Below are 57311 nucleotides of genomic sequence, written 5' to 3'. Positions count from 1 at the left end.
CACCCCGGAGCGGCGGCAGCTACGGGAGCTGACCCGGGCCTTCGTGACCCGGGAGGTGCTGCCGCACCTGGCCGACTGGGAACGGGCCGGTGAGGTCCCGCGCGCGCTGCACGCCACCGCCGCGAAGCTCGGCCTGCTCGGCGTCGGCTTCCCCGAGTCGGTCGGCGGCAGCGGCGGCGACCTGCTCGACTCGATCGTGGTCACCGAGGAGATCATCCGCTCCGGCGGCTCGTCCGGGCTCGTCGCGGCGCTGTTCACGCATGGCATCGCGCTGCCGCACATCGTCGCGGCGGCCGGCGGGCGGACCGGCGGCACGCTCGGTGGCCGGCTCGCCGCCCGCCCGTCCGCCGCCGACGACCCGCTGGTCACCAGGTACGTCCGGCCGACGCTGGCGGGTGAGCTGATCGGCGCGCTGGCGATCACCGAACCGGACGCCGGCTCCGACGTCGCCGCGATCCGCACCACCGCCCGCCGCGACGGCGACCACTACCTGGTGAACGGATCGAAGACGTACGTGACCAGCGGGGTACGCGCCGACTTCGTCACCACCGCGGTCTGCGGCGACTTCCCCGGCAGCGGGTCGCTGCACCTTCTGGTGATCGACAAGGGCACCCCCGGGTTCACCGTCGGCCGGAAACTGGACAAGCTCGGCTGGCACTGCTCGGACACCGCCGAGTTGTCCTTCGTGGACGTCCGGGTGCCGGTGACCAACCGGATCGGCGAGGAGGACACCGGCTTCCTGGCGATCATGCAGGGCTTCGCCGCCGAGCGGCTCTCCCTGGCCACCCAGGCGTACGCGACGGCGCAGCGCTGCGTGGAGTTGTCGACCCGCTGGTGTCGGGACCGGTCCACGTTCGGTCGTCCGCTGGCCAGCCGGCAACTGGTCCGGCACCGGCTGGCCGAGATGCACACCCGCGCCGAGGCGGCCCGCGCGTACGTGCACCAGGTGGCCGCCCGGGTGGCGGCCGGCGAGCCGGTGGTGACCGAGGTGGCGATGGCGAAGAACGTCGCGGTGGCCGCCTGCGACCAGGTGGTCGACGCCGCGCTGCAACTGCACGGCGGCTTCGGCTACCTGCGCGACGCCGAGGTGGAGCGGCACTACCGGGACGCCCGCATCCTCGGCATCGGCGGCGGCACCACCGAGATCATGAACGAGATCATCGCGAAAGGCCTGGGCCTGTGAGCGCGAGGAGTGAGCCGGGTCTACGAGCCCCGCAGCCGCGAACGAACGGGGGAGATCTGTGACGAGACTGGAGAGTGCGGTCGATCCGGCCGCGCCGGCCTTCGTGGCCAACCGGGACGCGCTGCGGGACCGGCTCGCCGAGCTGGACGCCGCGCTCGACCAGGCGCGGGCCGGCGGCGGCGAGAAGTACGTGGCCCGGCACCACCGGCGCGGGAAACTGCTGCCCCGGGAGCGGATCGAGTTGCTGCTGGACCGGGACAGCCCGTTCCTGGAGTTGTCGCCGGTCGCCGGGTACGGCAGCGACTTCCCGGTCGGGGCGAGCGTGGTCACCGGCATCGGCGTGGTCGAGGGCGTCGAGTGTCTGATCGTCGCCAACGATCCGACGGTACGCGGCGGCGCGGTGAACCCGTGGTCGCTGGCGAAGACCCGACGGGCCGGCGAGATCGCCCTGGCGAACCGGCTGCCGATGGTCAACCTGGTGGAGAGCGCCGGGGCGGACCTGCCCACCCAGGCGGAGATCTTCATTCCGGGCGGTCGGGTGTTCCGCGACCTGACCCGGCTCTCCGCCGCCGGGATCCCCACGGTCAGCGTGGTCTTCGGCAACGCCACCGCCGGTGGCGCGTACGTGCCGGGGATGTCCGACCACGTGATCATGATCCGGGACCGGTCGCAGGTCTACCTGGCCGGGCCGCCGCTGGTGAAGATGGCCACCGGCGAGGTCACCGACGACGAGTCGCTCGGCGGCGCGGCGATGCACGCCGGCACGTCCGGCCTCGCCGACCAGCTCGCCGAGGACGAGCGGGACGGCATCCGGCTGGCCAGGCGGTGCGTACGCCGGTTCAACTGGCGCAAGAAGGGGCCACCGCCGCGCAATCCAACGCCGACCCCACCGAGGTACGACCCGGAGGAGCTGCTGGGCATCGTCAGCGCCGACCTGAAGGTGCCGTTCGACCCGCGTGAGGTGCTGGCCCGGGTCCTCGACGGCAGCGAGTTCGACGAGTTCAAGCCGGCGTACGGCACCGCGCTGGTCACCGGCTGGGGCGAGCTGCACGGCTACCCGGTGGGGGTGCTGGCGAACGCCCGGGGGGTGCTGTTCAGCGCGGAGGCGCAGAAGGCGGCCCAGTTCATCCAGCTCGCCAACGCCGCCGACACCCCGCTGGTCTTCCTCCAGAACACCACCGGCTACATGGTCGGCACCGAGTACGAGCAGCGCGGCATCATCAAGCACGGCGCGCTGATGATCAACGCGGTGGCGAACTCGACGGTGCCGCACCTGACGGTCAACCTGGGCGCCTCGTACGGGGCCGGCAACTACGGCATGTGCGGCCGGGCGTACGAGCCGAGGTTCCTGTTCACCTGGCCGAACGCGAAGTCGGCGGTGATGGGTCCGGCGCAGTTGGCCGGGGTGCTGTCGATCGTCGCCCGGCAGGCCGCCGCCGCCCGGGGCCGGGACTACGACGAGGACTCCGACGCGGCGATGCGGATGATGGTCGAGCAGCAGATCGAGTCGCAGTCGGGGGCGCTGTTCCTGTCCGGCCGGCTCTACGACGACGGGGTGATCGACCCCCGGGACACCCGTACCGTCCTCGGGCTCTGCCTGTCGGCGATCCACAACGCACCGGTGAAGGGCGCCGACGGCTTCGGCGTCTTCCGGATGTAGTGCCCGTGAGCGCGAGGAACGCAGCGCAGCGGAGTCCCGCAGTCGCGAACGAAAGGCAGGCACCGTGAGCGCGAGGAACGCAGCGCAGCGGAGTCCCGCAGTCGCGAACGAAAGGCAGGCACCGTGAGCGCGAGGAACGCAGCGCAGCGGAGTCCCGCAGTCGCGAACAGCAGCGAGAGGGCATGATCATGGTTGTTCGGAAGCTGCTGGTGGCCAACCGGGGGGAGATCGCCCGCCGGGTCTTCGCCACCTGCCGGGCGCTGGGCGTGGCGACGGTCGCCGTGCACTCCGACGCCGATGCGGACGCGCCGTACGTGGCCGAGGCCGACGAGGCGGTCCGGCTGCCGGGGAACACGCCGGTCGAGACGTACCTGCGGATCGAGCTGATCCTGGACGCGGCCCGGCGCACCGGCGCGGACGCCGTCCACCCGGGTTACGGGTTCCTCGCCGAGCACGCCGGGTTCGCGGCGGCCGTGGTCGACGCGGGCCTGACCTGGGTCGGTCCGCCGGCCGGGGCGATCGCGGCGATGGGCGACAAACTGGCGGCGAAGGAGCTGCTGGCCGACGCGGGCGTGCCGATGCTGCCCTCCTGGACCGACGGCGACGAGGTCACCGACTTCCCGGTGCTGGTCAAGGCGTCCGCGGGGGGCGGCGGCCGGGGGATGCGCATCGTCCGCGACCCGGCCGACCTGCCGACGGCCGTCGACTCGGCACGCCGCGAGGCCGCCGCCGCGTTCGGTGACGGCACGGTCTTCGTCGAGCGGTACGTCGAACGCGGCCGGCACGTCGAGGTGCAGATCTTCGGCGACACCCACGGTACGGTCGTGGCCCTCGGTGAGCGGGACTGCTCGATCCAGCGGCGGCACCAGAAGATCGTCGAGGAGGCCCCGGCGGTGCTGCCCGACGGGGTGCGGGAGCGGCTGCACGCGGCGGCGGTCGCCGCCGGGCGGGCTGTCGACTACGTCGGGGCGGGGACGGTGGAGTTCCTGCTCGCCCCGACGGGTGAGTTCTTCTTCCTGGAGATGAACACCCGGCTCCAGGTGGAGCACCCGGTCACCGAGGCGGTCACCGGGCTGGACCTGGTCCGGCTGCAACTGCTGGTCGCCGAGGGTGGCGTGTTGCCGGTGCCGGCGACCCCGCCGGCCGACGGCCACGCGATCGAGGTACGGCTGTGCGCGGAGGACCCGACGCAGGGGTTCCGGCCGGCGACCGGCACGCTGCACCGGTTCACGGTGCCCGGGGTGGCCGGTGAGTTCACCCCGACCCGGGGCCTGCGGCTCGACTCGGGGGTGGGCACCGGGTCGACGGTGGGCGTGCACTACGACTCGATGCTCGCCAAGCTGGTCGCCTGGGCGCCGACCCGGGGCGAGGCGGCCCGAATGCTCGCCGGGGCGCTGGCCCGCGCCGAGCTGCACGGGGTGGCCACCAACCGGGACCTGCTGGTCCGGGTGCTGCGCAGCGCGGAGTTCGGCGCGGCGCAGGTGGACACCGGGTTCCTGGACGCGCATCCCGAGGTCTTCGCGCCGCTGTTGCCGGCCGACGGGCTGCCGGTCGCCGCGCTGGCCGCCGCCCTGGCCGGGGCCGCCGCGCGTCGGGCCGCCGCCCCGGTGCTCGCCGGTCTCCCCTCGGGCTGGCGCAACGTGCCGGCCGTCCCGCAGGTCGTCCGGTACGCCACGACGGCCGGGGACGAGATCGAGGTGCGCTACCGGCTGGACCGGTCCGGCGGTCTCGCCGACTGGTCCACCGACCCGACCGCCGCCGGACCCGGCCCGACGACGGCCGACGCACCGGACGTCCCGCCGGTGGTGGAGCTGGTGACGGCGGCACCGGACCGGGTGCTGCTCGACGTGGCCGGGGTACGGCGGGCGTTGCGCGTACACCGGGCGGGGTCGGTGGTCTTCGTGGACGGCCCGGACGGGGCGGCGGAGCTGACCGAGCTGCCCCGCTTCCCGCTGCCCTGCGCGGCGTTGGCGGTCGGGTCGCTGCTCGCGCCGCTGCCCGGCACGGTGACCCGGGTGCACGTGGCGGCCGGTCAGCGGGTCGCCGCCGGTGACCTGCTGCTGACCCTGGAGGCGATGAAGCTGGAACATCCCGTGCTCGCCCCGACCGACGGCGTGGTCGCCGACCTGCCGGTGCCCGCCGGTGGGCAGGTCGAGACGGGTGCGGTGCTGGCCGTGGTCAACCCTGAGGAGGCACCCCGATGAACTTCGACCTCACCCCCGAGCAGGATCAGCTCCGCGACGCCGTCCGCGCGCTGGGCCGCCGGTACGGCCACTCCTACTTCGTCGAGAAGGCGAAATCCGGCGGGCACACCACCGAGTTGTGGGAGGAGGCCGGCCGGCTCGGCTACCTGGGTGTCAACGTCCCCACCGAGTACGGCGGCGGCGGTGGCGGCCTCACCGAGCTGGCCATCGTCTGCGAGGAGCTGGCCGCCGCCGGTTGCCCGCTGCTGCTGCTGGTGGTGTCGCCGGCCATCGCCGCCACGGTGATCCACCGGCACGGCACCGATGAGCAGCGCAAGCGTTTCCTGCCCGGGTTCGCCGACGGCTCGTTGAAGGTGGTCTTCGCGATCACCGAGCCGGACGCCGGGTCGAACTTCCACCGGCTCGGCACGGTGGCCCGCCGCGACGGCGACGACTGGCTGCTCTCCGGCCGCAAGTGCTACATCTCCGGCGTGGACGAGGCGCAGTACGTGCTGGTGGTGGCGCGTACCGAGGACGCGGCGACCGGGAAGCTCAAGCCCGCGCTGTTCCTGGTGCCGACCGACGCGGCGGGGTTGACCTGGTCCAAGCTGGACATGGAGATCGTCTCCCCGGAGAACCAGTTCCTGCTCTACCTGGACGACGTCCGGCTGCCCGCCGACGCGCTGGTCGGCGGGTCGTTGGACGCCGGCCTGCCGGCGCTGTTCGCCGGGCTGAACCCGGAGCGGATCACGGTGGCCGCGATGGGCGTCGGCACCGGCCGGTACGCCATCGAGCGGGCCACCGAATACACCGCCACCCGTAAGGTCTGGGGTGGGCGGAGCATCGGCGCGCACCAGGGGGTGGCGCATCCGTTGGCGCATGCGGCGGTGCAGGTGGAACTCGCCCGACTGATGATCCACAAGGCGGCCACCCTGTACGACGCGGGCCGCGACCTGGAGGCCGGCGTCTGCGGCAACATGGCCAAGTACGCGGCCGGGGAGGCCGCCGCGCTGGCCGTGGACACCGCCGTGCAGGCCCTCGGTGGGGCCGGCATGACCACCGAGTACGGCGTGGCGACGCTGCTCGGTGCGGTGCGGGCCGGCCGGATCGCACCGGTCAGTCGGGAGATGATCCTCAACTTCGTCGCCCAGCACGTGCTGGGTCAGGAGAAGTCCTACTGATCCTGCGGGTCGACGGCGTCAGCGCGGGGTGCGGCAGGCGGCGTCGGTGCGGTGCACCGGTCGCACCCGCCGGCCCAACCCCTCCAGCAGCGAGTCCTCCACGTGGTAGTCGCGGATCCGCAGCCGGTGCCGGGGCAGCTCCTCCTCGCTGGGGCAGAGCACCTGGGCGCGGACGTCGTCCACCGGCACGTACCGGACGCCGCCGCGTTCCTGGAGCAGCACCATGTTGACGTCGTCCACGGTGACCACGTGCCCCCGGACGTCCTCGGTGACGCCGGGGCTCGACTCCACGGTGGTCACGGTGAGCGGCAGCACCGGCGTGGTGATCACCGGTAGCGCCGCCCAGACCAGCATGGCCAGTACCGCCGCCTCGGTGACGGAGGCGAGCGGCCGGATCACCGCCCCGGGCAGCGGCCCGGTCACCGCGAGCGCGAGCAGCGGCGGGGCGACGAACAGCACCAGGGCGAGCAGTTCCCGTTGCTGCCAGGCGTCGAGCAGGGTGGGGGCGAGCAGCCAGCCGTAGCCGGCGAGGAGCGTCACCACGATCAGCGTCCGGGGCACGGGGTGCTCGTGCAGTCGCGCCGGGGTGAGCTGGAACGCCGCGACGAACGCCGGCAGCAGCAGCGGCAGGTAGAGCAGCTGCCAGGTGACCAGGGCCAGCAGGAAACTGGACAGCACGAACCACGCCGGGGTGAGGTCCGCCCAGCGGACGAAGAGCGGGCGGCGGACGGTGGGCGGCATCCGTTCGACGCTGACCCGCAGCACCGCGCCGAGGGCGAAGACCGCGACCAGGCTGGTGGAGAGCAGCCGGGCGGCGGTGGTCAGGAAGCCGGCCAGCAGGTTGACCGGCCCGACGTTCGCCACCAGCAACAACGTGGTCTGGAGTTCGCCGCCCGCCTCGACGCCGAGGCGCAGCACGGAGAAGATCGCGGGGACGCCCACCACCGCCGTCCAGAACGACTGGCTGGCCCGTGTCCGCCGCTCCACCGCCGGGTCCCAGCCGTCGCGTACCGGGACGGTGGTGGCGCCCAGATCCTGCGGTACGGCCGGGGCGGTCACCGCGTCGGCGCCTTGTCGTCGAAGTCGACCAGCGCCGGCACGTTGAGCGGTTGGGGCTGTGCCTTCTCCGCTTTCAGATACGGTGCGAGGGACCTGGTGTAGGCGGTGATCCACGGACTGCTGATCCCGTTGCGACCCTGGAGGTAGCTCTTCTGGAGGGCGAAGGCGACCAGGTCGCGCAGGGCGGGGTCGCCGATCGGCACCCCGATGCCGAGCAGTTCGCTGGTGCCGAAGGGCATGTCGACGATCTCGAACTCGGTCGGATAGAGGGAGAGGAAGCCGGCGAGGATCGTCTCGTCGGAGCTGACCGCGTCGTAACGACCTTCCCGGATGCCCTTGACGCAGTCGCCGACCTCCTTGACCACGAGCACCTTGACGTCGTGTTTGGCCAGTTCGGCCTCGGTGGTGGAGCCACCGCTGGTGCAGACCTTGTAGGCCGGTTCGCGGAGGTCCTCGATGGTGCGGATCTTGTCCCTGAGCCGGGTCGGCACCATCACCTCCTGGGTGGTGACGAAGTACGGCCCGGCGAAGCTGACCAGCTTCTCCCGTTCCTCGGTGATGGAGAAGCTGGAGACCACCAGGTCGACCACGCCACCCTGGAGGGCGGGGATGCGGTCCTCGGTGGTCACCGAGACCCACTCGATGCGCTGGTCGCCCTCGTAGCCGAGGTAGGAGGCGACGTAGCGGGCGATCTCCACGTCGAAGCCGGAGTGCTTGCCGTTGCGCAGCTCGCCCATCAGCGGCTCGGTGGTGGCCACCCCGATCTTGATCTTCGCCTGACCGTCGATGTGCGACTCGCGCAGCTTGTCGCGGACCGAGGGCAGCGAGGGTTCGCGGCGGTTCTCGCAACCGGCGGCGGCGGCCAGGGTGAGGGTCAGGGCCACCGCCAGGGTGGTGGTGACCGAACGGACCCGGTGGCGGGCGGACGTGTCGTTCATCGGCGCACCTCGCTGACGGACAGCCTGGGGGACACCGAGGGTAGCCGTTCCGGTCCATCTCGGTCGCGCCGCACCGGTGGCGGGTCGTCCGCCGCGACGCCCACCCGACCGGAAGGCGGGAGCAGGGCGGAGGGCGGGGACCGTCTTCCGGCGTTTCGTCACTCTAGGCAGAACGGTCAACCACACCGAGCCGTATGGTTTGACAGCGCGCCCGTTCAGGCCATGCTTGTCAGGTGAGCCGATTCCTGAAGCCGGACGCGCGGACCGTGGCGGTGGTCGCGGGGCTGGCGACCGGCGCGGTGCTGGTGGCGTTGGTGTTCCGGCATCCCGCCGGCATCCTGACGGTGGGGCTGGCCCTGCTCGGGGTCCTCTTCGCGACGGTGACCGGCACCGCGCTGGCCGCGTTGCGCGAACGCGACCACGAGGAGACACCGGCCGTGCCGCCCTCGCCGGGGCACCTGGAACCGGGCTCGTTCCTCGACGCGGACACCCTCGACGCGTTGGACAGCGCGGCGGTGCTGAGCCGGCTGCACCGGATGCGCGAGGTCAGCGACCAGTGAGGGTGGGGGCGACCAGGGCGTCGACCCCCCGGCCGGCGAGACAGCGGTAGGTCCGGTCGAGATCCGTCTCGCCGGGCGGCAGCACCTCCAGCCGCCAGCCGTTGGCGTAGTCGATCCCGCTGGTCAGCCGGAACGTGCGGGCGTTGCACACCGACCGGACCGTCGGGTCGGCGCTGATCGTGGCGTGTCCGGCCCGGGCCAGCGCGGCCGGCAACTGACCCTCCACGTACGTCTCCCAGGTGTGCCGCCCCTCGCAGGAGACCTGCGGCGCCTCCGCCCGGTCGCCGCGTAGCCGTACCGGGCCGAAGCACTCCAGCACGGGGGCGCACCGGGCACCGGGCGGCAGGGTTGCGGCCGTGCCGTCGGCCGCGCAGCCGGGCAGGGTGCCCCAGCGGGCGGCCGGGCTGGACGAGCCCACGGTCGACGGGGCGGCGGTCGGCCCGGCCACCGGTGGCGCACCGCCGGCGACCCACGCCCCGGCGCTCGCCGAGGCGGCCAGGGCGAGCACCCCGGCCCCGCCGAAGAACCAGCGTCGTCGCCGCCGCTCGCCGTGCGCAACGGTCGGATGGTCGTCCTGGGCCGGCGGCCGGGGGGCCGGCTGGCCGGTGATCCGCCCGGGTTGACCGGTGGTCCACCCGAGGGTGTACGGCCCGGTGCCGCCGGACCCGCCGGTGGAGGGCCCGCCGGAGACCGGCGCACCGCTGACCGGGGCGGGGGCCGGGTCGACGGGCAGCGCGGTGAGCAGGTCGCGCAGTTCGAGCGCGGAGGGGCGGGCGTCGGGGTCGTTGGACATCCCGGCGCGGAGCACGTCGACCAGTTCGGTCGGCACCCCGGGCAGGTCGGGGATCGGGTGGTGGAACAACTCCAGCACGGTGACCAGGCTCGGGTTGCGCTCGGACTGCCAGCGCGGGGGCCGGCCGGTCATCACCGCGTAGAGGGTGGCGCAGAGGGCGTACACGTCGACGGCCGGTGACGGCGGGCTGTGGTTGAACATCTCCGGCGGCGCGTAGGCCGGGGTGAGCACCTCCAGGGTGACCGAGGCGTCCCGCGCCTCGGCCAGCACGGCCAGCCCGAAGTCGGCCAGCACCGCCGAGTTGAAGTGCGAGTGCAGGATGTTGGCCGGCTTGACGTCGCGGTGCAGCACCCCGGCCGCGTGCGAGTGGGCCAACGCGTCGGCGATCTTGATGCCGAGGTCACGGGTCTCGGACGCGTCGAGCGGCGAGGTCCGCATCCGTTCGGCGTACGACCCGTCACACAGCTCCATGATCAGGTAGGGGTGCTGGTCGACGGTCACCCCGACGTCGAAGAGGTCCACCACGTGCGGATGGGAGGACATCCGGCCGGCGGCCCGCGCCTCGCGCAGGAACCGGGCCTGGTCGCGTTCGTTGTCCAGGGTGCGGTTCTCCACCTTGACGGCGACCTCCCGACCGACGGAGATCTGGGTGGCCCGGTAGACGGTGGCGTAACCGCCCCGGGCAAAGACCTGCAAGTCGGTCAGACCGGGCACATTGGGCAGCCGGGAGGCGCCGGGCGGGGTCTCGGTCACGGCTCGAAAATACCCGTTCCGCCGGGGCGCTCAGCGGTCCGTACCGGCGGCAGCGGCCGGGCCGGCGGCGACCGACCCGCTCGACGCACCCCCGGAGACCCCACTGACCTGGGACGCTGTCGAGATGGGAGCGTTTCCGCCCGCACCAGTGGATCGACGGGCGTCCCAGCGCAGGCCGAGCGCCGTCGCCACCGCACCCACCCCCTCCCACAGCGCCACCCCGATGAACCGGTCCGGAGCCACGTCGGCCAGCACGGTCAGCGTGAAGACGGTGAAGGTGACCAGCCGGAAGACCACCGTGAACCGGTAGAACGCCCGCCACTCGGTCGCCACCGCCAGCAGGTAGTAGACGCCCATGTTGAACGACGCCATCGAGGACGCGGTGAGGAACGTGCCCGTGTAGTCGCCGGCCGCCCGGGTCTGCGGCACCTCGAAGCCGAGCATCCGCAACTGCGCCTCCGGCCACACCAGCCCGAACGCGCCGAGCAGCACCGCCAGCACACCGAAGACCGCGATCGTCCAACCGGCGCCCGAACGCGGCAACCTCATCTGTTCCCCCACCTGACGGCGCGACCGGCACCGAGGGGCGGTCGCGTGAAGTGACACGCTAACCGTCCCCGCCGATGCGCGCACATCCCCGTAACCGACAGACCTACCGTTTCGACGCCGGACCCGCCGCCGACGACGCGACGCGGGGCCGGTCAGACCCCGCCGGCCAGCCGGGCCGCCAGGGCGTCGGCGCTGGCCCGCTCGCTGCGCTGCTCGGTCGCGTACGCCAGCCGGACCGCCTCCTGCGCGCTGGCCGCCGCCTCCACCGGGTGCCCGCATACCGCCAACGCCTCGGCCAGCACCCCCGCGCCGATCACCTGACTGCGGACGTCCTCCGCCGGGGCGGCGACCGCCCGCCGGGCCCAGTCCAACGCCTGCTCCGACTGACCGTGGGCGAGCAGCGCGGAAGCGTACCGGGCCAGGGTCTGCCGGCGGGAGAAGAGCAGCGTCGGTGTCTTCGCGGCGGTCGTCGCCACCGGGGCGAGCAACCCGACCGCGGTGGCGGGGTCCCCGGCGGCGAGCCGGGCGGTGGCGAGCAGCACCCGGGGCGCGGCCTGCGCCGGGGCCTGCGGGTTGTGCGGTTCGACGGCGGTCAGCACCGCACGGGCGTCCCGCTCGGCGGTCTCGCAGTCGCCCATGTCCAACGCCACGAACCCGCGCAGCGTGCCGGCCATCCCGGTCAGCAGCGGATGCGACGTCCGACCGGCGTACGCCAGGGCGTCGGTGAACAGGTCGGCGGCGTGCTCCGGCTCGCCCAGCCCCCGCGCCACCACCCCCCGGACGACCAGCGCGAACCCGCGCCCCCAGTCGTCGGAGACCGCCGCGAAGTCCCGGTACGCCCGGCGGGCCGACCGGTCCGCCTCGGCCACCTCGCCCAACTCGGCCGCAGCGAACGCCTCGACCGCGCGTAACGTGCCCACCGCCCACGCCTCGCCGACGCGTTCCCCGAACGGCAGGAAGATCCCGGCCAGCCGGCAGGCCTCCCCCAGCCGGCCGGCCAGCAGCCGGGCGAAGGCGGTGGTGCCGCGCAGCCAGGCCCGCCCGTACGGGTCCTTCAGCTCGGCGAAGAGCCGGGCGGCCCGACCGAGCACCGCGTCGGTGCCGGCGAAGTCCCCCCGGGTGGTGGTGACCCAGGCCAGGTTCTGCAACGCCCAGGCCTGCCCCCGCAGGTCCTTCGCGGCGAGGCTGATCTGGTAGGACGCGGCGAGCCGGCTGCTCGCCTGACCGAGTCGACCGGCGACGAAGTCGGCCATCCCGAGCCGGCGCATGGCCGAGGCCCGCAGGTTGGTCACCTCCCCGGCGGTGGCCACCTGCAACGCCTCCTCCCAGCAGGCCACCGCGCGCCCCTGGTCGCCCTGCGTCTGGTGGGCCTGGCCGGCGAGCAGCAGGGCGCTGGCCCGGGTGCCGGCGTCGTCACCGGCGTTGGCGGCGATCTTCTCGGCGAAGGCCAACGCGTCGCCGACCCGACCGACCTGGAGCAGCGCCCGGGCGTGCGCGACCCGGTCGGCCGGGGGCACCCCCTCGCGGGCCAGGTCGGTGGCGCGTTCGGCGTGCTCGACGGCCAGTGCCGGCTCACCGGCCTGCAACGCCCGGCGGGCGGCCCGGCCCAGGGCGGCCACCCCCAACCCGGCGACCGTCCGGGCCGGCGAGTCGGGGCGGAGCTTGACCGCGTCGGCGAGGGCGGCGGCCCGCTCGACCTGCTCGGCCACGAAGTCGTCCCGGGCGGCGTCGGTGAACCCCCCGGGTGCGGCGACCGACGCCGCCGGGTCACCGGTGGCCCAGCGGGCCAGTGCGGCGTGCCGTTCGGCCAGCTCCGCCTTGCTCACCCCGGCGTAGGCGGCCTCGCGCATCAGGGGGGTGGCGAACGCGAAACCGGTCCGGGTGCGGTGCAGCATCCGGCGTTGCAGCAACTCCTCGACGGCCCGTTCCAGCTCGACGGCGGCCACCGCGGCGGGCCGGCCGTCCCGCCCGGCCCGCTGCTCGCGCAGCGCCTCCAACGCGCCGGTGGGCACCGCGTCACCGACCACGGCGGCGTCGCGCAGCGCTGACCGGGCCTCCGGCGGGAGGGCGTCGATGCGGGCGGCGAGCACGGCGGCGAGGTCCCGGGAGAGCAGCCGGCTGCCCAGCGAGCCGGGCACCAACCGCCAGCCGCCGTCCGGGCCAGCGGTCAGTGCTCCCCGCTCCCGCAGCAGGGTGACCAGTTCGGCCAGGTAGAAGGCGTTGCCCTGGGCGGTCGCGAGCAACCGGTCGGCGTCGGCCTGGGGCAGCCTGCCGCCGTTGAGATAGCTGGTGAGCAGGCGGGAGGCGTCCGCGCCGCGCAGCGGCGGCAACGGTTGCACCTCGGCGTCGGCGATCCAGGTCAACGTCCCGGCGGTCCGGACCAGCTCCGGTCGGCCCAGCAGCATCACCAGGACCGGGCCGGTGAGCCGGGACAGGGTGGCGCCGAGGGCGGCGATCGTCTCGCCGGTGGCGTCGTGCAGGTCGTCGACCACGATCACCAGCGGCGCCTCGGCGGCCAGCGCGCTGAGCAGCCCGGCCACCGCGACCGGCACCGCCTCGGCGTCGGCGGCCGGCGGGGTCGCCCCCCAGCCGCCCTGGTCACCCGCGTTGCCGGGCAGTTCGGCGTAGCCCAGCAGCGCCAGCAGCTGGTCAGCGGCGATCGGCGGTACCTCGGTACGCAGCCGGCCGAGCCGTTGACCGAGCCGGCGCAGCCGCTCCTCGACGGCCGGCCGGGTGAGCGCGGTGGAGGTGTCGCTGGGCAGGCCGACGGCGGCCCGGACCAGGTCGGCCAGCGGGGCCAGCCGACGCCGCTCACCGAAGGCGGCGCAGCGGACCGAGAGCACCCGGGCCCCGCTGTGCGCGGCGTACCGGCCGGCGCCGACGTCGTAGCCGGCGGCGAGGCGTTCCACCTCGGCGGCGAACCGGGACTTGCCGATCCCCGCCTCGGCGGTCATCAGCAGCACCCGGGGTTCGCCCCGGTCGATCACCTCGGCGAGCCGGCCGGCGACCCGGCCGATCTCGGTCTCCCGCCCGACGAAGGGGGCCTCGTCGCCGAGCCCCGACCGGGTGCCCGGGGCGTCCAGCAGACCCAGCAGCTCGTACGCCTCGACCGGCTCGCGCTTGCCCTTGAGCCGCAGCGGGCGCAGCACCCGCCAGGAGGCGACGTGCCGGGTGGCCGAGGAGGTCCGGGCACCGGCGTAGATCGCGCCGACGGCGGCGGCGTCGGCGAGCCGGGCGGCGGTGTTCACCGTGTCCCCGATGACCGTGTACTCGATGGCGGCCTGGATGCCGGCGATCACGTCGCCGGTGTTCAGCCCGACCCGCAGGCCGAGCGGTGCGCCGCCGCCGCGTTCGTCGTCGAGGACCCGGCGCACGGCCCGCTGCATCGACAGGGCGGCCCGGACGGCCCGCTCGGCGTCGTCCTCGTGGGCCACCGGGGCACCGAAGACCGCCATGATCCCGTCGCCGGTGAGTTTGTCGACGTGCCCACCGAACGTCTTCACCGCACCGGCGAGCGCGGCGAGCACCCGGTCGGTGACGGCACCGACACGTTCCGGGTCGAGGTCCTCCGACCACGAGGTGAACTCGGACAGGTCACCGAAGAGCACGGTGACCACCCGGCGCTCGGCGGTCGGCAGGGTGGCGGCGGCCGGCAGTGCCGCCCCGCAGTTGTGGCAGAACCGCGCGCCCGGGACGGCGAGCGTGCCGCACACCGGGCAGGTCACGGCTGCTCCACTCCGAGGTGTTCGAGTTGGGCGCGGACCGACCACTCGGCGGCCCACCACAGCGACCGGTCCACGTCGGCGTAGACCGTCGCCACCACCTCGGCCGCGGTGCGCGCGCCCGCGTCGACGGCGGCCCGCACCTGGTCGAGACGGGCCCGGCGGTGGGCCAGGTAGAAGTCGGCCGCCGCACCGCAGTCGGCCAGCGCCGGGCCATGCCCCGGCAGCGCCGGGATCCCCTGGTACGCCGAGAGCCGCTCCAGGCTGGTCAGGTAGTCGCCGAGGTGCCCGTCGGGGTGGGCGACGACGGTGGTGCCCCGGCCGAGGATGGTGTCCCCGGTCAGCACCACCTGCTCGGTGCCGTACGACACCCGGAAGCAGACCGAGTCGGCGGTGTGCCCGGGGGTGTCGACCAGGTCGATGTCCAGCCCGGTCCCGCCGAGCTGCGTACCCGCCCCGGTCAGTGGCGGGCCGCCGATGGTGTGCGCGGGGTCGACGGCGAGCACGGGTGCCCCGCCGAGCAGTTCACTCAGCCGGGGGGCGCCCTCGGTGTGGTCGGGGTGCCCGTGGGTGATCAGTACGAACCCGATCGGTCCCGACGCCGCCACGGCGGCCAGGTGTGCCTCGTCGGCCGGGCCGGGGTCGACGACGACCGCGTGCGGCGCACCCGGGGCGCGTAGCACCCAGGTGTTGGTGCCTTCCAGGGTCATCGGCCCAGGGTTGGGGGCGCGCAGCAACGTCACCCAGTCCGGCAGCCGGTCGGCCAGCGCGGCCGGTGGTGCCGTCACATGCCCGGTCATGGCTGCGATCGTACGACCCCGCGCGCCACTCCCCACGATCTTGCGGAACCGGCGTACCCGGTTCGTGGCCGTTCGCGGCTTTCCGCCGGCCGACCGGCCCGGATCGTGGTGTACGCCGGGCCGGCGGGCGGCGGTGGGGGCGGTGCGGTCAGCCGACCTCGACGATCAGTTCGACCTCGACCGGGGAGTCCAGCGGCAGCTCCGCCACCCCGACGGCGGAGCGGGCGTGCCGGCCGGCCTCCCCGAAGACCGCGCCGAGCAGGTCGGAGGCCCCGTTGATCACGGCCGGCTGGCCGTGGAAGCCCGGTGCCGAGGCCACGAAGCCGGTCAGCTTCACGATCTTGACGATGTTCTCCAGGCCGACCAGCGAATCGACGGCGGCGAGGGCGTTCAGCGCGCACCGCTCGGCGAGATCCTTGGCCTGCTCGGGCGAGACACCCGCGCCGACCTGGCCGGTGGCGAGCAGCTTGCCCTCGACCACCGGCAGCTGACCGGAGACGTAGACGTGCTGGCCGGACTGCACCGCCGGGACGTAGCTGGCCACCGGCGGCACCACGTCGGGCAGGGCCAGGCCCAGCTCGGCGAGCTTGGCGTGGGGTCCGTTGCTCATCGTCGGGCCCTCAGCCCTTGGGGCGCTTGAGGTACGCGACCAACTGGTCCGGGTTCGGGCCGGGGATCACGGCGACGAGTTCCCAGCCGTCCTCACCCCAGTTGTCGAGGATCTGCTTGGTCGCGTGGACCAGCAGCGGGACCGTGGCGTATTCCCACTTCTGCATCGGTGGAAGGCTCCCTTGCCTGACGTGGATGTTCCGCCGACAGCCTACGGTCCGGGTGAGGGTCGGGGCGCGGGACGCTGCTCCGGGGCGGCGGGCAGCTCGCCGCACTGCCCGGTGTGGTCGTACGGCTGGGGGCAACGGGACCGGTCGGGCAGCAGCAGGTCGCAGAAGACCCGGTGCCGGTTGTTCTGGTCGTCGACGGTGGAGACGGTGGTCTCGCCGGCGTCCAGTTCGACCAGGAAGCCGAGCGAGGTGGCCACGGTGCCGGCCAGGGCGGTGGCCGCCGTCAGGTCGGCCACCCGGATCGGCAGGTGGATGACGTAGCCGGGCTCCTCGTCGTCCCGGCCCCGGTCACCGGGGCGGCCGAGGATCCGCAGCACCTCGGACGGTTCGGCGCAGCGCCGGTAGGACCGCTCGTTCATCGGCAGTGAACCACCCGACCCGTCCGCGTCTCCGGGCGAACCGCCCCGCCTCCCCCGGTCTCCTGGTGAGAAGTGGGCCCGGGAGATGTTCTCCGCGTCGCGCATGTACCTGCCTCCGGCCTCGTACCGTGAATGACCGCCGTCCGGACCGGGCGCCGACCCGAACCGCTCCCCCACACCCGGACGAACGTAGGACCCGGCCGGGGCGGGGGACAACGGGACGCGCACGATCGATCACCCAAAGTCACATATGCGACAGACGCTTGGTCCGGAAAGCGATCGCGACCCACCGCAGGTCGTGAGCAGTCCGCCACGCGCCGCCCATCGACCGTTACCCTTGCGCCTCGGACGGGCGATCAGGGGTCGCCCGCCGCGCCCGTACCCGCGTCGTCGCCAGGGGCGGCGACGGCGCCCCATCCCCCGGGGGACCACATGACCCATCCACCGTTCGGTGGCGCGAGCGGATCGCCGGGCGTGCCGACGCCACGGCAGGACCAACCCGACCCGGGCGGTACCACCGCCCCCGGCACCTCCACGCCCGGCACCTCCCCGTCCGGCGCCGCCACGCCGACACCGGCGGGCTACCCGGCGTACCGGACACCGGCCCCCACGCGACGGCGGGGCGTGCTGGTCGCCTCGCTCGCGCTGCTCGCGGCCGTCGTGCTCTGCGGTGGTGGCGGAACGCTCGCCTTCCTGACCCTGCGCGACGCCGAGGGCGGCGAGGGCGCCCGGGAGCCGACGGTGGCGGTTGACGGTTTCCTCACCGCCGTCTACCAGGACCGGGACGCCGGCAGGGCGGCCAACTTCGTCTGCGCGGAGTCGCGCGACCAACAGAAGATCAGCGCGAAGGTCGCCGAGGTGCAGAAGTACGCCACCCTCTACACCAACCCCCGGTTCCGCTGGTCCAGCCCGACCGTCGACAGCCAGAACGGTGACCGGGCCACCGTCTCCACCAAGCTCACCCTGACCACCGCCGACGAGAAGATCGCCGAGCAGCCGTTGCGGTTCACCGTGGTACGGAAGACGGGTTGGTGGGTCTGCGAGGTCGGCTGACCACGTGGGGTGGATAGGCTCGACCGGTGCGAGCAGCTGAGCGGCCGGCCGACCCGGCCGGCACCGGATGGCCGTCCCGCCTGCACGTGGTGACCGGCAAGGGCGGCACGGGCAAGACGAGCGTGGCGGCCGCGCTGGCGCTCGCCCTGGCCGCCGGGGGCCGGCGCACCCTGCTGGTCGAGGTGGAGGGCCGGCAGGGCATCGCCCAGCTCTTCGGCGTCGATCCCCTCCCGTACACCGAGCGGCACCTCGCCGACGCCCCGGGCGGCGGCGAGGTGCGCGCCCTGGCGGTGGACGCCGAGGAGGCGTTGCTGGAGTACCTCGACATGTTCTACAAGCTCGGCGCGGCCGGCCGGGCGCTGCGCAAGCTCGGCGCGATCGACTTCGCCACCACCATCGCCCCCGGCCTGCGTGACGTGCTGCTCACCGGAAAGGTCAAGGAGGCCACCACCCGCACCGCCGGGCAACGCCGGGTGTACGACGCGGTGGTGCTGGACGCCCCGCCGACCGGCCGGATCGGCCGCTTCCTCAACGTCACCGCCGAGACCGCCCGGCTGGCGAAGGTCGGCCCGATCAAGACCCAGAGCGAGGGGGTCTCGGCGCTGCTGCGCTCCCCGATGACCGCGGTGCACGTGGTGACCCTGCTGGAGGAGATGCCGGTCCAGGAGACGGTGGACGCGATCACCGAGCTGACCCAGCTCGGCTTCCCGGTGGGCCGGGTGATCGTCAACGCCGCCCGCCCGCCGCTGGCCACCGGCCGGGAGGTGACCCGGGCGGAGCTGAAGCGGGGGCTGGCCGCCGCCGGCCTGCCCACCGACGCGGCGACCGTGGCCGGGCTGGCCGGCGAGGCCCGGGACCAGCAGGTACGCCGGGAGCTGGAGGATTCGCTGCGGACCGACCTGGCGGAGCTGGGGCGACCGGTGACCGAGCTGCCGTTGCTGCCCGACGGGGTGGACCCGGCGGGGCTGGCGGCGTTCGCCGAGCTGCTCCGCCGGGCGGATTGACGCGCAGCTCACGTCGGCCCGGGCGCACGGACCCCACCGGCCCGATACGCTCGAATGGTGCCTTCCGAAGACGCGGCGCCCGTGCTGGACGTCGACCAGATCCTCGCCGACCCCGGCGTGCGCATCGTGGTCTGCTGTGGCGCCGGTGGGGTCGGCAAGACGACCACCGCGGCGGCGCTGGCGCTGCGGGCGGCAGAGCGGCACGGCCGGCGCACGGTGGTGCTCACCATCGACCCGGCCCGCCGGTTGGCCCAGTCGCTCGGTCTGACCGAGCTGGACAACACCCCCCGCCGGGTCAAGGGGATCGACGTCGAGGCCGGTGGCGGTGAGCTGCACGCCATGATGCTGGACATGAAGCGCACCTTCGACGACGTGGTGCTCCAGCACACCGACCCGGCGAAGGCGGCAGAGATCTTCGCCAACCCGTTCTACCAGGCCATGAGCTCCACCTTCGCCGGCACCCAGGAGTACATGGCGATGGAGAAGCTGGGCCAGTTGCACGCCCGGGGCGAGTGGGACCTGATCGTGGTGGACACGCCGCCGTCCCGCTCCGCGCTGGACTTCCTCGACGCCCCGGCCCGGCTGTCCCGCTTCCTGGACGGCCGGATGCTGCGGTTGCTGCTCGCCCCGGCACGCAGCGGGGGCCGGAGCATGTTCAGCTTCGTCACCGCGAGTTTCGGGATGTTCTCCCGGGTCGTGCAGAAGGTGCTCGGGGCGCAACTGTTGACCGATCTCTCCGGCTTCGTCGCCGCCCTCGACTCGATGTTCGGCGGGTTCCGGCAGCGGGCCGAGCAGACGTACCGGATCCTGCAGGCCGGGGAGACGGCGTTCCTGCTGGTGGCGACACCGGAGCCGGACGCGGTCCGGGAGGCGGCCTACTTCGCCGGGCGGTTGGGTGAGGAGCGGATGCCGCTGGCCGGCTTGGTGCTCAACCGGGTGCACCGGCCGGCGGTGGCCCTGGGCGCGGTGCAGAGCCGGGCGGCGGCCGACCGGCTGGCCGACCTGGGTGGGCACGACGCCACGGTCGACGTGCTGCGCGCGCACGCCGCGCTGGCGCAGCAGGCGGTCCGCGAGGAGCAGGTCGCCCGGCGGTTCACCGAGGCGTTCCCGGCGGTGCCGACGGTGTCGGTCACGGCGCAGCCCGCCGACGTGCACGACGTCGACGGGCTGCGGACGATCGGGGCGGCGATCAGCCGTCCCTGACCGGCGACACGCGGTACGCACCCGACCGGGCGTCGACCGGGCCGACCGGGAACCGACCGTCGGCCGGGCGTCCGACCAGGCTCGGCCGGGCGTCCGGCCAGGCTCGGCTGGCCTCCGCCCAGGCGGTTAGGCATCCAACCAAGCTCAGCTGGGCGTCCGACCAGGCTCAGCTGGGCGTCCGGCCGTGCCGGCTGGGCGTCCGGCCAGGCTCGGCCGGGTGTCCGACCGGGGCCGGCGACACGCCTGGCGTGCCGACGACCAGTCGGGTGGCGTCAGCCGGCGGCGGTGACCAGGATCTTGTCCTTGCCGGTGCGGTCCTTGGCGTTCTTCTTCATCGCCGCCTCGAACATCTTGCGCCAGCTCGCCACCTGCGGGTGCCGGCGCAGCAGGGCACGGCGTTCCCGTTCGGTCATGCCACCCCACACGCCGAACTCGATGCGGTTGTCGAGCGCGTCGGCCAGGCACTCGTAGCGCACCGGGCAGCTGCGGCAGATCCGCTTGGCCACGTTCTGCTCGGCGCCCTGTACGAACAACGCGTCCGGGTCCCCGTTCTGACACGCCGCCAGCGACGGCCAGTCAGTGATCATCCCCATCTGTACACGTCCCCCCTTGCAGTACCTACCGACCTCGTGCGACCAGCCGTCGTTCCCCCCGGTCGTCCGGCCCGTTCCTTCCCCAAGGAGGCACGGACGACGTGTGGCTCAGGTCGCCGCCACCATCATGCTCTGTAGTCGCATGATTACGCAACGTTGTCGGCGAAATCCAGCATTACGGACAGTCCCGGCTTACCGGGCCTTCGATCGCCGCTTACCCCGCCGGAGTACGTGAAAACGCTGCGCGGGCTCCACCGATCGGTGGAGACTCGGCGCGGGTCACACGCAACCCCACACCGGGGGTCGTGCGTTTAGCACAACGAGGTCGGCGCGCGCAGGAAATGGGGAAAGAACGCCCCGGCGCCCCTCGTTCCCTACTCGCGTACCCTGTCGAGGTGACCTGGATGCGGAAACGTGACCACAATGTCTTCACCAACGCCGCATCGCTACTGATCTGCGGCCTGCTGGCCGGTGTGGTGGTGGCGGCGGCGGCCTTCCCCGCGGTGGCGATGTCCGGCCTGGCGGCGAAGGCCGGGGCCGAGACCTTCGGGGCGTTGCCCAAGGAGCTGACGGTGGCCCGCGCGCCACAGATCAGCTACCTGCTCGCCAGCGACGGCAAGACCCCGCTGGCGACCATGTACGACGAGAACCGGCGCGACGTCAAGCTCGCGGACATCTCCCCGTACATGCAGAAGGCGATCATCGCCGCCGAGGACCACGACTTCTACAAGCACAACGGCGTGGACATCAACGGCGTGGCCCGGGCGTTCGTCAACAACCAGTCCGGCACCAACTCCCAGCAGGGCGCCTCCACCCTGACCATGCAGTACGTCCGGCTGGCCATCGCCTACTCGGCCACCCACCCGGCCGACGTGGTCGCCGCGACCGAGGACACCAGCGCCCGCAAGCTCCGCGAGATGCGCCTGGCCCTCCAGGTCGACAAGGAGTTCTCGAAGGACGAGATCCTCACCCGCTACCTGAACCTCGCCTCCTTCGGCAACGGCGCGTACGGCGTGTTCGCCGCCAGCCAGGTGTACTTCGGCAAGTCGCCCAAGAACCTCAAGATCGAGGAGGCGGCGCTGCTGGCCGGCATGGTCAAGGCGCCCACCACCAACGACCCGACCACCCGCAGCGGCTACCCGCTCGCGCTCGACCGGCGTAACTACGTCATCGACAACATGGTCAAGACGAAGGCCATCACCCAGCAGGAGGCGGACGCCGCCAAGGCGGTCAAGCTGGCGGTGAAGGACAAGCGCACCCCGAACGGCTGCGTCGCCACCAACCAGAAGGACTGGGGCTTCTTCTGCGACTACTTCTACCGCTGGTGGCTCGGGCAGGAGACCTTCGGCTCCACCACGTACGACCGGGAGCGGCGGCTCAAGAGCGGTGGCTACACCATCACCACCACGCTCGACGTGCAGGCGCAGAACGGTGCCGACCGGGCCGTCCGCAAGAACCTCGGGGTGAACAGCAAGGCCGCCCGGATGGTCGCCGCGATCGAGCCGGGCACCGGCCGGGTGCGCGCGCTGTCGGTGAACCGGAACTTCAAGATCGATGACCCGAAGAAGCCGCAGAACAAGTACTCCAGCGACCCCAAGAAGGCCAAGAAGAAGATCCGGGGCAACTACCCCAACACGGTGAACCCGCTGCTCAGCGGCGGCCAGGGCATCACCGGCTACCAGGCCGGCTCGACGTTCAAGATGTTCACCCTCGTGGCCGCGCTGGAGAAGGGCATCCCGCTCGCCTACCCGATCAACTCCCCGCCGGTGTTCAAGTCGGACTACATCGTCCAGCAGAACTCGCCGGCCGCCTGCCCGGGGACGCACTTCTACTGCCCCAAGAACGCCTCGGCGAGCATGGCCGGCGTGCACAACATGTGGACCGCGTTCGGCAGCTCGGTCAACACCTACTTCGTCCCGCTGGAGCAGCAGGTCGGTGCGGAGAACGTGATCAAGGCGGCGCAGAAGCTCGGCATCACCTTCCGCAGCAGCGACGACGCCCGCCGGGCCACCAAGGAGGGCGGCGCCAACCAGTGGGGTGCCTTCACGCTGGGTGTCTCCTCGACCACCCCGCTGGAGCTGGCCAACGCCTACGCCACCCTGGCGGCCGACGGGAAGTTCTGCGAGCCGATCCCGGTGCAGCAGATCAAGGACCCGGAGGGCAACAAGCTCGACGTCGCCAACCCGCGCTGCGAGCAACGGATCAGCACCGAGGTGGCCCGGGCCGCCGTGGACGCGGCCCGCTGCCCGGTCGGTGACCGCTCGTCGGTCTCCAAGTGTGTCGGGGCGACCGCCCGCAACGTCCGGGGCATCGTCGGCAAGCCGGTGGCCGGCAAATCCGGCACCACCGACGGTGACAAGACCTCGGCCCTGGTGGCGATGACCAAGCAGTTCGCGGTGGCCGGCATCATGGCCGACCCGGACTGGCCGCAGACCAACCAGAAGATGGGGCACGACGAGACGCCGACCGGCATCAACCCGGCGGTCTACCAGACGCTGCGCGACGCCATGAAGGGCAAGCCCGGCATCGAGTTCACCCCGCCCAACGGCAAGATCATCAATGGTGACCAGCGGTCCATCCCGAACGTGAAGTGCCAGTCGGTGGACAGCGCCCGGAGCAGGCTCAAGGACGCCGGTTTCTCCGTCGTCGTCTCCGACAACAAGATCGCTTCGGAATGCCCGGCCGGCTCCGTCGCCGGCACCAGCCCCGACGGCCGCACCATCAAGGGCGGCGTGGTCACCATCGAGGTGAGCAGCGGCGGCGGCACCCCCAACCAGGCCGGTAACACGCCGGGTAACACCGGCAACCCACCGGGCCGTCCACCCGGCAACAACTGACGCCTCTGTCGACCCAGTGGGCGGGCACCCCGGTCGGGGTGCCCGCCCACTGGCGTCAAGGTGTTCGGAAACCGATCAGGTGTAGATGGGATTGGCGGCCTTGTCGCACCGGTTGCCCACCGAGCGCCACGTCAGGCTCAGCCGGGTCTGCGGTCCATAGACGCCGTCTGCGGTGATGCCCTCCCGCTTCTGAGCGGAGACAAGGGCGGACTTGGTTGCCGGGCCGAAATCGTTGTCCACGGTGATGCCGGCGCCATAGCAGTATTTCAACGCCCGTTGCAGGGCACCGACAGCGCTGCTGTTGGCGCCCTGCGCCATTCCACAGCTCGTGCTCGACGCGGTGCTGCCGGTCGACGGCATGGCGATGGGATCGACCGTGCTGTAGGCACTGCTGGCCACGTTGACCGTGCGGGAACACGTGGCCTGGATGGAGATGTCAGCGGACGCCGCCGACGGCACGACGACGACGGCACCCATACACGTCGAAATGAATAGGGAAGCAACAGCCAACGGCTTCATAGTCACCTCAAGTGGTCGAGGCAACGAGGGTCATGTCCTCAAACCGGTGTCGAACACGCCCCCGTTGCATGTCAAGCCGGCCAAACGAGCCTTCCACGAATCAGCCGTCACCGCAACAGCCAATTGCAGGCACTCTCGGTAATCAAAATTGAATTGACAAACCGGCGACCGGGGAAACGACCAGAGTTGATATGAGTCAGAGGCCGAGCTGTCGGCGTACCTCGGCGGCGACGCGACCACCCTCGGCCCGGCCGGCCACCGCGGCCTGGGCCGCCTTCATCGCCGGGCCCATCTGGGACTTCTCGGTGAAGCCACCCGCCGCCAGCGCCCCCGCGACCAGCTCCGTCAGCTCCTGCTCGGCGAGCTGCTTCGGCAGGTAACGGTCGAGCACCGCACCCTCGGCGGTCTCCTTGTCGGCCTGCTCGGCGCGGCCCGCGTCGGCGAAGGCGGCAGCCGCCTCCCGGCGCTTCTTCGCCTCCTTGGTCAGCACCGCGAGCACCTCGTCGTCGGAGAGCTCGCGCTTGGCCTTGCCGGCGACCTCGGCGGTGCCGACGGCGGCCAACGCCATCCGCAACGTGGAGGTGGTCAGCTCGTCGCGCGCCTTGAGGGCGGCGCGCATGTCTGCGGTCAGGCGGTCCTTCAGCGTGCTCATGGACGGTCAAACTACCCTGGTCGGCATGCGAAAGCGCACACTATTCGGCCTCGCCGCCGGGACCGTCGCCGCCGGGGCGGCCACCCTGGCGTACGCGTCCCTCGTCGAACGCAACATGTTCACCCTGCGCCGGCACGACGTGCCGGTGCTCCCGGCCGACGCCGAGCCACTGCGCGTGCTGCACCTGTCGGACCTGCACATGATGCCCGACCAGCGACGCAAGCAGCAGTGGGTGGCCTCGCTGGCCGCCCTCGACCCGGACCTGGTGGTGGTCACCGGGGACAACATGGCCCACCCCGACGCGGTACCCGGGGTGCTGCGCGCCCTGCAACCGCTGCTCGACTACCCCGGCGCGTTCGTCTTCGGCTCCAACGACTACACCGGGCCGGTCTGGAAGAACCCGTTCACCTACTTCCTGCCCAACCGGGAGTACACCGAGGGCGCCGCCCTGCCGTACGAGGAACTGCGGGACGTCCTCACCGGGGCCGGCTGGGCGGACCTCAACAACGCGCGTACCTCGGTCAAGGCCGGTGGCCGCCTCGTCGAGCTGGTCGGCGTGGACGACCCGCACATCGGGCAGGACGACTACCCGGCCGTCGCCGGCCCGGTCACCCCCGCCGCCGACCTGTCCATCGCGCTCGCCCACGCCCCGGAACCGGCCCTGCTCGACCAGATGGCCGCCGACGGCTTCGGGCTGCTGCTGGCCGGGCACACCCACGGCGGTCAGGTCTGCGTACCCGGCTACGGCGCGCTGGTCACCAACTGCGGCCTGCCCAGGTCGATGGCGAAGGGCCTGCACCGCTGGCCCGGCTCCGACTCCTGGCTGCACGTCTCGGCGGGCCTCGGCACCCACCCCACCGCCCCGGTCCGTTTCGCCTGCCCGCCCGAGGCCAGCATCCTCACCCTCACCCCCCGCTGACCCCCGCCCTGTCGCCCCCCTGCTCTACCGCCCCCTGCTCTGCTGCCCCCACCGCACCACCGCACCACCCATGGCCCCACCGCAACCCGCTCCACCCATGATCAGATTGCGAAAAAGTGGTCGACACGCCGCCAGCACTACGCGAAACCGCAATCTGATCATGGGGTGGGCGGGTGCGGAGCTGGGCAAGCGAGCACCAGCGTGGCCCCGACCGCCGGGGCCGGGGGTACCGAGTTTGATCGGCGGGGCGGGTGGGCTACTATTTCACCGCACGCCTCGGGGTGTGGCGCAGCTTGGTAGCGCGCTTCGTTCGGGACGAAGAGGTCGTCGGTTCGAATCCGGCCACCCCGACAGAGGTCAGAGGGCACATCCGATCCATGGATGTGCCCTCAAGTGCTTCCGTACAGCAGTGAAGTACAGCAGCGGTCAGCGCAGGCTCTCGCCGAGACGCTTGAGCGCGTCGCGGGTGGCGTCCGAGGATGCCTGCGAATAGATCTCCATCGTCACCGACACCTCGGCGTGCCGGAGCACCTGCATGATGACGCGCGGATGCACGTCCAGGTCGACGAGCAGGGTCGCGCAGGTACGCCGGGCGTCGTGCACAGTGATCTTCCGAACTCCGGCACGGACGCAGCGCGAGTCCCAGGAGCGGTTGAAGTTGCGCGGCTCGATGGGGGTTCCGTAGCGGGTGGTGAACAACAGCGGCGAGCCCTGCCAGGCGATCCCCGCCTCGTCGCGGTCGGCCTTCCTCGCCTGCTGGCGGAGGTCGAGTGCCGCCGCGCAGATGTCCGGAAGCGGGAGAGTGGCGTCCGAGGTCTGCGTCTTGGTCTCCCGGTGCAGCAGTTGGCCGCCGACCCGCTGCAACTGCCAGCCGATCGACAACTCCCCCGCCGCCAGGTCGACGGCGTCCCCGGTGAGGCCCAGCACCTCACCCTTGCGCAGGCCGAGTACCAGGATCAGCACGTACGCGGCGTAGAGCGGATCGCGGTCGGCCCGCGCGGACTCCAGAAACCGACGCGCCTCGTCGCTGGTCCATGCCCTGCCTTTGCGGCGACGGACCGGTGGGAGCTTGACCAGGGCGGCGGCGTTGCGGGTGACCAGTTCCTCGGTGGCCGCGTGGTTGAGCGCCGAGCGCAGCACGCCTCGGACGTCCTTGACCGTGCGGGCGGACGGCACGTCACCGCAGCACCGGCCGAGCGCGCAGCAGCGCCGCCTGAGTTCCGGGCGGCGGGTGTCCTTGCCCTGGGCGCAGCACTGGCAGGCGCGGGCCACCTCGTTGATCCAGGTCTGCACGTCGCGCACCTGGAGCCGGTCGAGCCGCTTCCCGCCGAGGCCGGGGATCACGTACAGCCGGAGGATCGTCTCGTAGGTGGCGCAGGTCAGCGGCGCGAGGTGGGGCGTACCACCTCCCGGTGCCAGTAGGTCAGGTAGTCGCCGAGGGTGGGCACCCGGGTGGCGACCGGCCCGGCCTTGGCCTGCTGGTGCAGCTTGATCCACTTGTCGTGGACGGCCTCCCGGGTCGGGCCGTAGACATACTTGCGGGTCCGCTTGCCGTCCGGCTTAATGACCCAGACGTACGCGGCGAAGCCGTTGCGGTAGGGGAAGATCGAGCCTTCGCCGTTGGCGCGGGTGCGGGTGCGGACGAGCATCAGGCGGCCTCCTGCCGCTGGACCTGCTCGCGGACGTACTCGTCGACCCACTCGGGCAGGACGCGGCGGTACTTGCCATCCTTGATGGAGCGCAGCTCGCCGGTGGCGATCTTCATCTTGACCTTGGAGAGGCCGAAGCCGAGCAGGACGGCGACCTCGGCGGGCGAGTACCAGCGTGGGGTGAGAGGTCGGGTCATGCCGCCACCCCCGACCACGCCTCGTGGGCGAGTTCTTCCCGGCCGACGCGTTGGCGTTCCCGTCGTTGGGCGGCGGCGGTGTTGGCGAGCAGGGCGTCGCCGTCGGTCAGCCAGCCGGAGCCGACGAAGGCCAGCGTGCCGACGGTAACCGTGCCGGCGGTGTCGTCGCTGTCGGCCGTGCCGGTGTGCTCGGTGCGGCGGTAGGCGGCGCGGGTGTCGCGGAGCAGTCCGAAGGTGACCGAGTAGCGGCGGGCCTTGGTGAGGAAGTGGCCGCCGTAGCCGAGCATGTGCGCCCAGCGGCGCAGCCCGGCGTAAACGTTGGGTGTGGGGTCAAGGTCGCCTTGACGGTCTTCTGTCTTCCCGGCTGTCCGGGTGGTGTGGTGCCGGGTGGGGCGGCCGAGTCGCCAGCAGGCGTCGATGAGGCGGGCGAGGTGGTCGCCTTCCGGGTCGGCGTAGGCGTCGACGGTGTCCGGGGTGAGTCGGGTGGAGCAGTGGCCGGTGACCTCGGTGGACTTGGTGGCGTACTTGGCGAGGTAGGCGGCCACCTTGGCGTCGGTCACGTCGCCGTCGCTGGTGCCGATGCGGCGTACGTCGATCTGCTCACCCCAGGCGACCGGCCAGCCGTGTGGGCGGTCGGGGTGCGGCGGGGTGGTGACGGTGATCTGTCGGGTGGCGGCGTGGACGGCGGCGTCGAGGTCGTCGACGGTGACGCCGGCCGGTGGTGGGACCAGGACATGCCGGTCGTGCGGGTCGACGCCGTCGAGGCGCAGCAGAACGTGGAAGTGCACCGCGCCCCGGCGCTGCATCTCGGCGACCTTCCCGTGGGACACCCGCACCGGAGGCACCCGCCGGACCCGACCGGAGTCGGTGACGACCTGGACGAGGGGGATGCCACGTCGGCGGCACACTGCGGAGAGGTGGCGTTCGACGGCCTGTTTCGTGCGCCGCCACAACTCGCCGGAGAAGTAGTTCCAGACGGCCTGGTGGTCGTGGTCGTAGCAGTCCAGGCAGAGCGGTCGACCGAGCTGCGGATCGTCGGTGTCGTGGCGGGTGAAGCAGGCGGCGGGCCGCCCGTGTGGGCAGGTGCCGGCGGTGCTCCGGGCACGGCAGGGTGCGGGGCGGCAGTCGCAGCGCCGCCGGGTGGCGCAGGTGTGCCGGGGGATGTGCCGGTGGTGCACCGGGCCGAAGGACGGCGCGGTGAAGGTGGCGAAGACGACCGGATGCGCGCTGACGGTGGTGGGGATGGTCTTGCCGCCGGTCAGGCCGCAGCGGACCACCTGGAAGGCGTCACCGGCGTAGACCCAGGCGCAGTCGGGGCATTGGGCGGCACGGCGGTTACCGCACGCCTTGTAGAGCGTCCGGTCGGGCAGCTCGTCGGTGTGCTGCTCGGCCAAGACCCGGCCCGTGCGGGGTTCTACGGCGGTGAGGGTGCCGGCCAGGCGGATCGGGCGGGTGCAGCCTCCGGCGGCGCGGGTGTGCTCCAGCCAGCCGAAGTAGTCCGGGGCGGCGGCGCGGTGCAGGGCCTGGGCGTCACGACCGGCGGTGAGGGTGGACACGGTTTTCTCCTCAAGGGGTGGCAGGGGACGGGGAACGAACTGCCACCGGACGCCGGAGCGATGTCCGTCGGTGGTGTTCGTGGTGTCTCCTGGCACCGCCGGAGAGGGCGGCTCATGCCGGAGGGCGGGTGCAGGCCATCGGCCTTGGACCGCCGTTGAGCTGGGTTCCTGGATCTTGGGTGATGCCGGGACGGGTGGGGTGCCTGGTCGTCGGCTTCCGGTGGGTTGCCGCAGGTGATCCCCACCCGTCGAGGTGCGTGAATCCGAGGGCCATCGTGGACGGCGGGAAGGCCGTGCTGGGCCGCTCAGTGGATTCCGGGCCGGCTCAGTGGCCGGTGCGATCGAGAGCCGGCGGGGCGTGACCCGCATCAGCGGCAGGAAGGCCGCTCGGTTACTCCGAAGTCGAGTTCAGCGATCCGGCGGGAAGGCCGCGCTGGTGTGCTCGACGAGAGCCAGAGTAGCACCGGGTACGGACACGTCAACCCGCCGTGAAGCAGCAGGGCGGCCGGCGGCCGGCCGGTGTGGGAGGACTTTCTGTACGTCTATCAAGGCGGCCCTGAGCGGGCCGCACGCGCCGCCGCCTGGGCGCGTGTCCGTCGCTCCGCTGGCGCTCCGACTCCGGCCACGCAACACGCCCGGCGGCTGGCGCGGAGGGCGGGTAGCCCGGTGGGCTGCCGGATGACGACAGGACGTTGTCCGGTGGGGTTGGTCGGCGGCAGCCGGCCGGGCCGCGCGGCGAGCACCGCTCGGTGTAGGGGAGCGCACGCCGGATCCGTCGGCGGCTGCCGTGCCGGTAGCGGGGTGGCGGTTACTGCGCCTCCGGCGGGGGCGCTCCGGCTCCAGGATGGCCGGGGGTCCGTCGGCGGCTTGCGGCCCCTGGGTGGTGACGGTGGGAAGCCATCCCGCCCACCGTCGACCCGGGCGAGCCGAGCAGACCACCGCCCGACCCGCCAGCGTCCGTACGGTCGTCAAGGCCGTCTTGACGTGGCGGGCCGGGCGGCGGCCCGCTCCCCAGGAGGGCGGGTCGACGGCAGACGGGACGACAAGGCTTGGCTAGCTCTGCTCGTCTAAGTCAACGTATTGGGCGGCTTCTACTAGGCCAAGTTGGATGCCGCGCCGCTGCTCCTTGGCGGGCTTAATGACGCCCTCCACACGCACCAGCGCATGAGCAACACCGATCTCTACATCCTCTTTGTCCTCGTCATCGACGACGCCCGCCCTCAAAGCCCGAACTGCGCCAACGCCAACCTTGAACAGAACATACCCGTCGTTCCGGCGAATCTGCTGGGCCGTCAGGCCATGCTGCACGCACAGCAAATGCCGATAAACTGACATCCCGTCAGCATCAAACCGAAAGGCATTCCGACCGATTACGGGCTTCGAGTCAAGGACGTCCTTATGCTCAAAGAAGTCCGGCCGCCGAGGCACCCGACGATACAGCCAGTCCGAATCTGGAATTTGAGGATCATTCCATGGAGGGGTTTCTTCCATAGCTCCTACCGAGCGAAGAGCGCGCGCCAAGTGGGGTTCTCTAAATCGACTCGAACCGACAAATCGAGAAGCAGGCGACGTAGTTTGTGTTCGCTTTGGGGAGAGACTTCTCCCGCGAGCACCTCGCGACCATCAGCGTCCGATGCATAGAAAAGGCCGTTGCCATCGCCGTCGACCTCGATCTCGATTCGCTGCTTGCGTGCGTGCCATTCCGCCAAGACTCCACCTTCCCCGTCTGGAGACAAGAACGGAAATACAGTACGCCTATCCGAGACCTTTTGCAGGAACTCGAACATTGAGATCACGGCATCCGTGGTGCATGCTTCGCCACCGTCACCGTCCCAGTTATACGGGAGGGACCGCAAATGATGAAGCTTCACCTCTGCGTAGCGCAACAACTCGTATGGGGAGCTTGCTGGATTGGCCTTAGACCGCATGGAGCGCGCTTTGGGTCGGGCCTCGTATACGTACCAGACGCTGGAGGGCGAATCCGCACGATAACAGGGGTCACGAACTGCGGCAGGTCTTGAAAACGAACCAGACCGAGCCAGGCCGTGCTGCTTGGCATGCGCGGCACTTCCATGACTAGGCACCCTCACTACGCAACCCCCACTTCGTCCTCATGTCGTCGTTGGTCAGTTCCAGGAACTTCCTAACAACAGCGTCGTGAGCAATTGCCAGCGATCGACTAATATTCGGGGAATCCTGGATAGAGATTGCCCCCTCAAGTTCTAGGGACGCACACGGGTCATCCCGATCTCGATCCCTGTCGAACGAAGGATCGACCATAATCGTTAAAGCTACATCTTCCTCAAGCTCGGGGGAGCAGTAGTGCAGTCGAAGGGCAGCCAATTCCGGTGGGTCCAATTGAGCCTGCAGGGTCTGCCAGTTGGTGAGAATGCCAGCAGCAAGACTCTCAGGCAAAACCCCTTCTATCAAATTCGTATAGGAGACGTAGATGTCGGTGGGTTTAACCTCTTGAGCAAGAGAACTTGAAACTGCTCGGCGAAACTCGCCGAATCGCAGCAACAGCTCCGCAGAAAGATCGTCGTAGCCAGGGTATGTCTTTGGCCCTTGATGGAAGCGCCACACGATACTGAATCGATCATTTTGAAGCTCGATGGTCTGATCACCCCGAGCGTTCGTAAAGGCCGTTAATGGCATTGGCCAAAAAGAATTTCCACCAAGGTACTGATGCATCGGCACATCACCGCGCAGAGGCGGGCGAGGCGGCACTTCGCTGACCTTTGGGTAAGAATCGTCCCAATCTACGCGGAGCTGCGCCAGATTGAGAGACTGCAATGTGGCGACTCGCTCGAAGAACACAGTGAGGCTCACTTCGCGGACGGGTGGCTCCTCGAAGCGGAGGTCACTTCCCATGTTGAGCGCTCCTACCTTAGACCTGCGGCTGTCACACACCCTAACGACCAAGCATAGTGGATGGTGTCCGCTACTTGTCTCGTCTTAGAAACGATGATCAGGCACATCGGAGATCATGACGAGCCTTCGGTCAAAGTCCCCTCAACGTGATCAAGCAGGGCGGTGGGGCGTCGTCGGGTGTACGCCCCGGTAGGCATAGGGGCTGGCCATCTGGCGCTAGACCGTTCCTAAGCCCCTGCTTTGAGGCTGGTGACGGCAAGGGGCCGGCACCCACGACAGCTTGCGACAGCGGCATACGAACGGCCGAGGTGGCGAACGCGGGACAGGCGAAACGCCCGGAACTAAGCGAGGGGTTGGCCCAAGCGGACTGACGAAGGTTCGGGTGCCTGGCTTCGCCGAGCAGATCGAGGCAGTCGAGGACGCTGGCTGACGGCTGGACCAGATGATCTTCCATCAAGATTCGAAAGACAAACCCGAACGTTGCTCCCATTTTAGGCATATATAGTCATTCGACGGCTGCAGAGCCGTCAGCGCGGCAAGGGTGGCAAGCTCGGTCTCTGAAGGCAGCAGAAACCTCGATCCAGCCGAACATCGAGGGATTGCGGTGCGCATCTGCCCGGCGGCCGATCCGCTACGATATGTCAGAAATCAGCAAACTTCGGTCCGCATCCCCAGCGGAGGTCAGGCTGGCTTGCGTGCTGCTCTCTCCACTTCTTGCAGCACCAGTCCGAGAGTTTGTGAGCGGCGGTCTGCTGGCAGCGTCGCCCATGCTCGTCGGGCATACGCCAGTCCCCCGGTTCGGTCCCCGGACTTGGCCATCATGAGGGCCCGGTGTAGCTCGATGTGGGTGGCGAACCGGGTCAGCGCTGGCGGCCGGAGCCGGTCGGCGTCGGTCTGGGCCTGCTCGCCGGGACCGACCATGCCGAGCCGGGCGTAGAGCATCGACCGGAAGGTGGCCATGCGCCAGGCAGGTACGGCGGCGTCGGAGATTTCACCGTCCGGTGAGGCTGTCTGGTTGAAGATCCGTCGTGCGTCCTCGTCGGCCGTGATGGCTCCGCCGATGTCGCCTCGCCCGGCGGCGACGTGTGCGCGGGCCATCAGCGCCTGGAGACGTCCGAGCGACGGACGGTCGGACAGGGCGATGGCCTCGTCGGCGTACCGCTTGGCGACCGGTAGGGCCGCGCCTTCGTAGGCCAGGGCGATGGCGGCCCGGCCACGTACCCAGACCCGGACAGCGAGGTCGCCGGAGCGGTCGGCGGCGATCCGGGCGGTGTCGTACCAGCCGATCGCCTCGGTCGGGTCCTTGGTGGTCTTGCCGTAGGTGGTGAGTGCGCGGGCGGCGGTCGCCCACATCGTCGGGGAGTCAAGCTGCTGTTGCAGGACGACAAGGTCACCGGCAAGCCTGCTCTGAAGGCTGTCCGCGCCGATCTCCATGTAGTCGCGGCCGTACTGCTCGACCCGGTCGCGCCAGCGGTCTTCGCTGTCCCGTCGGCCGGCGAGGGCTGCGGTGAAGCCGGATCGGATCAGCTCGTTGGCGGCGATCGGGCCGATGGTGGCGGCTTGGAGAAGGTGCCTGCGTCTCACGTCCGGGTCTCCCAACGCTCGCGCGTAGGCGAGCACGATGTCCGGCGTCGCGGTCCGACGTCCCGACTCGACGTTGCTCAGGTGCGAAGCCGAATAGCAGGTGCGGGCCGCGATGGAGGCCAGCGTCACGCCTGCCTCAGTACGAGCCTGCCTCAGTTGTGCGCCGAGGTCATCCATCGGAGCCCCCGTGAAAGGTCCTGAAAGCATCGAGCCACTTCCGAGCGTAGTCGTGGGATCACAAGAGTAGACACCGGACGTGGTCAGCGCGGCCGGTGCGACGACCGGGCTTGGCCACGTCGCCAGCCGGGCGCGGCGGCGGCGATCCCCCCGAGAGCAGTGTCGCCGCGCCCTCTCTAACGGTGGAGGCGGGAATGAGCGGCGACGTTCCGGACCAGTCCAGGGGCGAACAGATCCAGCAGGCGGAACGGGAAGCGGCTCGGCAGCGGATCCTCGCGCAGGCCGAGGCAGACCGGATACCGGCCGAGGAGACGGATCGTGCAGTGCCGGATCGACGGTGGCGTCGTGGACAGCGTTGACCTGTTACCGGTCGGTCGCCGGGTGGCGTACTGGCGGGGACGGCGGAAGCTCTCCCAGCAGGTGTTGGCCGATCGGCTGGGTAAGTCGAAGAGTTGGGTGGACAAGGTCGAGCGGGGTGTCCGGTCGCTGGACAAGGTGTCGACGCTCCAGGACATCGCCGCCGTCCTGCGGATCGAGCCGGGGGTGTTACTCGGCCGGCACGTTGAGCCGTCCAGGGTGACCGAGCGCGCCGAGCGTGTGGAACGGATCCGCGCGGCCCTGACGACGTACGAGATCGCTTTGGCGCGCCCGAACACCCGCCGACCGGTACTGACAGCGGAGAGGCTGGCCCGGGAGACCGCGCACGTGTGGACGGCCTTCCAGCACGCCCGCTACCCGCAGGTGATTGATCTGGTGCCGGAGTTGGTGGCCGACGCGCAGCGCACCCACGCCCACGATCCCCGCGCGGGGCGGGTGCCGCTGGTGGAGGCGTACCGGGTGACGGCGTCACTGCTGGTGAAGCTCGGTGCCTTCGATGTGGCGTGGTTGGCGGTCGACCGGGCGATGACCGCCGCCACTGGTAACCGGGTATTGGTGGCGGCCACTGCGGTGCAGCTCGGTCAGGTGTTGCGCGCCTCGGGACGGGCGCAGGTGGCGAAGTCGGTGATGCTGACCGCCGCGTACCGGATCGCCCCGCCCGTGATCGAGTGCGGCCCTCCTGCCGAGCTGTCTCTGTGCGGGACCCTGCTGGTGCAGGCTGCCCTGGCCGCCGCCTGCGCCGGGGACGACCGCACCGCCGCCGAGCTGGTCGACGAGGCTGCGGAGATGGCGGCGCAGGTAGGAGACGGTCACGACCATCACCGGACCGGGTTCGGGGCAACGGCGGTGGAGTTGGCCCGGATCATCGTGGCGGTGGAGTTGGGCGACGCGGAGACGGCCGTGGCCTGGCACAAGAAGGTGACCGTGCGGGATGGCTGGCGGTGGCTGCCCGCCGAACACCGCGCCGCGTACCTGATCGACGTTGCCCGCGCCTACCTCCAGGCCGACGACCCGGTCAAGGCCGGCCGGGTCCTGTTGGAGGCCCACCGGACCGCACCGGCCGAGATCCACCATCGACCAGCCGGCCGGGACATCCTCGCCCAGGTCGCCCGCGACCCCGACGCCCCGGCAACGATCACCCAACTCGTCGACATGCTCGGAACGGGTTGAACGGTGACCGGTCCCCACCTGTCCCTGGCACAGATCCGCAACCGGCTGATCCTCACCGCCCGTGCCGTCCTCCGCGATCACCAGCCCGGACCTGACGGCCGTTGTCCGATCTGCCGGGTCGCAGGCTGCCCGGTGGGGACCGCCGCCCGCAACGTCCTGCGCTCGGCGGAAGAAGTACAGCAGCGGAGTACAGCAACCGAACCGACCACACCCGACCCGGACGAGCCCCAGCAGGCCGGATGACCTCGGACAACACCCGATCCGACCGACCCGCCGCCAGTTCGGGACGAAGAGGTCGTCGGTTCGAATCCGGTCGCGCCGACATAGGCAAGAGGGCACCTGCGTCCTCTGGTGCTGCCGTACAGCAGTGACGTACAAGCGGGTCCGTGCGGCTGCGCGGGGTCGACGTGGTGCTGGACGCGGTCGGCGGGCGGGTGCTGCGCGTGTGTTGCTGCGGCGGTGAGCCGGTGTCAGGCGGTGACCACGGCGCGGACGAAGGCGGCGACCTCGCGCGACGTGCTGGTCTGCGACCAGGCGAGGACCAGGGTGGCCGGGTCGGCGTCCAGGACGGGGCGGCTGATCAGGCCCGGGGGTAGGTACTCGCCTACCGATTCCGGAACGACCGAGATCAGGCGGCCGAGCTGGATCAGGTGCAGCAGCTGGTTGCTGTCGGCGACCGGGTGGCCGGTGACGCCGGGGCGGGCTTCGGGCCAGCGGGGCATCGGCTCGCCGTGCAGATCGGCCATCGACACGGTGGCGCGTTCGGCGAGCCGGTGGCCCTTGGGCAGCAGCACGACCTGGCCCTCCGTGTGCAGGGCGTCGCTGTCCAGGCCGGTCAGGTCGTTCTGCGGCCGGTGCAGGAGGGCGAGGTCGGCCCGGCCGTCGCGGACCATGGCGGCGCGTTCGCCGACCCTGAAGGCGAGGTCGACCGGGACGGCGCCGGGAGATGCCGCGTAGCGGTCAAGGATGGTGCGCAGCAGTCCGGCGTCGCCGCCGGGTTTGAGGGCCAGGGTCAGGTGCGGGGTGGTTCTGGCGGCTTTTCGGGTACGCCGGATCGCCGCCTCGACCGCGTCGAGCGCGCTGCGGGCCTCGGTGAGCAGCACCTCGCCGGGCGGGGTGAGGTGGACCGCGCGGCTGGTGCGTTCCAGCAGCGTGACACCCATCCGGCGTTCGAGCAGGCGGATCGCTCGGGACAGGGGTGGCTGGGCGATGCCGAGGCGCTGTGCGGCGCGGCTGAAGTGCAGCTCCTCGGCGACCGCGACGAAGTAACGCAGTTCGCGCGTCTCGACGTCATCCATACCGCCAAGGTATCGCCACGGACCGGTTCGGTCCTGGTCCGCAGGCGCTGCCGGTGATGGGCTCGGGGCATGAGTGGAGCACGCATCGCGCTGGTGACCGGGGCGAACAAGGGGATCGGGCGGGCCGTCGCGGAAGGCCTCGCCGAGTTGGGGATCACGGTGCTGGTCGGTGCCCGGGATCCGGAGCGGGGAGCGGAGGCGGCGGGGAGGATCGAGGGCGCGTCGGCGATCCGGCTGGACGTGACCGATCCGGCCGGGGTCGCCGCTGCCGCCGAGGAGATCGGGGCCCGGTTCGGTCGGCTGGACATCCTGGTCAACAACGCGGGGATCGGCGGTGACCTGGCGGCGCAGGTGCCGGGGGCGGCCCGGCTGGACGGCATCCGGGAGGTGTTCGAGACGAACCTGTTCGGGGTGGTGACGGTGACCGAGGCGATGCTGCCGCTGCTGCGCCGCTCGGCCGGGGCACGGATCGTGAACGTGTCAAGTGGCACGTCGTCGATGGCGTGGATGACCGACGCGACCCACTATTTGAGCCGGATGCCGGCGTCGCTGGGTTATCCGGTGTCCAAGGCGGCGTTGAACATGCTGACCGTGCAGTATGCGAAGGAGCTGGCCGGGGACGGGATCCTGGTGAACGCGATCGCGCCGGGCGCGTGTGACACGGATTTCGCCAAGGGGCTGCCTTTTCAGCTGTCCCGGACGCCGGCCGAGGGCGCGGCGGTGGTGGTGCGGCTGGCCACGTCGGGGCGGGAGTGCCCCAGCGGCGGGTTCTTCGACGACGGCGGGAAGGTGCCGTGGTGAGACGGCTCCGCCGGGGCGGTGCGTCGGAGGACCGAGTCGGTCCGGCCGGCGTCGAGGGCGGTGGTCACGGCCGTTGTCCGACGGGCGTACCGCCGCAGGTCGACCATCCGTCAGGGCAGCGCCGGTCACCCACGAGCCGATATGACTGTCAGGCATGAATATGCCTGAGGGGCATGGAGCCCTCACCCGAAGACCGTCCACGCGCCCGCGTGGGGCGGGGAGTGGGAGGCGAGCGCGACGGTCCTAGAGTCGGTGGCCGGGAGACCGGGAAGGAGCCCGATGTCGATCCTCGATCCGGTCGTGCTCGCCCTGCCGTTCCGGGGCACCTGGCTGGTCCGCAACAGCCCCGCCCGGCGGGTGCCCAGCCACGGCACCGACCTCTTCGCCACCACGTACGCGATCGATTTCGTGGCGGTGCGGGGGCGGCGGACGGCGACCGTCCGGGACTGGCGGACGCTGCTGGCGACCGAGCCGCCGCAGCAGTTCCTGGCCTTCGGGCGGCCGATCCTCGCCCCCGCCGCCGGGCGGGTGGTGGCGGTGCACGACGGGGAGGTCGACCACGAGGCCCGCCGGTCGCCGACGACGCTGCTGGCCTACGCGCTGACCCAGGCGGCCCGGGTCCGCCGGGGCGCGGGCGCCGTCGCCGGCAACCACGTGATCGTCGAGCTGGCCGGCGGCCGGGGGTACGTCCTGCTCGCCCACCTGCGCGCCGGGTCGGTCCGGGTGGCGGTGGGTGACCCGGTCGACGTCGGGCAGGAGTTGGCCGACTGCGGCAACTCGGGGAACTCCACCCAGCCGCACCTGCACCTGCAGGTGATGGACGCCGCCGACCCGTACGCCGCCCGGGGTTTGCCGATGGCCTTCCGGCACTACCGGTCGTGGCGGCGGCCGGGTGACCCGCCGGTCGAGGTCGACCGGGGCGTCCCGGGCGAGGCGGCGGTGGTCGAGCCGGCGCGGTGACCACCCCGGGCGCGGTGGCGTCCGCCGCCCGGCGCGACCCGACGACCCGGTCCTCCTGGCAGGGTGTACGGCATGGCTGCGCTGCGCCTGAGCTGCCCACCCTGCCGGGCGGGCGGCGTCGTGCCCGCCGGCAGGCTCAGTCGTCGTGGCGTTCGGTGCGGGCGACCTCGGCGAACGCCGCCTCCAGGCACCCGGCGAACGGGACCCCGGTCACCGTGAGCAGGTCGACCACCAGCAGCGGCGCGTGGCCGGCGACGGCGACCGGGTCGGGCGGGGTGTCGTCGTCGCCCGGGTCGTAGACGCCGAGCGCCCCGGCCAGCAGGACCAGCATCACGTGCGGGTCGACGTCGGGTCGCCAGGTGGCGGCGGACCGGACGCAGCGTTCCAGCACCTGCCGCACGTCGTCGCTGTCGAGCCCGTCGGGGTGCGCCTGCTCCAGCAGGAGCCGGACCACCCCGCCGAGGACCAGCCCGGCGCGGTCGGCACCGGCGAGCCGGGGCACCGCCCGGTCGTACGCCGCGCCGTCGCGGGCCTGGGCGGCGTCCACCGCCTCGGTGGCGGCCACCGCGATCTCGCGGGCCGGGGCGGGCAGGTGTCGCCAGGTCACCGTCACCGGGCCAGCATGGCAGAGCCGACCGACACCGCACCCGCCCGGACCACCCACCGCCCGCCGGCCACCTGTCGATCCGAGACGCCCCCGGGGTCGGAGCCGGATCCCGGATCACGAGGCGGAACCAGGGTCGGCGGCGGAAAGGGGTCCCGAGGCGGGAGCGGGACGGAACCGGGTCGGGGTGGAAACGGGTCGACCGCCCCGGGGTGGGACGGCGGCTCCCGGTGCGAGGAGTCGCCGGCCGTTCACCCGGGACGGTCGGACGGTGGCCGGCGATCGCCCCTCCGCGCGCCGGTCACCGTGGGTGCTCCCGTACGGACCGTCACCAGGCCCCCGGTGATCGGCGGGTACGTGTAGCTGCCCTTGCTCCCGTCGGTGACGCCGTCATGAGGACGTCGACCACGGAGAGTGTGCGCCGAGGCTATAGGTGCCGGACGACAACTGTTAAATCGAAAAGCGCCGCGCCGGCAAACAGATCCGCCAGGCCCGGCAGTGGAGCCCTAATGGCGATCATGGGTGGCGCGATGGTCCGACGGGGGCGTCCCTTCCACCGATCCACACTCGTCCGCCGGGTGGATCAGGGCGACCAGTCGGTGCCGGGTCCAGTGCCCGGCCACCCCCGGTCGGGCGGCCAGGTGGTCGATCGTCTCGGCCGGCGACCAGCCGTGCGCCTCCCGCAGCCCGTCGGCGATCATCCGCAGGTAGACGGGGGCGGGCGGGGTCCAGGTCACGTCGGCGGCCCGCCACGGCGCGGTGAAGGTGAGCATCGGCAGCCCGTCGGCGGTGCCGACCCGCAGCAGGGTCTCGTAGCGCCCCGGGCCGAGGGTGGCCCGGCCGTCGGCCACCGCCTCGTCGAGGGCGGGCAGGTCGTCGCCGGGCGGGCGGTACATCTCCTGCGCCGCGAGGTCGGCGAACTGCGCCCGGGTGAGCAGGTAGCCCCGGGCCGCCGCGACGCCAGGCAACTCCGGGTCGTAGAAGGCCATCCCGCCGGTCCAGGCCCGGGACTCCCCGGCGAAGTAGATGCCACCCGGGATCAGCACCGGTCGCGTCCGGCGCGGTGGTCGGCAGTCCCGACAGCCGGGGTACGACCGCAGCCCGCCGGGCGGCCGACCCCCGGCGAGGTACCAGCCGAGCCGGGCGGCGTGCAGGTTCGACCCGTAGGCGACGTACCAGAGCAGCTCCACCCGGCCCCTTCCGACGCCTCCGGGCCTCCCACGCTATCGCCCACAGGCCCTGTCCACACCCTGTGGATGAAACATGTGTACGAACGAAGTGATCTTAGTGTGACCGCCTCCTTCCCGCTGAGTACGCTTGATTGCAGCCCCCGGCACCCGTCGGGCCTTCTCACCTGGAAAAACGTGGATCACGAGCGAGTCGTCCGGGACGTCACGGTCCGCCTGCCGATGGCGTCGACCGCTGCCGAGGCGTGCCGGTGGACGGTGACCGCGCTCGCCCGGTACGTCCCCGCCACGATCTCCGTCCTGCTCCAGGCACACGACCGGCTCCGTTGCATCGCCGCGACCGGCGCCTGGCAGGTGTTCTCCACCGTCGCCCCCAAGTCGGGCATCGTCGGCCGGGTGTACGCCGGCGGCGAGGGCGCCACCGTCGACGACGTCACCACCGACCCCGACTACCTGCCGTTACGCCCCGACGTCACGGCCGAGGTCTGCGTGCCGGTGCGGGACCCGGCGGGGCGGGTGATCGGCGTGCTCGACCTCCAGTGGAGCGGGCCGGTCGAGCTGGCCCCGTGGCGGGAGACGGCTGAACGCCTCGCCGAGCGCCTCGGGGCCCGGATCGCGGCGCTGGGCGGGCCGCCCGCCGAGAGCCGCAGCGAGAAACTGCTCCGGCACGCCACCGCGATGACCTCGGCGCCCACCGACTGGGATCTGATGGCCGCCGCGCTCACCGCCGCCCGGGAGGTCTCCACCCTCTCCACCGCAGTGCTGGTGCTCGCCGGTCGGCACGGTCCCCGGGTCGGCGCACCCACGACGGTCCCCACCGAGTGGGAGTCGCGGATCCGGGCCGCTCTCGCCGACGCCCCGGCCGCGCAACTCGACCGGCTCGTCGCGCGGGCCCACCGGTACGGCGCGGCGTACACGCTGGGTGAGGTGGGGTGCCCGCCCACCGAGGAACATCTCGCGCTGGCCCGTGCCGGGGTGCGCACCCTGGTGTCGGTGCCGGTCGGTCCGCCGGACGACGGTGGGGTGCTGCTGGTCGCCGACGAACGGTTGCTGCGCCCCGACCCGACCACGGTCAACCTGATGGAGTTGCTCGCCGGGCAGGCGTGGGCCGCCCTGGAGCGGCTGCGCACCCTGGCCCAGCTGCGGGAGCAGGCCAGCCTGGACCCGCTCACCGGGCTGCGGCACACCGGCACGTTCGGGCGGCGGATCGCGGCGGCCGCCCCCGGGCGTACCGCACTGCTCGCCATCGACGTGGACGGTTTCAAGACCGTCAACGACACCTACGGTCACCAGGCCGGGGACCGGTTGCTGGTGGGGCTGGCCCGGGCCCTGGAGGCGGCGCTGCGGCACGGCGACGAGCTGTACCGCACCGGCGGCGACGAGTTCGTCGCGGTGATCGAGGTGGCGCACCCGGACGAGGCGGTCCGGATCGCCGAGCGGCTCACCGAGGCGGCCCGGCGCACCGGCCGTACGATCAGCGTCGGTGTGGCCCTCCCCCACCCCGGTGAGGCGGCCGACCGCACCCTGCACCGCGCCGACCAGGCCCTCTATGCCGCCAAGCACCGGGGCCGGGACCGCGTCCACCTGTCCACCGGCTGACCAGTTGGCGGGCTGGCCCGTCCGCTTCAGCTCGGACGGGACCGCCCGACCGGTCGGTCAGGGGCGGGAGCGGGGTTTTACCACGAGTTCGGCGACCTGTGCGGTGTTGAGGGCGGCGCCCTTGCGGAGGTTGTCGCCGGTGACGAAGAAGTCGAGGGCGCGCGGGTCGTCGACGGCCCGGCGGATCCGGCCGACCCAGGAGGGGTCGGTGCCGACCGCGTCGATGGGCATCGGGAACTCACCGGCGGCCGGGTCGTCGACCAGGATCACGCCGGGGGCGTTGCGCAGCGCCTCCCGGGCCCCCTCCGCGTCGACCTCGGTGGCGAAGACGGCGTGCACCGCGACCGAGTGGCCGGTCACCACCGGCACCCGTACGCAGGTGGCGGAGACCTTCAGGTCGGGCAGACCGAGGATCTTGCGGGACTCGTTGCGGACCTTCATCTCCTCGGAGGACCACCCGTCGTCGGCCAGCGACCCCGCCCACGGCACCACGTTCAACGCCAGCGGCGCCGGGAAGGGCCCCAGGTCGTCGCCGACCGCCTGCCGGACGTCACCGGGCCGGCAGCCGAGCACCCGGTCCCCGGCGATCTTGCCGAGTTGCCGGTGCAGCGCGTCCACCCCGGCCTGGCCCGCCCCCGACACCGCCTGGTAGGACGCGAGCACCAGCTCCCGTAGGCCGTACTCGCGGTGCAGCGGGGCGATCGCCACGATCATGGTCAGCGTGGTGCAGTTGGCGTTGGCGATGATCCCCCGGGGGCGGTGGTCCACCTGCTCCGGGTTGATCTCGGGCACCACCAGCGGGACGTCCGGGTCCATCCGGAACGCGGCGGAGTTGTCGACGACCACCGCTCCCCGGTCGACCGCGATCGGCGCCCACCGCGCCGACACCTCGTCGGGCACGTCGAAGACCGCCACGTCGACCCCGTCGAACGCCTCCGGGGTGAGTGCGCCGACGGTCAACTCCTCACCCCGGCAGCGCACCTTCCGCCCGACCGAGCGGGCCGAGGCGAGCAGCCGGATCTCTCCCCAGACGTTGCGCCGGGCGGAGAGCAGGTCACACAGCACGGTGCCGACAGCCCCCGTCGCCCCGACCACGGCCAGGGTGGGCTGCGGTGCCACCGGGGCTACCGTCCTGTTCCCGCGTACACCACGGCTTCGGAGTCGCCGCCCAACTCGAACTGGTCGTGGATGGCCCGGACCGCCCGGTCGAGGTCGGTGTCCCGGCAGACCACGGAGACCCGGATCTCCGAGGTGGAGATCATCTCGATGTTGACGCCGGCCGCGCCGAGGGCGGCGAAGAACCCGGCCGCCACGCCCGGGTGCGACCGCATGCCCGCACCGATCAGCGACACCTTGCCGACGTGGTCGTCGTAGAGCAGGCCCTTGAACTTGACCGGCTCCTGGATCTTGCTGAGCGCGGCCATCGCCGTCGGGCCGTCGGCCTTGGGCAGGGTGAACGAGATGTCGGTACGCCCGGTGCCCTCGGTGGAGACGTTCTGCACGATCATGTCGATGTTGATCTCGGCACCGGCCACGGTGTCGAAGATGCTGGCGGCCGCGCCCGGCTCGTCGGGCACCCCGACGATCGTGATCTTCGCCTCGCTGCGGTCGTGGGCGACCCCGGTGATCAGTGCCTGTTCCACGGGAAGGTCCTCCATCGATCCGGTGACCATGGTGCCGGTGTTGGTCGAGTATGACGAACGGACGTGGATCGGCAACCCCGCCCGGCGGGCGTACTCCACGCTGCGCAGGTGCAGCACCTTGGCGCCGCAGGCGGCCAGCTCCAGCATCTCCTCGTAGGTGATGTGCCGGATGTGCCGGGCGTTGGGCACGATCCGCGGGTCGGCGGTGAAGACGCCGTCCACGTCGGTGTAGATCTCGCAGACGTCGGCGTACAACGCGGCGGCGAGCGCCACGGCGGTGGTGTCCGAACCACCCCGGCCCAGGGTGGTGACGTCCTTGGTGTCCTGCGAGACGCCCTGGAAGCCGGCCACGATCACCACCGCCCCCTCGTCGAGCGCGCCCTTGAGCCGCCCGGGGGTGACGTCGATGATCCGCGCCCGACCGTGCGCCGAGGTGGTGATCACCCCGGCCTGCGAACCGGTGAACGAGCGGGCCTCGTACCCCAGGTTGTGGATCGCCATGGCGAGCAGCGCCATCGAGATCCGCTCCCCGGCGGTGAGCAGCATGTCCAGCTCACGCCCCGGCGGCAGCGGGCTGATCTGGTTGGCCAGGTCGAGCAGCTCGTCGGTGGTGTCGCCCATGGCGGAGACCACCACCACGACGTCGTCACCGGCCTTGCGGGCGGCGACGATCCGCTCGGCGACCCGCTTGATCCGCTCGGCGTTGGCGACGGAGGACCCGCCGTACTTCTGCACCACGAGTGCCACGACGGCGCACTCCCTCCCAGCGACGACCCTGAGCGTGCCGACGCCGCCGGCTGAAGTCCGGCGGCGCGTGTCAGACCTCCCCAGGGTATCGGGCGGTACGCGAGAGCGGGTCAGGTGATCCCACCATCCGGCGCGGGCGGGCGATCCGGACGGGCATTTCCCGTGCGGCGGCGCCGACACGCCGACCCGGCGACCCGTGGGCGCGGGGCTGCCCGCGACGGCCGCCCGGCGCAGAATGACCCGGTGCAAGCCCACCCCCGCACGGCCCGCCGGTCGATCGTCGTCCCGGCCCCGTCCCGGCCGACGCTGCCGGCTCCGCTGCTGCTGGTGCTGCCCGTGTTGCTGGTGTTGCCGGCCGGCTGCGCCGCCGACGGCCCGACCGCACCGCCGACCGCGGCCCCCTCCGATCCCGCGCCGGCCGTGGCGGACACCGCCCGGGACGAGCTGGCCGCGTTGGCCGCCGCCGCCCGGGACCGGCACCTGACCGCCCGCTACACCCTGTCCGGCACCGACGGCCCGACCCGTGACATCACGGTGGTCAGCGCCACGGACGGCAGCTGGCGGGTGGACGTGCCGGGAGGCGCACTCGGCGGTACGGCCGACGTCGCGCTCGCCGCCACCCCGGACGGGCTCTTCCAGTGCGGGCTGCCGTCGGCCGGCCGTCCCGGGCCGGCGAGCTGTGTACGGCTCGGCGGGCGCGACGATGCGGTGCCGCGCCCGCTGGACCCCCGGGTGCAGCACCCGTTCACCGACTGGTTGGCGGTGCTCACCGACCGGCGTAGCGCACTGTCGGTCTCGGTGGCGACGGCCCCGCCCGGGGTGCCCGGGAGCTGCTACGCGGTGGAGAGCACCGCCGCCTCGCTGACCCCACCGCTGGACGTGGGGATCTACTGCTACCAGCCGGACGGTACGCCCACCTTCGTCCGGGCGGCACTGGGCACGTTGACCCTGGCCGGCCCGCCCGGGCCGGCGCCGGACACGGTGCCGCTGGCGGGGCCGGTGGTGACCGGGGAGCCGCTGGGGCAGCAGGCGGAGCAGCCCTCCCCGAGCCCGGGAACGTCCTGACCCGTTAAGGCGTTACGGGTGCTCTTGACCACATTTGCCAGGGCAACGAAAGTGGTCAAAAAGCTCATACGGGATTCTCTTCGCATGGCTGATCTCACTCCGCTGCTCGCCTACCGGTGGAGCCCCCGGGCGTTCCACCCGACCGCCGAGCTGACCGGCGACGAGGCCGCGTCCCTGCTGGAGGCCGCCCGCTGGGCCCCGTCGGCCGGGAACGCCCAGCCGTGGCGGTTCGCCCTCGGCCACCGCGACGACGAGACCTGGAAACGCATCCTGGTCAGCCTCACCGAGGCCGACCAGGGCTGGGCCCGGCACGCCGCCGCGCTGGTGGTGGGCGCGCACACCGGCGGCGACCCGGAACGGCACGCGTACGACCTGGGCCAGTCGATCGCCCACCTGACCGTCCAGGCCACCGCCCTCGGCCTGTACACGCGCCAGATCCGCGACCTCGACCGGGCCGCGCTCGCCGCCGACCTGGACCTGCCGCCGGGGGTCCGCCCCCTGGTGGTGACCGCCGTCGGCCGGCTCGGCGACCCGTCCACGCTGCCCGAGGAGTTGCTGCGCCGGGAGACCGCCCTGCGGCACCGGCACCCCGTCCACGCCCTGCTGCTGAGTTGACGGGTCACCGCCGGACCGGTGCCGATCCCGGCGGGTGCGATGCGGATCTCAGAGTCCGGACCGACCTTCCCACCCCCCGTCTCATCACGTAGGGTCACTCTGTCATGTGGCAGGCGTACCTTCTCCTTGGTCGCCGCGACGGGGCCTGACCGGCCGGCACCCCGTCGCGGAGTCGAACCGCGCCGTCCAGCAGATCCGAACTTCTCTCGGCACCCGTCCGGGCATCGCCGCCCGACCCCTGCCGACATCATTCGCAATGCTGACGCCACCTGACCCACGGGAGCACTCCGTCATGGCTCAACCTGTCACCACCGACGCCGAAGCCGATCAGATCGCCCGGCAACGTCCCAGCCGGATGCCGTACCAGCGCTACGAGCCCTACCACCAGCAGTTCCGGATCGACCTGCCGGACCGCACCTGGCCGACCCGGCACGTCGAGGCCGCCCCCCGCTGGTGCGCGGTCGACCTGCGCGACGGCAACCAGGCCCTGATCGACCCGATGTCGCCGGAACGCAAGCGGCGGATGTTCCAGCTGCTGGTGCAGATGGGCTACAAGGAGATCGAGGTCGGCTTCCCGTCGGCCAGCCAGACCGACTTCGACTTCGTCCGGCAGCTCATCGAGCAGGACCTGATCCCCGAGGACGTCACCATCCAGGTGCTCACCCAGTGCCGGGAGCACCTGATCGAGCGGACCTTCGAGTCGCTGCGCGGCGCACGCCGGGCCATCGTGCACTTCTACAACTCCACCTCCACCCTCCAGCGTCGGGTGGTCTTCGGCCTGGACCGCGACGGCATCGCCGACATCGCCACCCAGGGCGCCCGGTTGTGCCGCAAGTACGCCGAGATCCACACCCCGGACACCGACATCTACTACGAGTACTCGCCCGAGTCGTACACCGGCACCGAGCTGGAGTACGCGGTGGAGGTGTGCGCCAAGGTCATCGAGGTGATCGACCCCACCCCGGACCGCAAGCTGATCATCAACCTGCCGGCCACCGTCGAGATGGCCACCCCCAACGTCTACGCCGACTCGATCGAGTGGATGCACCGGCACCTGCCCCGCCGGGACAGCCTGGTGCTGAGCCTGCACCCGCACAACGACCGGGGCACCGGGGTCGCCGCCGCCGAGCTGGGCCTGCTGGCCGGCGCGGACCGGATCGAGGGCTGCCTGTTCGGCAACGGCGAACGCACCGGCAACGTCGACCTGGTGACGCTGGGGCTGAACCTGTTCTCCCAGGGCATCGACCCCATGATCGACTTCTCCAACATCGACGAGGTCAAGCGGGCCGTCGAATACTGCAACCAGCTCCCCGTACACGAGCGCCACCCGTACGCCGGCGACCTGGTCTACACCGCCTTCTCCGGCTCCCACCAGGACGCCATCAAGAAGGGCTTCGACGCGCTGCACCGCGACGCCGAGGCGGCCGGGGTGCCGATCGACGAGTTCACCTGGGCGGTGCCCTACCTGCCGATCGACCCGAAGGACCTGGGCCGCACCTACGAGGCGGTCATCCGGGTCAACTCGCAGTCCGGCAAGGGCGGCGTGGCGTACATCATGAAATCCGAGCACCAGCTGGACCTGCCGCGCCGGCTCCAGATCGAGTTCTCGGGCGTCGTGCAGCAGGTCACCGACCACGACGGTGGCGAGGTCGAGCCGGGCACCATGTGGCAGATCTTCGCCCGCAACTACCTGCTCGACCACCAGGTCGACCCGGCCGTCACGCTGACCGGCTACACGATCGGCACCGTCGACGGCAAGGTCGAGATCGAGGCCCAGGTGGTCGTCGACGGCGCGGCGCGCACCCTCACCGCCGTCGGCAACGGCCCCATCGACGCGTACGTCAACGCGCTCCAGTCGGTGGGGGTGGCCGTACGCGTGCTGGACTACCACGAGCACGCCCTCTCCTCAGGTGGCGACGCCCAGGCCGCCGCCTACGTGGAGTGCGACATCAACGGCCAGACCGTGTGGGGCGTCGGCACCGACCCCAACATCGTCACCGCCTCCATCAAGGCCGTCACCAGCGCCGCCAACCGCACCCGGCACTGATCGCACGCCCGTACGCCGGCCCGGGGCCGGTGGTCACCGCCGGACGATCCCGGACGACCACCGGCCCCGGCCGCTACCCGCGCCGGGGCGACGGCCCGGTGCGACCCGGCGCGTGGTCCGGGGACGGCGGGCGGTGGACCAGCAGGGCGGCCAGCAGCGCACCGCCGAGCAGCAGGCCGGCACACCAGGCCATCGCCCCCCGGAACGCGTCGGTCAGCGCACCGGCCTGCTCGTAGCCGGTACCGGACAGACCCACCAGCAACGGCAACGCGGCCACCGCGAGCAGGCCGCCGGTGCGCGACGCGGCGTTGTTGAAGCCGCTGGCCACCCCGGCGAACCGGTCCGCCACGGCAGCCAGCACCGACGCGGTCAACGGCGCCACCACCAGGGTCAGCCCGATCCCGAACAGCAGCACCCCGGGCAGCACGTCCCACCAGTACGACGCCCCCGGCCCGACCCGGCGCAGCAGCAACAGCCCGCCCGCGGCGACGACCGGGCCGACGGTCAGCAGCAGCCGGGGGCCGATCCGCGCCGACAACGCCCCGGCCCGCGCCGAACCGAGCAGCAGCAGCACCGTCATCGGTACGGTGGCCAACCCGGTCCGCAGCGCCGACCAGCCGACGACGTTCTGCAGGTAGACGGAGAGGAAGAAGGTGAACCCGCTCAGCGCGGCGTAGACCAGCACGGTGAAGACGTTCAGCACCGAGAAGAGCCGACTGCCGAAGATCGTGGTGGGCAGCATCGCCCCCTCACCCCGGTGCCGTTCCAGCAGCACGAAGGAGACCGCGGCGAGGACACCGGCACCGGCGGCCAGCGGCACCGACCAGGAGCCGACCCCGCGTACCGGGGCGTCGATCAGGGCGTAGGTGAGCCCGCCCAGCGCCAGCGCGCCGAGCAACGCCCCGGCGATGTCGAACCGTCGGCCGGCACTGCGGGAGACGTTCTCGTCGCGGCTCTCCGGCACCCAGCGCATCGCGGCCAGCAGCACGCCGACCGCGAGCGGCAGGTTGATGAAGAAGATCCACCGCCAGGAGAGCGCGTCGATCAGCCAACCCCCGACGAACGGGCCGAGCGCGGTGGACACGCCGGACAGCCCGGACCAGGTGCCGATCGCCCGGCCCCGGTCGTCCGGGTGGAAGCTCGCCTGGAGCACCGACAGCGACCCGGGGGTGAGCAGCGCCCCGCCCGCACCCTGGAGGAACCGGGCGGCGATCAACTGGTTGGTGTCCTGGGCGAGCCCGCACAGTACGGAGGCGACCGCGAACCAGACCACCCCGATCAGGAAGATCCGCCGCCGGCCGAACCGGTCCCCGAGCGACCCGCCGAGCAGGACGAAGGCCGCCAGCATCAGCGCGTAGCCGTTGACCGTCCACTGGAGACCGGCCACGGTGGCGTCGAGGTCCGCACCCAGGCGGGGTAGTGCCACGTTGACCACGGTGCTGTCCAGGAACACCATGCCGGAGGCGAGGATCGCGGCGAGCAGCGTCCCCCGCCCGGCTGTGGTACGGATACGGAGCGCGTGAGCCGGTGCCGTCATGGGTACCAATCTGCACGCCCACATCCGGAGACGCCACGAAATGCGGAAACCGTGCTTGGGTACTGTGCGGGATCGCCGGAAGCCCGCAAGCTGGAGAGGTGTCGTCTGTGCGTACCAGATCAGGAGGCCGCGCGGCGGTGGCGGCGGCCCTTGCCGCGCTGCTCGCCCTCGGCGCGGGTGGTTGTGACGTCTCGGTGGCCGAGCCGGAGGCGCCACCCGGCAACTCCGGCAACGTCGGTGAGCAGCTCGCGGAGCTGACCGTCGCCGAGGCCGGTTCGATGAAGGGCTACAGCCGCGACCGCTTTCCGCACTGGCGGGACACCGGCAAGAACTGCGACGTCCGGGACAGCGTGCTCCAGCGGGACGGGAAGGACATCCGCCTCTCCGGCTGCAACGTGGTCGGCGGGCGGTGGGAGAGCGTCTACGACGGTCGGACCTTCACCGACCCCTCCGACGTGGACATCGACCACATGGTGCCGTTGGCCAACGCGTGGCGTTCCGGCGCCGACGAGTGGGACGACGCCAGGCGGGGTGACTTCGCCAACGACCTGACCCGCCCGCAGCTCTTCGCGGTCTCGGCCAGCTCCAACCGGTCCAAGGGTGACCAGGACCCGTCGCAGTGGAAACCGCCGAACCGCGCCTACTGGTGCACGTACGCGGAACACTGGGTAGAGGTCAAGCACCACTGGAAGTTGACGGTGACCAGCGCCGAGAAGGCCGCCATCACCGACATGTTGGGAGGGTGCACATGGGCGGGCAAGCGCTGACACCGACCGGCCCGGGCGGTGCCGACGCCGGGGCCGCCCCGGCCGGGGCGGCAACGACCGGAGCCGGGGCGGCACCCGAGGGGGCGGCACCGGCCGGCGACGGGGTCGACGGGGGCGGGGCCGCAGCGGCGGCCACCGCCGGGATGACCGCCGACGGCCGGGCCGCCGGCTCGGCCGAGGTGCCCGGCGCGGGGATGACCGCCGACGCGGGCGGCGACGGTACGCCCCGCGAGCTGACCGCCGACCTGGTCGCCGGCCCCGGTGGGGTGATGACCGACGAGGTCGGTGTGGTGACCGGTGAGCTGACCCTGAAGTCCCGGTACGCCGACGGCCAGGTCACCCTCGCCGTCCAGTACAAGGACGCCGACGAGTGGTACGCGGTGACGGGCGGGACCGCCAAGCTGGCCGACCCGGCCGGCCTGGACGCCGTACACACCATCGCGGTGGCCCTGCTGCACCGCCCCGAGGGCTGACCCGGCACCGCAGCGGTCCGGTCGGCGTCGCCGGGGATCACCGCCGCTGCGGCGGCCCGCACCCGTCCCGCCGGCCGCCCGATCGGCGTGGCGCGTGACGAGGCCCCTTCCCGTACCCGGGAAGGGGCCTCGTCAGGTGCTCACAGGGTGGGGATCAGCTCACCGGTGTCCCCCGGCGCCCCGCCGTCGTCCGGCCGGACCAGCTCCGGCGCCACGTCGTGCGGGCGGAGCCGCCCGGCGGCGATGTCCTCGGCGAAGTGGCAGGCCACCCGGTGCCCGCCCACGACGTCCCGCAGCGCCGGCCGCTCGTCGGCGCAGCGGGTCGGCTGCGCCCACGGGCACCGGGTGTGGAACCGGCAGCCGGCCGGCGGGTTGGTGGGCGACGGCAGGTCACCGGCGAGCAGGATCCGCTCCCGCCGGTCCTCCACCAGCGGGTCCGGCACCGGCACCGCCGACATCAACGCCCTGGTGTACGGGTGCATCGGCTCCCGGTAGAGGTCGTCGCTGGACGCCTCCTCCACCAGCCCACCCAGGTACATCACCCCGACCGTGTCGGCGATGTGCCGGACCACCGCCAGGTCGTGCGCGATGATCAGGTACGTCAGCCCGCGCTCGTTCTGGAGGTCCTCCAGCAGGTTGAGCACCTGGGCCTGGATCGACACGTCCAGGGCGGAGACGGGTTCGTCGGCGACGATCAGATCCGGGTCGAGGACCAGTGCGCGGGCGATACCGATGCGCTGGCGCTGCCCGCCGGAGAACTCGTGCGGGTACTTGCTCAACGCCGAGGCGGGCAGCCCGACCGCCTTCAGGGTGTCCCGCAGCCGCCGGCTCGTCGCCTCCTTGTCGTCGGCCAGCCCGTGCGCCTTGAGCCCCTCCACCAGCAGCGACTCCACCGACTGCCGGGGGTCCAGGCTGGACAACGGGTCCTGGAAGATCATCTGCATCCGGCGGCGGGCCTTGCGCATCGACTCGCCCTTGAGCGCGCGCACGTCGGCACCGTCGAAGACGATCTCACCGTCGGTCGGCTCGACCAGCCGCAGCAGGCCCCGGCCGAGCGTCGACTTGCCGCACCCCGACTCGCCCACCAGGCCGTACGTCTCACCCGCGTTGATCGACAGTGAGACGCCGTCGACCGCGTAGACGTAGCCGACGGTACGGTCGAAGAGCAGGCCACTCTTGATCGGGAAGTGCACCTTGACGTCGCGCAGCTCGATCAGCGGCCGCCCCTGCCCGGCCCCGGCGTCGCCCGGCGCGGTGGTCGTCCCGGCCTCCGTTCCCGGCAGCCCGGTCGCGGCGTCGTCCGTCCCCACCCGCCCGGTCGCGGCGTCGTCCGTGGCCGACCGCTGGGTCGCGGCCTCGTTCTCCGGTCCGGTCCGTTCGGTCACGGCACCGCCACCTCCTCCGAAACAGGGTTGTTGCACCGCAGGTCGCCGCCGGTGGCGGTGGGCTCCAACGGGGGCGGGCCGTCCAGGCAGGCGTCCACCACGTTGTCGCAGCGCGGCGCGAAGGCGCAGCCCTCGACCCACGGGATGTTGTCGGCCACCGACCCCCGGATGGCGTGCAGCCGCTCGCCCCGCGGCGAGTCGAGCCGGGGCACCGAGCTGAGCAACCCGTGCGTGTACGGGTGCCGGGGCCGGGCGAACAGCTCGTGCCGGGCGGCCCGCTCCACCACCCGGCCGCCGTAGAGCACGTTGACCGTGTCGCAGAGACCGGCCACCACCCCGAGATCGTGCGTGATCATGATGAGCGCGGTGCCGGTCTCGTCGACCAGCTGCTTGAGCAGGGTGAGGATCTGCGCCTGGATGGTGACGTCCAGCGCGGTCGTCGGCTCGTCCGCGATCAGCAACCGGGGCTTGCAGGCCAACGCGATGGCGATCAGGGCCCGCTGCCGCATCCCACCGGAGATCTGGTGCGGGAACTCCGTCAGCCGGCGGTCCGGGTCGGGGATGCCGACCGCGTCGAGCAGCTCCCGGGCCTCCCGCAGCGCCTTGCGCCGGTCCATCCCCCGGTGCCGCTCCAGCACCTCGGCCACCTGCACCCCGATCGGGATGACCGGGTTCAGCGAGGACAGCGGGTCCTGGAAGATCATGCCGATGTCCCGGCCCCGCCGGTCCCGCAGGTCGTCCGGGCGCAGCTTGAGCAGGTCGGTGCCCTCGAACAGCACCTCGCCGGTGACCCGGTTGCCCCGCTTCGGCAGCAGCCCCATGATGGCCAGGCTGGTCACGCTCTTGCCGCAGCCGGACTCGCCGACCAGGCCGACCGTCTGCCCCGGTTCCACCGTGAAGCTGACCTGGTCGACCGCCGCGAACGGCCGCTCGCCCCGGCGCTGGAACACCACGCTCAGATCGCGTACGTCGAGCAGGCTCATCGGGTCACTTCCTCACTGTGCTGGTCGTTCGCTCCCGGCTGCGGTCGCCGGCCCACCGGGTGACCGCCCGGCCCGGGACCGCCGGCCCCCGGTCGGGCGGGTCGCACACCGACCTGCCGCACCGCCGTCACCGCCGGTTCTTCGGGTCGATCGCCTCGCGCATCGCCTCACCGAGCAGGGTGAAACCGAGCGCGACCACGATGATCGCGAGCGCCGGATAGTAGGCCAGCTCGGGGCGGACCTCGAAGTAGCGCTGGCCGTCCACACCCAGCATCAGCCCCCACTCGGCCCGGTTGATGTCCGGGTCGCCGAGGCCGAGGAAGGACAACGCCGCCGCGTCCAGGATCGCCACCGCGAAGGTCAGGGTGGCCTGCACGATCACCGCGGTCAGCGAGTTGGGCAGCATGTGCCGCAGGACGATGTTGCGCTCCTTGACGCCCAACGCCCGCGCGGCGAGCACGTGGTCGCTCTCCCGCTGGGCGAGCATCGAGCCGCGCAGCAGCCGGGCGAAGATCGGCACGCTGACGATCGCCACCGCGAAGATGACCGTCCACTGGCTCGACCGGCTGGCCATCGCGACCAGGGTGATCGCCAGCAGCAGGCTGGGCAGCGCCAGCATCACGTCGGTGAGGCGCATCAGCACCACGTCGACCCAGCCGCCGAAGGCACCGGCCACCGCACCGAGCAGTACGCCCAGGGTGAGGCCGATCAGGGTGGCGAGCACGCCGACGAAGAGGGTCTGCCGGCTGCCGTGGATCATGCGGGAGAAGAAGTCCCGACCGAGCGGGTCCGAGCCGAACGGGTGCCCGGCGGTGGCGCCCGGGATGCTGTCCACGGTCAGGTCCCGGGTCAGCTCGTCGAACCGCTGCACCGGGTCGTGCGGGGCGATCAGCGGCGCGAAGATCGCCACCAGCACGAACAGTCCGACGATGACGGCACCGACGATGGCCACCGGGTTGCGGCGCAGCCGGCGCAGCGCGTCCCGGTAGAGGCTGACCCCGCCCGGGTCCGCGGTCGCCCGCGCCAACTCGTCGAGCCGGGCCCGCTTACGGTCGCCGAGCCGACCGATGCTGCGCTCCCGCCGCTGTGCCGGGCTGTCGCCGGGCTGGCCGGTCGGGTTCTCGCCGGGCTGGCCGGGCTGGCCATCGGCGGCCGGGCCCTCGGCGGGCTGGTCGGTGGGGGTGTCGCCGGTGCGGGGCTTGCCCACGCCGGGGCGGGTGGTCGGGTCACTCATCGCACACGCACCCTCGGGTCGATGAACGCGTAGGAGAGGTCGACCAGCAGGTTGACCAGTACGAAGACCAACGCGGCGAGCAGGATGATCGCCTGGAGCACCGGATAGTCCCGGCCGCCGCTGATCGAGTCGGTGATCAGGGTGCCGAGGCCGCCCCAGTTGTAGACCTTCTCGGTGAGCACCGCGCCGGAGAGCAGCGCGCCCGTCTGCAGACCGATGGTGGTGACCACCGGCAGCAGGGCGTTGCGCAGGATGTGCCGGCCCCGGATGGTGCGGTGCCGCAGGCCCTTCGCCTCGGCGGTCCGCACGTAGTCCTCGTTGAGTACGTCGAGCACGCTGGCCCGGGTGATCCGGACGATCACCGCCAGCGGGATCGTGGCCAGCGTGACCGCCGGCAGGATCAGGTGCCAGAGCGCGTCGGCGCTGGCGTCGAACTCCCGGGTGAGCAGGCCGTCCAGGACGTAGAACCCGGTCACGGTGGTGTTGTCCATCCCGGTGCTGATCCGCCCGGACGGCGGGAACCAGTGGATGTCCTGGGTGAGCACGTCCTTGAGCAGGTAGCCCAGGAAGAAGATCGGGATCGAGATGCCGAGCAGGGTGCCGGCGATGGTCAGGTTGTCGAGGAGTCGGCCCCGGTAACGGGCGGCGAGGTAGCCCAGCGGCACGCCCAGGCCGACCGCGATGATCATGGCGGCGACGGCCAGTTCGATGGTGGCCGGGAAGGCGCGGGCGATGACGTCGGTGACCGGGTCACCGGAGCGGATCGAGTTGCCCAGGTCCCCGGTGATGACCCGCTGCATGAACTTGCCGTACTGCACGAGGATCGGCTGGTCGTAGCCGAGGGCCTTGATCAGCAGCGCTCGCCGCTCCGGGGTGGCCCGCTCGCCGAGCAGCGCCTCGACCGGCCCGCCGGGCAGGTTGCGCAACCAGACGAAAATCAGCGCGGACAGCGCTATCAGCGTCACCACCAGCTGCAGCAGGCGGCGGACTATGACTCGCAACATCTCTCACACACCAGACTCTCGATGTTCGCGGCATCGGCCCGGGCCGGCACTTGCTCCCGACCCGGGCCGATGCACGCCTACGGCGTCAGCCGACGGACGTCACTTGCTGACGCTGACCGTGTTGAAGCGCTCGTCGGTCAGCGGGCTGGCGACCAGCCCCTGCACGTCCTTGGTGACGACGATGGCCGGCGGGGCGTGCCAGACCGGCACGGCCGGCAGCCACTTGGCGGCGATGTCGCGGTTGACCTGCTCCCAGGCCGCCTTCTTGCCCGCCTCGTCGACGGTGCCGTCGGCCTTGGCGATCGCGTCGAACATCTCGGTCATGGCCTGGTCACCGAACTCGACCTTGCCCCGGCCGAAGAAGGTGCCGACGAAGTTGCCCGGGTCGTTGTAGTCACCGGTCCAGCCGAGGATGTGCAGGTCCTGCTTGCCGAACTGCTGCACGTCGTCCTTGAAACCACCGTTCCACGGACGCGGCGTGCCGTTGACCTTGATGCCGACGGCCTGCAGGTCGTTGGCCAGGACGGTGAAGATCTCCTGCGGGTTCGGCATGTACGGCCGGGAGACGTCCGGCGGGTAGTAGAAGTTGAGGGTCAGCCCCTCGGCACCGGCCTCCTTGAGCAGCTGCTTGGCCTTGTCCGGGTTGTACTCGTACTTCTGCACGTCCGGGGCGTAGCCGAGCACGGTGTCCGGCATGAACTCGTCGGCGACCTTGGTGCCACCAGGGCCCTTGGTCTGCACGAGCTGCTGACGGTTGAGGGCGTAGGCGATCGCCTGGCGTACCCGCAGGTCCTTCAGCTTGGGGTTCTTCTGGTTGATGCCCAGGTAGAGGATGTTGAACGCCGGGCGGTCGAGGACCTGGAAGCCCTCACCGGACAGCGCCTTGCGGTCGGCCGGAGCCGGGAAGTCGATGCCCTGGACGGTGCCCGCGCGCAGCTCCTGCTTACGGGTGTTCTCGTCCTTGATCACCTTGATGATGACCTTGTCGACCTTGGCCTTCTCGCCCCAGTAGTCGGGGTTGCGGTTCAGGGTGATCTCGTTCTTGGCCTTGTCCCAGCCGCCGAACGTGAACGGGCCGGTGCCGACCGGGGTGGTGGTCGCGAACGAGCTGTACTCGAAGGAGTCGCCGTTCTGCTTGACCGTGTCGGCGTCGCCCTTCTTGAGGGCCTCCGGGCTGGCGATCGAGAGCGCGGTCAGCGCGAACGCGCCGGGGAACGCACCCTTGTACTGGTTGAGGGTGACGACGGCGGTGCCCTCGTCCTTGGCCTCGCACTTGTTGTAGAGCGCCTGGCCGGCACCCTCGGCCTCGTTCTTGGCGAACCCGCCGAAGACGTCCTGGTAGTAGATCATCTGCGACTGGGCGGCGGCGCCCTTCATGTTGTACCAGCGGTCGAAGTTGTAGCAGACCGCGGCCGAGTTGAAGGGGGTGCCGTCGTGGAACTTCACGCCCTGGCGCAGCTTGAAGGTCCAGACCTTGCCGTCGGGGTCGTGCTCCCAGCTCTCGGCCAGGCCACCCACCAGGTCAGCCGTGCCCGGCTTGTGCTGGATCAGCGTGTCGTACATCTGCCGGACCGGCCGGAACGACTCACCGTCGTCGTTGAAGATCGGGTCGAAGTTCTTCGGGTCACCGGCACCGGCGAAGATGAAGGTGCCGCCCGTCTTGGCCTCGCCACTGCTGTCATCGCCGCGGTCGCTCTCCGCACAGCCGGCCGCGCCGACCGCCAGGGCTGCAACGGCCACGAGGCTCACGGCCGTCCTTAGCCTTCTCGCCTGCATCTCTCACCTCTGTCATCCGCCTGAACAACGCCGGTCCATGGCTCGGTCCGTGAGCGGGAGGCTATGACACGTCACACCGAAGCGGAACGCCCGTTAGGCAATCGCTATCAAGCCGACACCAAGCGCAAGGTCTGACACCGCCGGATCTCCCGACAAACAGGACTGTCACAGCGGTACCTCGGGGATATGTCCGCAACCGCCCGGACCATCCGAGTCCGCGGTCGTTCCCGGTCACCCGCCGGCACCGGCCCACCCGACCGCCTCCCGCAGCCCGGTCGGCGGGGCACCGGTCGGGGACCGTAACGGCCGTCGTGCGCGCCGTGTCCGGTTCCGGGAGTACGCTGCGCGCCCGCCCGGGCGGTCTGCGTGTCATGGGGTCGACGTCCCGTGACCGGCGGCACCCCCGGGCCGGAATCCGGGCCGGCCCGGAGGCGTTACACCCTGCGTACGACCGCAGCAGCACCCCCGACGGCCCGGCCCGACGCCCCCCGGCGGAATGAGCGGGCACCGACGGTCGTTACACCCCCACGGACGACCGCAGCACCACCCCCGACCGGCCCGCCCCCGCATCCGTGCGGGAATGGCCCCGGCACCCCGGTCGTTACACCTTTCCCCGGCACGAGCGGCCCACCTCCCCGGCCGGGA

Annotated in this window: 48 protein-coding genes, 1 tRNA gene and 1 pseudogene (1 of these 50 running past the window's edge); 21 read left to right on the top strand and 29 right to left on the bottom strand. The window is 71.8% G+C overall.

Features of this window, described 5'->3' with window-relative positions:
- From JQN83_RS14750 to JQN83_RS14735, 4 genes are all read left to right on the top strand, one after another.
- A protein-coding gene (locus JQN83_RS14750) for an acyl-CoA dehydrogenase family protein (protein WP_208567717.1) crosses the window boundary here: on the top strand, positions 1 to 1183 show its 3' portion. Its footprint begins 14 nt before the window's first position; only the last 1183 of its 1197 coding nucleotides appear in the window; the start codon falls outside the window, past its left edge; the stop codon is at positions 1181 to 1183.
- Between the two features lie 58 nt (positions 1184 to 1241).
- Positions 1242 to 2843, top strand: coding sequence for an acyl-CoA carboxylase subunit beta (locus JQN83_RS14745; protein WP_208567716.1), 1602 nt, complete (start codon positions 1242 to 1244; stop codon positions 2841 to 2843).
- Positions 2844 to 3025: 182 nt separating this feature from the next.
- The gene (locus JQN83_RS14740) at positions 3026 to 5047 is read left to right on the top strand and encodes an ATP-binding protein (RefSeq protein ID WP_208567715.1); all 2022 of its coding nucleotides are present in this window, start codon (positions 3026 to 3028) and stop codon (positions 5045 to 5047) included.
- Complete coding sequence (locus JQN83_RS14735) at positions 5044 to 6207, top strand: acyl-CoA dehydrogenase family protein (protein ID WP_208567714.1); 1164 nt, start codon at positions 5044 to 5046, stop codon at positions 6205 to 6207. The genes JQN83_RS14740 and JQN83_RS14735 overlap by 4 nt, the downstream gene beginning before the upstream one ends.
- 18 nt (positions 6208 to 6225) lie before the next feature.
- Here the strand turns inward: JQN83_RS14735 and JQN83_RS14730 are convergent, their stop codons facing one another.
- Positions 6226 to 7266 (bottom strand): hypothetical protein, encoded by a 1041-nt coding sequence (locus JQN83_RS14730; protein WP_208567713.1) that lies wholly within the window; start codon positions 7264 to 7266, stop codon positions 6226 to 6228.
- The gene (locus JQN83_RS14725) at positions 7263 to 8204 is read right to left on the bottom strand and encodes a transporter substrate-binding domain-containing protein (protein WP_208567712.1); all 942 of its coding nucleotides are present in this window, start codon (positions 8202 to 8204) and stop codon (positions 7263 to 7265) included. Before JQN83_RS14725 ends, JQN83_RS14730 begins: the two co-directional genes overlap by 4 nt.
- A 233-nt stretch (positions 8205 to 8437) precedes the next feature.
- Between JQN83_RS14725 and JQN83_RS14720 the strand changes: the two genes are divergently transcribed.
- Entirely contained in the window at positions 8438 to 8764 is a 327-nt protein-coding gene (locus JQN83_RS14720; RefSeq protein WP_208567711.1) for a hypothetical protein, read from the top strand.
- Here JQN83_RS14720 and JQN83_RS14715 read toward each other — a convergent pair.
- From JQN83_RS14715 to JQN83_RS14685, 7 genes are all read right to left on the bottom strand, one after another.
- Positions 8751 to 10310, bottom strand: a complete 1560-nt coding sequence (locus tag JQN83_RS14715) for a serine/threonine-protein kinase (protein ID WP_208567710.1) — start codon at positions 10308 to 10310, stop codon at positions 8751 to 8753. The genes JQN83_RS14720 and JQN83_RS14715 overlap by 14 nt on opposite strands.
- A gap of 30 nt (positions 10311 to 10340) precedes the next feature.
- Positions 10341 to 10859 (bottom strand): hypothetical protein, encoded by a 519-nt coding sequence (locus tag JQN83_RS14710; protein ID WP_244252484.1) that lies wholly within the window; start codon positions 10857 to 10859, stop codon positions 10341 to 10343.
- A 152-nt stretch (positions 10860 to 11011) separates the two neighbouring features.
- Complete coding sequence (locus tag JQN83_RS14705) at positions 11012 to 14584, bottom strand: adenylate/guanylate cyclase domain-containing protein (protein WP_208567709.1); 3573 nt, start codon at positions 14582 to 14584, stop codon at positions 11012 to 11014.
- Entirely contained in the window at positions 14581 to 15381 is an 801-nt protein-coding gene (locus JQN83_RS14700; RefSeq protein ID WP_208567708.1) for an MBL fold metallo-hydrolase, read from the bottom strand. The genes JQN83_RS14705 and JQN83_RS14700 overlap by 4 nt, the downstream gene beginning before the upstream one ends.
- A gap of 148 nt (positions 15382 to 15529) precedes the next feature.
- Positions 15530 to 15991, bottom strand: coding sequence for a RidA family protein (locus tag JQN83_RS14695; protein WP_208567707.1), 462 nt, complete (start codon positions 15989 to 15991; stop codon positions 15530 to 15532).
- 10 nt (positions 15992 to 16001) lie between these two features.
- Positions 16002 to 16157 carry a Sp36 family protein gene (sp36, locus tag JQN83_RS14690; RefSeq protein WP_088643831.1) on the bottom strand — a complete coding sequence of 52 codons (156 nt, stop codon included), beginning with the start codon at positions 16155 to 16157 and terminating at the stop codon, positions 16002 to 16004.
- A 44-nt stretch (positions 16158 to 16201) separates the two neighbouring features.
- Positions 16202 to 16684 carry a hypothetical protein gene (locus tag JQN83_RS14685; protein WP_208567706.1) on the bottom strand — a complete coding sequence of 161 codons (483 nt, stop codon included), beginning with the start codon at positions 16682 to 16684 and terminating at the stop codon, positions 16202 to 16204.
- A gap of 327 nt (positions 16685 to 17011) precedes the next feature.
- Between JQN83_RS14685 and JQN83_RS14680 the strand changes: the two genes are divergently transcribed.
- The 3 genes from JQN83_RS14680 to bagB are packed head-to-tail and all read left to right on the top strand — an operon-like array spanning position 17012 to position 19839.
- A complete protein-coding gene (locus tag JQN83_RS14680; RefSeq protein ID WP_208567705.1) occupies positions 17012 to 17632 on the top strand; it encodes an Rv0361 family membrane protein in 621 nt (206 codons plus the stop codon).
- A 26-nt stretch (positions 17633 to 17658) separates the two neighbouring features.
- Positions 17659 to 18636, top strand: a complete 978-nt coding sequence (gene bagA / locus JQN83_RS14675) for an ATPase BagA (RefSeq protein WP_208567704.1) — start codon at positions 17659 to 17661, stop codon at positions 18634 to 18636.
- A gap of 54 nt (positions 18637 to 18690) precedes the next feature.
- Complete coding sequence (bagB, locus tag JQN83_RS14670; protein ID WP_208567703.1) at positions 18691 to 19839, top strand: ArsA family ATPase; 1149 nt, start codon at positions 18691 to 18693, stop codon at positions 19837 to 19839.
- A 272-nt stretch (positions 19840 to 20111) separates the two neighbouring features.
- On the opposite strand, the gene JQN83_RS14665 is transcribed toward bagB, so the two are convergent.
- On the bottom strand, positions 20112 to 20432 hold the full coding sequence (locus JQN83_RS14665; protein ID WP_208567702.1) for a WhiB family transcriptional regulator: 321 nt from the start codon (positions 20430 to 20432) through the stop codon (positions 20112 to 20114).
- A gap of 404 nt (positions 20433 to 20836) precedes the next feature.
- On the opposite strand from JQN83_RS14665, the gene JQN83_RS14660 reads away from it, so the two are divergent.
- Entirely contained in the window at positions 20837 to 23269 is a 2433-nt protein-coding gene (locus JQN83_RS14660; protein ID WP_208567701.1) for a penicillin-binding protein, read from the top strand.
- A gap of 75 nt (positions 23270 to 23344) precedes the next feature.
- On the opposite strand, the gene JQN83_RS14655 is transcribed toward JQN83_RS14660, so the two are convergent.
- Both JQN83_RS14655 and JQN83_RS14650 read right to left on the bottom strand, forming a co-directional pair.
- The gene (locus JQN83_RS14655; protein WP_208567700.1) at positions 23345 to 23788 is read right to left on the bottom strand and encodes a peptidoglycan-binding domain-containing protein; all 444 of its coding nucleotides are present in this window, start codon (positions 23786 to 23788) and stop codon (positions 23345 to 23347) included.
- 196 nt (positions 23789 to 23984) lie between these two features.
- Entirely contained in the window at positions 23985 to 24440 is a 456-nt protein-coding gene (locus JQN83_RS14650) for a GatB/YqeY domain-containing protein (RefSeq protein WP_208567699.1), read from the bottom strand.
- A 25-nt stretch (positions 24441 to 24465) separates the two neighbouring features.
- Here JQN83_RS14650 and JQN83_RS14645 point away from each other — a divergent pair, with 25 nt between their 5' ends.
- Positions 24466 to 25359 carry a metallophosphoesterase gene (locus tag JQN83_RS14645; protein ID WP_208567698.1) on the top strand — a complete coding sequence of 298 codons (894 nt, stop codon included), beginning with the start codon at positions 24466 to 24468 and terminating at the stop codon, positions 25357 to 25359.
- Positions 25360 to 25636: 277 nt separating this feature from the next.
- A tRNA-Pro gene (locus JQN83_RS14640) sits at positions 25637 to 25710 on the top strand.
- Between the two features lie 75 nt (positions 25711 to 25785).
- Here JQN83_RS14640 and JQN83_RS14635 read toward each other — a convergent pair.
- The 3 genes and pseudogenes from JQN83_RS14635 to JQN83_RS14625 form a co-directional block, all read right to left on the bottom strand.
- Positions 25786 to 27008 (bottom strand): annotated as a pseudogene (locus JQN83_RS14635) (tyrosine-type recombinase/integrase).
- The gene (locus JQN83_RS14630) at positions 27008 to 27205 is read right to left on the bottom strand and encodes an excisionase family DNA-binding protein (protein ID WP_204927039.1); all 198 of its coding nucleotides are present in this window, start codon (positions 27203 to 27205) and stop codon (positions 27008 to 27010) included. Before JQN83_RS14630 ends, JQN83_RS14635 begins: the two are co-directional and overlap by 1 nt.
- Positions 27202 to 28761, bottom strand: a complete 1560-nt coding sequence (locus tag JQN83_RS14625; RefSeq protein ID WP_208567697.1) for a replication initiator — start codon at positions 28759 to 28761, stop codon at positions 27202 to 27204. Before JQN83_RS14625 ends, JQN83_RS14630 begins: the two co-directional genes overlap by 4 nt.
- A gap of 1164 nt (positions 28762 to 29925) precedes the next feature.
- On the opposite strand from JQN83_RS14625, the gene JQN83_RS14620 reads away from it, so the two are divergent.
- Complete coding sequence (locus JQN83_RS14620) at positions 29926 to 30093, top strand: hypothetical protein (RefSeq protein ID WP_208567696.1); 168 nt, start codon at positions 29926 to 29928, stop codon at positions 30091 to 30093.
- A gap of 164 nt (positions 30094 to 30257) precedes the next feature.
- Here the strand turns inward: JQN83_RS14620 and JQN83_RS14615 are convergent, their stop codons facing one another.
- The 3 genes from JQN83_RS14615 to JQN83_RS14605 form a co-directional block, all read right to left on the bottom strand.
- Positions 30258 to 30548 (bottom strand): hypothetical protein, encoded by a 291-nt coding sequence (locus JQN83_RS14615; RefSeq protein WP_208567695.1) that lies wholly within the window; start codon positions 30546 to 30548, stop codon positions 30258 to 30260.
- Positions 30549 to 30837: 289 nt separating this feature from the next.
- Positions 30838 to 31632 carry a TIGR04255 family protein gene (locus JQN83_RS14610; RefSeq protein WP_208567694.1) on the bottom strand — a complete coding sequence of 265 codons (795 nt, stop codon included), beginning with the start codon at positions 31630 to 31632 and terminating at the stop codon, positions 30838 to 30840.
- A gap of 681 nt (positions 31633 to 32313) precedes the next feature.
- Positions 32314 to 33393 (bottom strand): helix-turn-helix domain-containing protein, encoded by a 1080-nt coding sequence (locus JQN83_RS14605; protein ID WP_208567693.1) that lies wholly within the window; start codon positions 33391 to 33393, stop codon positions 32314 to 32316.
- 345 nt (positions 33394 to 33738) lie between these two features.
- Between JQN83_RS14605 and JQN83_RS14600 the strand changes: the two genes are divergently transcribed.
- Positions 33739 to 34941, top strand: a complete 1203-nt coding sequence (locus JQN83_RS14600; protein WP_307799293.1) for a helix-turn-helix domain-containing protein — start codon at positions 33739 to 33741, stop codon at positions 34939 to 34941.
- A 470-nt stretch (positions 34942 to 35411) separates the two neighbouring features.
- On the opposite strand, the gene JQN83_RS14595 is transcribed toward JQN83_RS14600, so the two are convergent.
- Positions 35412 to 36239: a LysR family transcriptional regulator gene (locus tag JQN83_RS14595; RefSeq protein WP_208567691.1), complete on the bottom strand. Its 828-nt coding sequence runs from the start codon at positions 36237 to 36239 to the stop codon at positions 35412 to 35414.
- Between the two features lie 69 nt (positions 36240 to 36308).
- Between JQN83_RS14595 and JQN83_RS14590 the strand changes: the two genes are divergently transcribed.
- Both JQN83_RS14590 and JQN83_RS14585 read left to right on the top strand, forming a co-directional pair.
- The gene (locus JQN83_RS14590; RefSeq protein WP_208567690.1) at positions 36309 to 37040 is read left to right on the top strand and encodes an SDR family NAD(P)-dependent oxidoreductase; all 732 of its coding nucleotides are present in this window, start codon (positions 36309 to 36311) and stop codon (positions 37038 to 37040) included.
- Between the two features lie 279 nt (positions 37041 to 37319).
- Positions 37320 to 38000: a M23 family metallopeptidase gene (locus JQN83_RS14585; protein ID WP_208567689.1), complete on the top strand. Its 681-nt coding sequence runs from the start codon at positions 37320 to 37322 to the stop codon at positions 37998 to 38000.
- Positions 38001 to 38136: 136 nt separating this feature from the next.
- Here the strand turns inward: JQN83_RS14585 and JQN83_RS14580 are convergent, their stop codons facing one another.
- On the bottom strand, positions 38137 to 38613 hold the full coding sequence (locus tag JQN83_RS14580; protein ID WP_208567688.1) for a hypothetical protein: 477 nt from the start codon (positions 38611 to 38613) through the stop codon (positions 38137 to 38139).
- 497 nt (positions 38614 to 39110) lie between these two features.
- Positions 39111 to 39794: a histone deacetylase gene (locus tag JQN83_RS14575; protein ID WP_307799292.1), complete on the bottom strand. Its 684-nt coding sequence runs from the start codon at positions 39792 to 39794 to the stop codon at positions 39111 to 39113.
- 174 nt (positions 39795 to 39968) lie between these two features.
- On the opposite strand from JQN83_RS14575, the gene JQN83_RS14570 reads away from it, so the two are divergent.
- Positions 39969 to 41390: a GGDEF domain-containing protein gene (locus JQN83_RS14570; RefSeq protein WP_307799291.1), complete on the top strand. Its 1422-nt coding sequence runs from the start codon at positions 39969 to 39971 to the stop codon at positions 41388 to 41390.
- A gap of 57 nt (positions 41391 to 41447) precedes the next feature.
- On the opposite strand, the gene JQN83_RS14565 is transcribed toward JQN83_RS14570, so the two are convergent.
- Entirely contained in the window at positions 41448 to 42509 is a 1062-nt protein-coding gene (locus JQN83_RS14565; protein ID WP_208567686.1) for an aspartate-semialdehyde dehydrogenase, read from the bottom strand.
- A 5-nt stretch (positions 42510 to 42514) separates the two neighbouring features.
- On the bottom strand, positions 42515 to 43780 hold the full coding sequence (locus JQN83_RS14560; protein WP_208567685.1) for an aspartate kinase: 1266 nt from the start codon (positions 43778 to 43780) through the stop codon (positions 42515 to 42517).
- Positions 43781 to 44023: 243 nt separating this feature from the next.
- On the opposite strand from JQN83_RS14560, the gene JQN83_RS14555 reads away from it, so the two are divergent.
- From JQN83_RS14555 to leuA, 3 genes are all read left to right on the top strand, one after another.
- Positions 44024 to 44845, top strand: a complete 822-nt coding sequence (locus JQN83_RS14555) for a hypothetical protein (RefSeq protein ID WP_208567684.1) — start codon at positions 44024 to 44026, stop codon at positions 44843 to 44845.
- A gap of 84 nt (positions 44846 to 44929) precedes the next feature.
- Positions 44930 to 45460 carry a nitroreductase family protein gene (locus tag JQN83_RS14550; RefSeq protein WP_208567683.1) on the top strand — a complete coding sequence of 177 codons (531 nt, stop codon included), beginning with the start codon at positions 44930 to 44932 and terminating at the stop codon, positions 45458 to 45460.
- A gap of 292 nt (positions 45461 to 45752) precedes the next feature.
- Entirely contained in the window at positions 45753 to 47507 is a 1755-nt protein-coding gene (gene leuA, locus JQN83_RS14545; RefSeq protein ID WP_208567682.1) for a 2-isopropylmalate synthase, read from the top strand.
- A gap of 73 nt (positions 47508 to 47580) precedes the next feature.
- On the opposite strand, the gene JQN83_RS14540 is transcribed toward leuA, so the two are convergent.
- Entirely contained in the window at positions 47581 to 49044 is a 1464-nt protein-coding gene (locus JQN83_RS14540; protein ID WP_208567681.1) for an MFS transporter, read from the bottom strand.
- 107 nt (positions 49045 to 49151) lie between these two features.
- Here JQN83_RS14540 and JQN83_RS14535 point away from each other — a divergent pair, with 107 nt between their 5' ends.
- Positions 49152 to 49811, top strand: a complete 660-nt coding sequence (locus JQN83_RS14535; protein ID WP_208567920.1) for an HNH endonuclease family protein — start codon at positions 49152 to 49154, stop codon at positions 49809 to 49811.
- The gene (locus tag JQN83_RS14530) at positions 49793 to 50284 is read left to right on the top strand and encodes a hypothetical protein (protein WP_208567680.1); all 492 of its coding nucleotides are present in this window, start codon (positions 49793 to 49795) and stop codon (positions 50282 to 50284) included. Before JQN83_RS14535 ends, JQN83_RS14530 begins: the two co-directional genes overlap by 19 nt.
- A 140-nt stretch (positions 50285 to 50424) precedes the next feature.
- Here the strand turns inward: JQN83_RS14530 and JQN83_RS14525 are convergent, their stop codons facing one another.
- The 5 genes from JQN83_RS14525 to JQN83_RS14505 form a co-directional block, all read right to left on the bottom strand.
- Positions 50425 to 51501 carry an ABC transporter ATP-binding protein gene (locus tag JQN83_RS14525; RefSeq protein WP_208567919.1) on the bottom strand — a complete coding sequence of 359 codons (1077 nt, stop codon included), beginning with the start codon at positions 51499 to 51501 and terminating at the stop codon, positions 50425 to 50427.
- A 164-nt stretch (positions 51502 to 51665) separates the two neighbouring features.
- Entirely contained in the window at positions 51666 to 52652 is a 987-nt protein-coding gene (locus JQN83_RS14520) for an ABC transporter ATP-binding protein (RefSeq protein WP_208567679.1), read from the bottom strand.
- Between the two features lie 127 nt (positions 52653 to 52779).
- Complete coding sequence (locus JQN83_RS14515; RefSeq protein WP_244252483.1) at positions 52780 to 53886, bottom strand: ABC transporter permease subunit; 1107 nt, start codon at positions 53884 to 53886, stop codon at positions 52780 to 52782.
- On the bottom strand, positions 53883 to 54890 hold the full coding sequence (locus JQN83_RS14510) for an ABC transporter permease (protein ID WP_208567678.1): 1008 nt from the start codon (positions 54888 to 54890) through the stop codon (positions 53883 to 53885). Before JQN83_RS14510 ends, JQN83_RS14515 begins: the two co-directional genes overlap by 4 nt.
- Positions 54891 to 54989: 99 nt before the next feature.
- Entirely contained in the window at positions 54990 to 56666 is a 1677-nt protein-coding gene (locus JQN83_RS14505) for an ABC transporter substrate-binding protein (RefSeq protein ID WP_208567677.1), read from the bottom strand.
- Positions 56667 to 57311 lie beyond the last annotated feature (645 nt).

Origin of the sequence: Micromonospora antibiotica (assembly GCF_017599305.1) — a bacterium.
Taxonomy (GTDB): Bacteria; Actinomycetota; Actinomycetes; order Mycobacteriales; family Micromonosporaceae; genus Micromonospora; species Micromonospora antibiotica.
Note: the sequence above shows the minus strand (reverse complement) of the source record. Positions and strands in the feature narration are given on the sequence as shown.

Excerpts from the sequence above, each read along its gene's own strand:
- JQN83_RS14740 (WP_208567715.1), top strand. The coding sequence starts at position 3,026 with ATGATCATGGTTGTTCGGAAGCTGCTGGTGGCCAACCGGGGGGAGATC.
- JQN83_RS14735 (WP_208567714.1), top strand. The coding sequence starts at position 5,044 with ATGAACTTCGACCTCACCCCCGAGCAGGATCAGCTCCGCGACGCCGTC.
- JQN83_RS14725 (WP_208567712.1), bottom strand. The coding sequence starts at position 8,204 with ATGAACGACACGTCCGCCCGCCACCGGGTCCGTTCGGTCACCACCACC.
- JQN83_RS14710 (WP_244252484.1), bottom strand. The coding sequence starts at position 10,859 with ATGAGGTTGCCGCGTTCGGGCGCCGGTTGGACGATCGCGGTCTTCGGT.
- JQN83_RS14700 (WP_208567708.1), bottom strand. The coding sequence starts at position 15,381 with ATGACCGGGCATGTGACGGCACCACCGGCCGCGCTGGCCGACCGGCTG.
- JQN83_RS14695 (WP_208567707.1), bottom strand. The coding sequence starts at position 15,991 with ATGAGCAACGGACCCCACGCCAAGCTCGCCGAGCTGGGCCTGGCCCTG.
- sp36 (WP_088643831.1), bottom strand. The coding sequence starts at position 16,157 with ATGCAGAAGTGGGAATACGCCACGGTCCCGCTGCTGGTCCACGCGACC.
- JQN83_RS14685 (WP_208567706.1), bottom strand. The coding sequence starts at position 16,684 with ATGCGCGACGCGGAGAACATCTCCCGGGCCCACTTCTCACCAGGAGAC.
- JQN83_RS14680 (WP_208567705.1), top strand. The coding sequence starts at position 17,012 with ATGACCCATCCACCGTTCGGTGGCGCGAGCGGATCGCCGGGCGTGCCG.
- bagB (WP_208567703.1), top strand. The coding sequence starts at position 18,691 with ATGGTGCCTTCCGAAGACGCGGCGCCCGTGCTGGACGTCGACCAGATC.
- JQN83_RS14665 (WP_208567702.1), bottom strand. The coding sequence starts at position 20,432 with ATGGGGATGATCACTGACTGGCCGTCGCTGGCGGCGTGTCAGAACGGG.
- JQN83_RS14660 (WP_208567701.1), top strand. The coding sequence starts at position 20,837 with ATGCGGAAACGTGACCACAATGTCTTCACCAACGCCGCATCGCTACTG.
- JQN83_RS14655 (WP_208567700.1), bottom strand. The coding sequence starts at position 23,788 with ATGAAGCCGTTGGCTGTTGCTTCCCTATTCATTTCGACGTGTATGGGT.
- JQN83_RS14650 (WP_208567699.1), bottom strand. The coding sequence starts at position 24,440 with ATGAGCACGCTGAAGGACCGCCTGACCGCAGACATGCGCGCCGCCCTC.
- JQN83_RS14645 (WP_208567698.1), top strand. The coding sequence starts at position 24,466 with ATGCGAAAGCGCACACTATTCGGCCTCGCCGCCGGGACCGTCGCCGCC.
- JQN83_RS14630 (WP_204927039.1), bottom strand. The coding sequence starts at position 27,205 with ATGACCCGACCTCTCACCCCACGCTGGTACTCGCCCGCCGAGGTCGCC.
- JQN83_RS14620 (WP_208567696.1), top strand. The coding sequence starts at position 29,926 with ATGAGCAACACCGATCTCTACATCCTCTTTGTCCTCGTCATCGACGAC.
- JQN83_RS14615 (WP_208567695.1), bottom strand. The coding sequence starts at position 30,548 with ATGTTCGAGTTCCTGCAAAAGGTCTCGGATAGGCGTACTGTATTTCCG.
- JQN83_RS14610 (WP_208567694.1), bottom strand. The coding sequence starts at position 31,632 with ATGGGAAGTGACCTCCGCTTCGAGGAGCCACCCGTCCGCGAAGTGAGC.
- JQN83_RS14605 (WP_208567693.1), bottom strand. The coding sequence starts at position 33,393 with ATGGATGACCTCGGCGCACAACTGAGGCAGGCTCGTACTGAGGCAGGC.
- JQN83_RS14595 (WP_208567691.1), bottom strand. The coding sequence starts at position 36,239 with ATGGATGACGTCGAGACGCGCGAACTGCGTTACTTCGTCGCGGTCGCC.
- JQN83_RS14590 (WP_208567690.1), top strand. The coding sequence starts at position 36,309 with ATGAGTGGAGCACGCATCGCGCTGGTGACCGGGGCGAACAAGGGGATC.
- JQN83_RS14585 (WP_208567689.1), top strand. The coding sequence starts at position 37,320 with ATGTCGATCCTCGATCCGGTCGTGCTCGCCCTGCCGTTCCGGGGCACC.
- JQN83_RS14550 (WP_208567683.1), top strand. The coding sequence starts at position 44,930 with ATGGCTGATCTCACTCCGCTGCTCGCCTACCGGTGGAGCCCCCGGGCG.
- leuA (WP_208567682.1), top strand. The coding sequence starts at position 45,753 with ATGGCTCAACCTGTCACCACCGACGCCGAAGCCGATCAGATCGCCCGG.
- JQN83_RS14540 (WP_208567681.1), bottom strand. The coding sequence starts at position 49,044 with ATGACGGCACCGGCTCACGCGCTCCGTATCCGTACCACAGCCGGGCGG.
- JQN83_RS14530 (WP_208567680.1), top strand. The coding sequence starts at position 49,793 with ATGGGCGGGCAAGCGCTGACACCGACCGGCCCGGGCGGTGCCGACGCC.
- JQN83_RS14520 (WP_208567679.1), bottom strand. The coding sequence starts at position 52,652 with ATGAGCCTGCTCGACGTACGCGATCTGAGCGTGGTGTTCCAGCGCCGG.
- JQN83_RS14515 (WP_244252483.1), bottom strand. The coding sequence starts at position 53,886 with ATGAGTGACCCGACCACCCGCCCCGGCGTGGGCAAGCCCCGCACCGGC.
- JQN83_RS14510 (WP_208567678.1), bottom strand. The coding sequence starts at position 54,890 with ATGTTGCGAGTCATAGTCCGCCGCCTGCTGCAGCTGGTGGTGACGCTG.
- JQN83_RS14505 (WP_208567677.1), bottom strand. The coding sequence starts at position 56,666 with ATGCAGGCGAGAAGGCTAAGGACGGCCGTGAGCCTCGTGGCCGTTGCA.